This window comes from Terrimonas alba, from assembly GCF_042434975.1.
Lineage (GTDB): Bacteria > Bacteroidota > Bacteroidia > Chitinophagales > Chitinophagaceae > Terrimonas_B > Terrimonas_B alba.
The window spans coordinates 173,014-230,684 of record NZ_JBHMQM010000003.1 but is presented as its reverse complement, the minus strand read 5'-3'; the positions used below and the strand labels follow the sequence as shown (position 1 = coordinate 230,684).

Genomic DNA, 57,671 nt, shown 5'->3' with positions numbered 1-57,671 from the left:
AGATAGCGATTTACCAATGATCTGCACACAGTCCAATATTTGTTCTTTTGTTATGATCAACGGAGGTGCAAACCTGATCTTATCACCATGGGTTGGTTTGGCCAGTAAACCATTTTCTTTCAATTGCAGGCAAAGTTCCCAGGCAGCCTCTTTATTGGCATGTTCAATGACGATTGCATTTAATAGTCCTTTTCCCCGAACGATATGGATATGATTTGATTGAAGCGATGCTAATTCAATTCTCAATAGTTCTCCCATGGCTTCGGCATTTTCAGCCATGCATTCCTCTTTTAAAACTTGCAAGGAAGTGATGGCTGTTTTACAAGCAAGCGGGCTGCCACCATAGGTCGATCCATGCTCGCCGGGTTTAATTGTCAGCATGATCTCATCGTCGGCTAATACAGCACTCACCGGCATCATACCGCCGCTTAATGCTTTACCCAATAGCAAAATATCCGGTCTCACGTTTTCATGATCGCAGGCCAGCATCTTTCCGGTTCTAGCAAGGCCTGTTTGAATTTCATCTGCAATGAATAAAACATTGGCTTGTTCGCAGAGTCGTTTGGCTTTTGACAAATAGCCATCATCAGGAACTTTTACGCCCGCTTCACCCTGAATGGGCTCTACTAAAAAGCCTGCAACATTTTTATTTTCCAACGCCCTTGCCAATGCTTCAATGTCATTGTACGGGATGACTTCAAAGCCTGGTAGGTAAGGACCGAAGTTGGTGGTAGACTGCGGGTCGGTGCTAAAAGAAATAACCCCCGTTGTTCTTCCATGAAAATTTCCCTCACATACAACAATGATTGCTTTGTTTGCCGGAATATTTTTTACTTCGTAGGCCCATTTACGGCAAAGCTTGATCCCCGTTTCTACCGCTTCCACACCCGTATTCATCGGCAACACTTTGTCATAACCAAAATAATTAGTGATGAATTTTGCATATTCACCCAACTGATCGCTGTGAAATGCACGGCTTGTTAGAGTCAGTTTTTGTGATTGTTCAATAAATGATTGTACGATTTTTGGATGGCAGTGCCCCTGGTTTACGGCCGAATAACCACTGAGGAAATCATAATATTTTTTCCCGTCTACATCCCACACAAAAACACCTTGTCCTTTTGATAAGACAACTGGTATCGGATGATAGTTATGTGATCCATATTTTTCTTCCAGCTCCAGGTAATATTGTGATTGCTCAGATAGTTGTAATAGCGATTGCATACTAAAGAATTGAAGGTTTGTAAAAAAGAAATGAGAACACGATGAAATGCCCGATGACATGCCGGGTTGAAGGAAGAAGAACCTTAGTGGTTGAGCAAATCAAGATTGTTTGCCAAAAACAATGCTATGGTCGTATTATAAAGGATAGAAAAATTTTGCCGCAAGTTAGTAAATTTATTTTTAAAACCATCGCCATGTTATACACTGCACCACCTCAAACCCGCATTGGGCATGTTCATTTAAAAGTTTCCAATTTGGATAAGGCACTTGGTTTTTATCGTGACCTGCTGGGTTTCCAGGAAACACAGCGATATGGTGAAAGCGCTGTGTTTATTTCAGCAGGTGGCTATCATCATCATATTGGTTTAAATACCTGGTACAGCAAAGATGCCGGTCCTGCTCCTGTGAGATCGGTTGGGCTTTTTCATACCGCCATTTTATACCCGACACGAAAAGATCTTGCTCTTATTTTAAAACGCTTGCTGGATGCCAATTATCCTTTGACCGGCGCATCCGATCATGGTGTTTCAGAAGCTTTGTATTTAAATGATCCGGATGGCAATGGTGTTGAACTTTATTGGGACAAACCCATGGAGGCGTGGCCTTATGTTGAGGACAGGCTTCAAATGGTGACGGAACAACTGGACCTGAATGACCTGTTGAGATTAGCTTTGTAACTCTTTTACAAAATAGGTAGACGGAAATTCTGCATCCACTTTCTTATCCTTTTCAACAATTCCATACACCGTGCTGCCACTGCCAGTCATTGATGCGTACGAGGCGCCACTGTCATACAATTTATTTTTTATCTGCTCAATCTCAGGGTGAAGTTTGAAGATCGGTTTTTCAAAATCATTAGTCATATCATTTTTCCATGTTTCAATTGGCTGCTGGATTATATCCTTTAAATTTTTTCCAGGCAGGGCAGGGGTTATATTGGAAAAAGCCTGGCCTGTAGGAATGTGTATACCCGGATTTATTATTATGAATTTATAAGCATTAAGGTCTATGGTCACGGGTTCCATTACTTCGCCCCGACCGGTGGCATAGCACGGGGTATTGATAATAAAAAAAGGGCAATCACTGCCTAATTGCAATGCGTAATGAATGAGTTGGTCCGGCGACAAACCCAAATTAAACTGCTTGTTCAACAATGATAAAGTAAACGCAGCATCCGAACTGCCACCGCCTAATCCTGCACCTATGGGAATGGCTTTGTGCAAATGCATTTGAATAGCAGGTAACTGCGGAAAATCTTTTTGTAGCAGGTTGAATGCTTTGATACAAATATTATCGTGCACTTTACCGTCAACCGAAGTACCGGAGGTTGAAAACTGTACCGTTGATGTATTAATTTGTTGATGTTGGGGATCACGAATTATTTCCAACACATCACGAAGCGCAATAGGATAGAATAGCGTTTCCAGGTCATGATAACCATCATTTCTTTTGCGAACAATGCGAAGGCCGAGATTGATCTTACAATTGGGAAATACGATCACGCATCAATGAATTAAGATGATTCCGTGGAAGAATATGTTACCGAAAATATATAATAGGAAAATAGAAACCTGGATGATCAATAACTTATAAGTTAACAGGTCAGCGATTTTTCTTCCGGCTATTTATTTCATCACGAATAGCGATAGCCCTGATATAATCTTCACTTTCGAGCACATCGTTCAACAGGGTGTCTAATTCTTCCAGTGTCATAGTCTTAAGATCTTCATTACCGGTCGATCCCTGTTCTTCTACCACTACTTCCTGTTTTGCTTTTTTCTTTTTGCCCGAGCCAGAGCCTGTGTCTTCCATCAATATGCCGGCGCTTTCCAGGATATTTTCGTACGTATAAATAGGACATCCGAACCGAACGGCCAAAGCCAGTGCATCGGATGTGCGGGAATCAATTTCGATGGTGTCATGTTCGGATGAACAAACCAATTTGGAGTAGAAAATGCCTTCCTGCAGATCGCAGATAATGATCTCATGCAGGTCAATGGCAAAGGCATTCATGAAATTTTTTACTAAGTCATGTGTCAGGGGGCGGCTGGGTTGCATTTTCTCAAGAGCAACGGCTATCGCCTGGGCTTCAAACCCACCGATCACTATCGGTAAGCGGCGTAATCCATTTACTTCTCCCAGTACTACGGCATAGGAGTGGGTCTGGGTAATACTATGGGATAAAGCGACTATTTCCAGTTCGATCTTCTTCATAAAATATCACACGAAACTAAGGATTTTGAACAAAAAAGATAGCGGGAAAAAATCAGGGCGGACTTTTATTCTTTTTATGCCGTATTTAATGGTTTTTTTGCTTTTTTTGGGGCTATTTAACTGTAACTATGAGAATTAGAAATTGCGGCCATTTATTTTTTGCCTCGCTTGTAATAGTCGAGTACAGAATAAATTATTACAAATAAAGTTTTAAGCTAAACAAATAAGCCAGGCGAAAATTTATCACCTGGCTTTCTTTTTATCTCTCAAAAATGAACGGAAATTTCTTATCTCTTATTTCGTATTTCGAACTTACGCTACTCCTCTCAACTTCTTAATCGCTTCCGTGATCTTGGGCACCACTTCAAACGCATCACCAACAATACCATAGTCCGCTGCTTTAAAGAAAGGGGCTTCCGGATCTTTGTTGATCACTACAATCACTTTACTCCGGTTTACTCCGGCGAGGTGCTGGATAGCGCCGGAAATACCGATGGCGATATATAAATTTGGTGCAATAGCAAAACCTGTTTGACCCACATGCTCATTGTGTGGTCTCCAATGTGCATCAGCAACAGGACGGCTGCAGGCGGTAGCTGCATGCAATACTTTCGCCAGGTCTTCCACCATCCCCCAGTTTTCAGGACCTTTTAGACCGCGGCCTGCACTAACAACAATTTCTGCTTCTGTCAATGGAACTTCACCGCTTGCTTTGCTGGTGTTGGTTACTTTTACCTTCGGTGCATCTATGGTAGCGTTAAAGGCAACTACTTCCGCGGTGCCACTGCCTTCAACAATTTTATAAGCGTTTGCATTTAGTGAAATGATCTTAACCGGCGTGCTTACCGAAATATTGGCAAAGGCTTTTCCTGAAAAAACATTTTTCTTCACGACAAATCCATCGCTGGTGTCAGGCAGTGCCACGGCGCCGGAAACAAGGCCCGCTTTCAAGCGGGCAGAAAGACGGGGCGCAAGAGCTTTACCATCCATATTGTTTGGGAACACTACTACTGTTGCACCGGTTGATTCCACTACCTGTGCAATCACTTTTGTGTACACTTGTGCATCCAGTTGGTTCAGCGTCTCATTATTGACATGATGGATTTTTGAAACTCCATATTTCCCCAAATCCGCAACTTCTTCTGAAGTGCTGCCAAGAATAACGCCTTCTGATGCAGTGCCTAACTGTTCAGCTATTTTAGTGCCATAGGAGATCGCTTCCAGTGAAGATTTTTTTACATGGCCTTCGGCCTGATCGATGAATATTAATACTGACATAGAATTTGAAAATTAGTTGATTTGAAAATTTGAAAATGTGAGGAGAGTCTGAGTGTGTAGGCAATTTTCAAATTGCCACATTTTCAAATTCTCAAATTGCTTTCGCCTCTTCATGTAACAATCTTACCAGTTCTTCCACATTATCGGCCGCCACCAGCTTAACGCCAGCTTTTGCAGGTGGTAAACCAAAACTGGTGACGCTTGTCAACGCATCCACGGCAACGGGCTCCACTACTTTCAACGGTTTGGTACGTGCAGCCATGATGCCACGCATATTGGGAATACGTTGCTCGGCCATTCCTTTTTGCGCACTCACTACCACCGGCAATTCCACTTCGTTTATTTCTTCACCGCCCTCAATTTCCCGGGTGATGATGGCCTTGTTGCCATTCAGTTCAAATTTCGCTGCCAGCGATACAAAAGGCAGGTCGAGTAGTTCAGCAACCATGCCGCCAATAGATGAGCCGTTGTAATCGATAGTTTCTTTCCCGGTAAAAATAAGATCATAGCCGCCATCTTTTGCTACTGAAGCAATTTGCGAGGCGATGGTAAAACTATCATGACTATCCATATTTACGCGTATGGCTTCATCACCGCCCAGTGCAAGGGCTTTTCGGATGATGGGTTCTGAATCGGCAGCACCAACAGTTACCAGGTGAATAATAGTAGAAGGATCTTTTTCTTTCAGCTCGATGGCACGAACCAGTGCATACCACTCGTCATAAGGATTAATGATCCATTGAACGCCATTGGTATCGAATTTCGTGTTGTTGTCGGTGAAGGCTATTTTTGCCGTTGTGTCCGGCGATTTGGTGATACAAACTAAAATCTTCATTGACGGTTTTTTTGATGATCGTTAGAGTTAGTTGTTTATGCAACTAAAACAAAGATAAGTGAAGCAAAGATAACTAACGGTAATTCAGGTAAAATTTTTTCAACATGGATCGTATTGAGAAGCTGCTTGAGTTTTTGCGGGCTAACCCCAATGATAGCTTTGTGCAACATGCATTGGCGTTGGAATATGTCAAAACCGGGAATGATGAGAAGGGGCGGGAAGTATTTGAAACGTTGCTGGCGAGAGATCCGGACTATGTTGGCAGTTATTACCACCTGGCGAAATTGCTGGAAAGAAATGGCGCTGTCGAAGACGCTATTAAATGGTACGAGAAAGGAATGGAAGTGGCGAAGAAAGCAGGAGAGAATCATGCTTATGGGGAATTGAGAGGGGCATGGGAAGAGTTGACTTTTTAGAGTTGCTCCACGCCTTTGGCGGGACAAGTTGTGCAAATTTGAAAATTTGAAAATGGGACTGCTTACACAATTCAAAAACTATATTTCATCGAACGATCTTTTTTCTTCAAAAGATAAATTATTGCTTGCCGTAAGTGGCGGTATAGATTCTGTTGTGTTGTGCGAACTATGTAAACAGACAGGTTCCGATTTTGGCATCGCCCATTGTAATTTTCAATTAAGGGATGAGGACAGTGAACGGGATGAAAAGTTTGTAGGCAGCCTCGCGGCGAAATACGGAGTCGATTTTCATGTAATAAAGTTTGACACAAAGGACATTGCTAAGGAACGGCGGGTGTCCACACAGGAAGCGGCCCGGGAGCTTCGCTACGGGTGGTTTGAAAAAATAAGGGCAGAAAACGGCTATCAATTTATCCTGACGGCGCATCATGCTGATGACAATATAGAAACAGTGCTCATGAATTTTTTTCGGGGAACGGGTATCAAAGGTTTAAAAGGCATTGAACCCAAACATGGACACATCGTGCGACCCTTACTCTTTGCACGACGAAAGGATCTCGAAAGCTTTTTAAAAGAAAACAATCTGGCGTTTGTACAGGATTATACCAATCAGCAGGATGACTATACCAGGAATTATTTTCGTAACCAGTTAATACCCCTGATCGAAAAGTCTTTTCCCGGAGTTAATGAAAATATGATTGCCAATATCAGTCGTTTTCGGGAGGTAGAACAACTTTATCAGCAGGCAATAGCCGTTCATAAAAAGAAATTGGTGGAGCAAAAAGGCAATGAGATTCACCTGCCTGTTTTGAAATTAAAAAAGACAGCTTCGTTTCATTCCGTGCTGTATGAAATTAGCAGGGAGTATGGCTTTACTGCTCACCAGCTGCCGGATATCGTGAATTTGTTGGATAGTGACTCGGGGAAGTATGTGCAATCTCCATCCCACCGTATTATTAAGAACCGGCAATGGCTGATTATTGCGCCATCTAAATCAGAACAAGCGGAAACTATTTTGATCGAGGCTGAGGATAAGAATGTTCAATGTTCAATGTTCAATGTTCAATTCTCAATTTCCCCAACCAGCAACCGGAAACCGGAAACCGGCAACTCAACTGCCTGTCTCGATGCAGAAAAAATAAAATTCCCTTTGCTCCTCAGAAAATGGAAGCAGGGCGATTATTTCTATCCGCTGGGAATGATGAAAAAAAAGAAACTGTCCCGCTTTTTTATTGATCAAAAACTTTCAAAGACAGATAAGGAGAATGCCTGGGTGATTGAAATGGATAAAAAAATCATCTGGGTAGTAGGCTACCGAATTGATGAGAGATTTAAGATTACTGACAATACAAAAACAGTGTTGAAATTAACAGCTAATATCTTCCAAACTGGATAAAGTCCTTTGGATTTGTATTCCTGATCTGGTCTATAAAAGCAGTTACGACCGGATATTCAGAGAACAATTTCGCTGCCACAATTGTGAAAGCTAATCCATACAAGGCACCGTAGAGGTGCGCCGAATGGTTGATGTGTCCTTCACCACGCCTGTCCAGGTAGTGCGAAATAAGCAGGTATATAAAACCAAAAAGAAAGCCTGCTATATAAATGGGAATAAAGAAAAGCCCAATCCCGGTTATCGGATCGAAAAGTATTCCGCAAAAAACAACGGCCGATACAGCGCCTGATGCTCCCAAACTTTTGTAATGATAATCGTCTTTATGCCTGTAATAAGTTGGTAAAACAGAAACAGCTAAGGCCGAAACGTACATTATGAGGTATAAAATCTTCCCAAGACTGCCCATAGTCAGGGTGAAATATGTTTCTACATTTTTTCCAAACAGGTACAATGCAAGCATGTTAAAAATAAGATGTCCCCAGTCCGCATGTATGAGGCCGCAACTAAAAAAGCGATACCATTGATTGCGCCGGCTTACCGCCGGTGGATAAAATATCAGATCATCCATGGTCTTTTGATTGTTAAAAGCACCGATAGAAACAACGACCGTAATAATAACTATGATAAGTGTGATTGACAATTCCATTGGATAAATGTAAACAAACAACCGGAAAAAAATGAAAAGTGAAAAATGAACCTTGGAAAAGATAACAATCTATAGTGGCCTCTTTTCACTTTTCATTCTGCTGCTACCTGTGATGATACTTTTCATTCCTTAAAATAGTGCAGGCCCGGTAAATCTGCTCGGCGAGTATAAGCCGAACCAATTGATGGGGGAAAACCAGCTTGGACAAACTCCATATATAGTCGGCCCGTTTAAAAACTGTATCTGCTACACCAAAAACTCCGCCAATCAGGAATACAATTTTTTTGGTGCTGTCATTGGCTCTTGCCTGCAAAAATTCCGCTAAGCCTTCGGAGGTAAGCTGCTTTCCTCTTTCATCCAGCAGCACTAAATAATCATCTTTATCGAGCCATTCAAGAATCAGTTCCCCCTCTTTCTTCTTCAGGTCCATTTCGCTTAGCATACCGGCGTTCTTCGGAACAGGGATGATATTCCATTCCACTTTAAAATAATTAGAAATCCTTTTGGTAAAATCGTCCACGCCCTGCTTTATATAAGCCTCGTTTGTTTTACCGATGCTCCAAAACTGAATTTTCATGTTTTTGATGTTTAATTCCGACAACAAAAGTTGGCACAAAAAATGAAAGTATAAAAAAAACAAAGCGATAAATGAAAACTATCTTCCTTGCCCTTATCACCTTACTATTTCTTTTTGTTGGTTGTGATGAGCTTAAAAAACTACCCACCAATACCAGTGGCGGCATCTTTTCTTTGAACGGCAGCTGGCAATTGACCAGTACCAATGATAATAACAGTTTGTCCGGATCGGTGGTGACCGTTTTTCCGGGCATAGCAGATGGTTCTGTTAAATCACTAAGTAATAATAACCTTTGTCTTCGCCAAAATGATATACTTTGGAAAGGAGTGAAGAGTACAGGCAGCGGTGCCTTTTCTTTCAGCAACCTGGTAGATGCGTGTAATAGTCAAACTGTATATAAAGCGGCGACGATTTCCGTGTTGACCAATGAAGAAATCAGAATTGCCGGTCAAAATAACCAGGGGAAAGAATTGATACAGAGCTGGAAGAGAATAGCTGCTAAATGATTGGGAGAATTCGAATTAAGGAGATCAAAAAATAGCCTTTATAGTGGAATTTGTTTTTGCCTGAAACCATTTTTCCTTTATTTTTGCCGCCCATTGGCCCCATAGCTCAATTGATAGAGCATCCCGACGATACTGTCGGGAAGGTTTCAGGTTGAGTCCGGGGGTCGAGATAAAAAGAAACAGGCCCCGTAGCTCAATTGAATAGAGCATTTGACTACGGATCAAAAGGTTTCAGGTTTGAATCCTGACGGGGTCACAAATAGTTTTAAAGCCTTCTTCAAAAAAGAAGGCTTTTTTATATCAACTGCTTATTGCGATCACAAGTAAGATCTGCCTGACTCCAAAATTTGTTTAGCTAAAATTTGCCGCTTGCATACATCAATAAGAGGGTTTTTTTAAGTTTTTCGGTATGGTTGAAGCATGGTAATATTTTATTGCCCAATTTTACGATAAGCAAAGAAACCACTATGAGTTATAAGGAGCTCCAGGAACAGGTAAGACAAAATGTGATTCATTTTTATAAAAATAAGTGTAATGAAAAGTTTGTTTACCACAATCTTTCTCATACAGAGGCCGTGGTTTCAAATGCAGTGCATGTAGCTGAACACTACAAACTGGATGAAAAGGATCTTTTTATCGTTACAACAGCAGCCTGGTTTCATGACACGGGCTATTGCAATGGCGAGCCTGCCGGTCATGAAATGAGGGGTGGTGATCTTGCCGCAGGCTTTTTAAGTGACAGAGGCGTAGAACAGGAAATTGTCAATGCTGTAAAAGATTGCATCCTGGCTACCCGCATGCCGCAAAATCCGAAGAACCTAATGGAGCAAATTGTTTGCGACGCTGACCTTTATCATTTCGGTACGGATGATTTTGCCCGGCGCAATAAGCTGATGCGAACAGAAGCAGAGTGGAGGATGGGAAAAAAGATTTCAAAAGATGACTGGAGACTAAACACTATCGCCTTTATGCAGGCGCATCACTTTCAAACTGACTACTGCCTAAATTTGTTGCAAGCCAAAAAGGACGAGAACCTGCAGAAGCTGCGGGATAAATTGAAACAGGACGGAATTGCTCCGCCTGCACTGGTAAAAGAACAATCAGTTGAAAAAATGGCAAACGGAAAGCCCGCTGGCAACGCAAAAAAACGGAAAGTAGAAAGGCCGGAACGGGGCATCGAAACCATGTTCAGGATAAGTTCTACCAATCACCAGCGGTTAAGTGATATGGCGGACAATAAGGCACATATCATGATCACCACTACTTCTATTATCATCTCTGTATTGCTAAGCGTGTTACTAAGGAAGTTGGAAGATAATCCTCAACTCATTTTCCCGACATTATTATTATTAACGGTATGCGTGATAACAATGGTTTTTTCCATATTAGCTACAAGGCCCACTTTGCCGCCGGGACGTTTTACCCAGGAAGAAATTGACACCCGAAAAGTGAACCTCCTCTTTTTTGGGAATTACTACAAAATGAGTTTTGATGAATATGACGTTGGCATGCGGGAGATGATGAACGATCGGGATTTTTTATATGGTAGTCTTACCCGGGACCTTTATTCGCAGGGTATCGTGTTGGGAAAAAAATATAGTCTCCTGCGAAAAGGATATAATGTATTTATGTATGGCATTGTAGCTTCTGTATTTGCCTTTATTGTGGCGGCGATTTTCTTTTAAACAAATTGAGAGTTCGTATGTTTTATTTCAGTAATGAATCCATTATTGCTTGTTTGCTGGCAGGCATCCTGGTAACAGGTTGTTCTTTAAAGGAAAAAGATGAAAAGTCGATAAAGCACTATGCGATCAATGACCCGGAAAAATTCTTAATGCCTGAGAGCTTGCTGGAGATATCCGGAATTACCTTCAGACCGGGTAAAAGTGATAGTATTTATGCAATACAGGATGAGCAGGGGCGGGTCTTCAGGCTGGCGTGGGGAGTAAAAAAGCAGTACAATGCAAAGTTTGGCAAACAAAGCGATTATGAAGATGTGGCTATCCTTAAAGACGAAGTGGTGATATTGAAAAGTAACGGCACCTTGTTCTACTTTCCCCTGGCAGATGCGATTTATGACGAAGTGGATAGTGTAAAGGAAGTAAAAGGCCTGTTGCCGGAGGGTGAGTATGAAGGAATGTATGGCGATGACGCCACCGGTAAGTTGTATATAATTTGTAAAAACTGTAAAGATGATGATTCAAAGACACAGGTAACAGGCTATATTTTTCAACTTGGTGACTCTATATTGCCGCAGGGAAGTTTTCATGTCAATGTAGAAGAAATTAAAAATATAACCGGTAAGGTCAAGCGGGGATTCCGGCCTTCCGGCTTAGCCAAAAATCCTGTGACCGGCGAGTGGTTTATGATTTCCGCTGTCAACAAACTATTGGTGGTCGCCGATGAAAACTGGAAGATCAAAGAAACCTGTTTTTTAAACAGCAATATTTTCAATCAACCCGAGGGAATTGCTTTTGACGAAAAAGGTAACCTGTATATTTCCAACGAAGGAGATGATTTTTCGCAGGGAAATATTCTGAAGTTTGTTCGTTCTAAATAAAACTATCGGTATAAAAGATGACCGTTACAACTGATGAGATTTTGACTATATGCGTACGAATGTATTATATATGGCTCCGCTTACCGGGGCTGAAGAAGGACCGGAGATCACTCTTAGCTTCAGGCCATTTATTGATTATTTAAAAAAAAGAGGGACGACAAACTGCAAGAAAGACCATTTCTTCCAATACGTAATTGAACAATTTGACAAGCAGCCCGAACTTTATGGTGCGATTGATCTTGATAAGGTGAAGGATTACGGCGATCTGCTGATCCTGATCTACAGCATTGTTTCGCCCATCATCGAAGACGAACTGACACACCGGTGGGCCCTATGTCTGCCCCTGAAGCCGGTGATATTTTATTATACGAATGCCTATTATGAATTGGTGGCTAATCCTGCTACCGGCGAATTGCGTAAAAGCATTGCCAGCAAAAGCCCGGAAGAGATCAGGCGGAATCAACTGGAATTCACCTACTCCCTGATTCTCGAAAAATGTTATGGCATCTCCACCTTTTTAAGCCGGGAGATCATCCATTCTTTACGGGATGAGGAAACAGGTCTTGAAAAATATTATTGCCTGGACTTAGACACCCGGTTTGTTGAGATACATACAACACAGCCGTTGCCCGAACTAAAAATAGCCGATTTTCACTCGGGAACTTATGATAAGGACGAAATGTTGGCTTTCCTGCAAACGAAGCTGCCTTTGAACATGTTTCGTTTCGAAGGATTTGCCATCAACAACGTTTATGACGTTACTACCGAACATTCAATCGAGAACATAAAAAAAGCGTTGCTGAACCGGTCGTTATATAATTCAGGAGAATATTCGGATGTAGTGCATTCATTGAAGACTTTGGTCGGAAACAACAATGTTGAATTTGGTCTGCTGCCGGTATTGAAGGTGAACAACAAACTGGTTTTTAGTGATAGCGCCTGCATGAACAGCAAATTAATGAGTGTTGCCAAAGAAAAGGGTGGAGCTGAAGATGCATACATGGGATTGGTAGAAAGTTATTTTAAAAACCCCAAGTTGATTTTTTTCAGAGATATTGAAGCTGAACATGAAGAACGGCACTCTTACCTGAAAATGTTAAGGGCAAAAGGCATTCAGTCTTATGCTTTATCGCCGGTATTCTTCAATAATTCACTGGCGGGGGTGCTTGAAATATATTCTAAGCGAAAAGACTTGTTGAATGAGAGCTTGCTTTCAAAACTGGAGCCCGCCATGCCATTGATTGCACAGTTGTTGAAAAACAGTATTGATGAGTTTAATGGAAGCATCGACCAGGTAGTGAAGGAACGGTTTACTTCGTTGCAATCATCCGTACAGTGGAAGTTTAATGAAGTAGCCTGGCATTATTTATTGAACAAAAAAACGCAAAAAGACGGAAGAGAAACGGAAGATATCGTTTTTGAAAAGGTTTTTCCATTGTACGGCGCTGTGGACATAAGAAATTCTACGGTTCAGCGTAACGAAGCTTTGCAAAAAGACCTGGGCGTGCAGTTTTCCATACTGATTGATGCGCTTGACAAACTAAAAGAAGAAACAGGGTTTGGCTTGATAGACGAAAAATTATTTTCCTCTGCCAGGTGGCTTGATCTTATAAATAATCCCGAAGGTTTCAGCCAGGAAGTGAAACTGAATGATTTCCTGGAAAATGATATCATTCCTTTCCTGTCGGATTTTAAACTGGGAAATCCTGCATTTGCTTCCATCATTGATAACTATTTTGAGGCTATCGATCCTCTCGGGGGAATTGCTTATGAAAATCGGCGGCAACTGGAAAAGTCAATGTCAACGGTCATTGCAGCCGTCAATGATTACATGGAAATGATGAAGGATGAAATTCAAAAGGCTTATCCGTCTTATTTTGAAAAAGTGAGAACCGATGGCGTGGAGTATGATATTTATATTGGGCAGTCCATCGCTCCCGATAAACCATTTAGTGATATTTATTTAAAGAACCTGCGATTGTTGCAGCTTACTTCAATGGCTACGATTGCAAAATATGCACAAGCACTGAAATCGCAATTGACCCGGCCTATCGAAACAACACAGCTGATATTTATTCATTCGCAGGCTATTGATATAAAATTCAGAAGAGATGAAAAGCGGTTCGACGTTGAAGGAGCTTATAATATCCGGTATCATATCGTGAAAAAAAGAATTGACAAAGTAAATATCAGCGGTACCAATGAGCGGTTGACGCAACCGGGAAAAATTGCGCTGGTATATTTTAGCCAGAAAGAGGCGGATGAATACATTGGCTATATCAAATACCTTCAACAGCAAGATATTTTAACCGATGATCTTGAAAAACTCGAACTCGAGGAATTGCAGGGTGTAGCCGGTTTAAAGGCCATCAGGGTGGGAGTGGTGCTGTAATGAATTTATTTTTTTATACCTGCCGATTCTTTTACACCTTTAAAGATCGCTTTCCACACCAGGTAAAATATTGACCGGTTAGAATCCCTGTCTAAACGGACTTTGGCGGTTCGGGGCTCTTCGTTCTTACCGGAAGGGTTATCGTTTTTGATGGCAATATTGGCGATGAAACTTGTCAGGCTTTTTTTGTCAAGCTCTTTGCTTTCTTTATCTCTTTCCAATAATGCCACTTTAAGGTCGTTGTATAACATCACTACGTCGCCATCGATGGCATGGTTGTTTCCGGTTAAATCAAATTTTACCTTTTCAATCTGTCCTTTTTCAATTTTAGCAGGGCCCAATGGTTCGATTAAGGGATTTATTTTTTCACCTTCTATTGCCGCCAGTGATCCCTCCAGGTCGAAACGACCCCGCGGATGTTGTAAATGGAATTGCCAGTTTGTATTAAGCCGGGCGGTATTTAAAAACTGCGAGTTGACCACTGCGTTCATGATATTGTTCTTGCGAATGGACTTTTCGTCATTGGTAAGATTAGTCAATATTGCCTGTACATTATGGAATTGCACTTTGCCCGCCTGGCCGGTAATTTTGCTTTTTTCTTTATACTCGATAAAACTATTGGAAAGGACAAGTTTTTTGACATCGACCGTCAGCGGAATTTTTTTCAGCAACTGGTGCGGATACCGGCCCACACGATTTTTCTTATCTCTTGGAATGGAAAGGTCACGGTATATTTTAAATGAAGAAGAATTAACCAGGATGTTTTCAGCCAGCAATACTTCATCCAGCAATTGTTGAAAATTCACGTTTTGAATGGCGATGTCGTTAAAGACAAAATCGAAACGGTCATCTTGTGCCGGAAGGCTTTTTACAAAAGCCTGCTCAGCCAGCACCGGGTCTACACTGAACCGTTTTATCGAAACGGAATTCGATGCTGAGTTTAAGGATATATTATGTGCTGAATAATTATACAACTTGTTACCGGAGGTCCAGGAAAACTGTTGACAATTCACTTCCAGGTGTTTTGCAAACAGCAGTTGTGTCCGGTCATTAGCCGGTGTTTCATCAATAGCTACATTCAGCAGGCGAATATTTGTACTGTCAAAGTGTATATTTTTTTTCCCGTTTTTAATGTTTCGTGTGGTGACGTCTGCGCCGAAAATTTCCAGCGTATCAATTTTTATCAGGTTCAGATCCCCAAGTAACTGGCGGTAGACTTCTTTGGTTGGAATATTCCGGGCTGAATCTTTTCCTGCATTGGTATAGATAATATCAATAGTGGGGTTTTTGATGACAAGTTTGGATCCAATGATCTCTTTATCTAGCAGGGCCTGTGGTGTTTTTACCCCGTTGACACTTATCAGGGGAATGGAAATTTTGAGCAGCGCAGGAGGTGCATCATCTTTTTCTAACAGCCTTAAATAGCGATTACTATCATATACAAGCCTGACATTAGATATAGAGAGATTTCCTGCTACTTCATCCAATTTCAGGCTATCATACGACAGTGCATACAGCCCCTCGCTTTTTTTACTAACCACTTTTTCAAGCTTAGCCCTGATGAAATGCTTCCTGTATGTTTGCCAATAAGAAAAGCCACCTGCAATAGCACCCAGTATCGCTAACCCGATTCCAAGCAGGATCACTCTGCCCTTGCTGATAGCAGTTGTCTTTTTTAATTTCTGTTGCAGTGTTCGCATGTCCTATAATTGCAATTACTATTCCATAACCCGATGAGAAAAAATTGCCACTTCGTTTGAGGGTTAGCATTCTTTTTGCAACGTTAAATCTTTATCTTAGTATCCCTTATGCCAAGCTTTAACAACCGGATCAAACAAGTACTACTCTTATCCCTCATTCTTTTATTTGTATGGCTTGTAGTAAAGGAGCTGTCGCTTTTTTTGCCAGGTTTGCTGGGAGCGTTGACGTTATACATTCTAAGCCGGGCCAATTATTTTCAGCTGGTGTATAATCGAAAATGGAAGACCGGAAGGGCGGCCGGCTTGTTTATTATTTATTATCTTTTTTTAATTGGGCTCCCGATATTCCTTGCCGTTTCGTTGATTAGCCCAAAGATTAATGCATTCCTGGAAAACCCTAATGCGATGATCGAATCAGCTCAAAACTCCATCACGACGATTCAACAAAAAATCGGATTCAAAATATTTTCAGAAGCTAATCTTAGCAATTTCCTGGGTAAGTTAACTGCATTTATACCTACTCTTTTGAACAGTACAGCCAATCTTATTTCGAATCTCGCCATCATGCTGTTTGTGCTGTATTATATGTTATGCAATGGGCGGGAAATAGAACGAATGTTAAGCAGGCTCATCCCACTAAAGCCGGAAAATATCAATATGCTTGCTTCGGAAACTAAAAGGATCGTAAGAGCTAATGCGCTGGGGATACCGCTTATTTCAATTATCCAGGGTCTTACTGCTACGCTGGGTTATTTCATTTTTGGTGTAAACGAATGGGGCTTGTGGGGTTTTCTTACCGGTGTCTTTGCATTTTTCCCTGTCGTGGGAACAATGATAGTATGGGTGCCATTGGTGATTTATACTTATGCAATCGGCGACACATGGCAGGCAACCGGTCTACTACTATACAGTGTGCTTGTAACGGGCAATGTCGATTATTTGGCCAGGATCACCTTGTTGAAAAGAATGGGAGATGTGCATCCGGTACTCACGATATTGGGTGTGCTGGTTGGGCTGGGCTTGTTTGGGTTTATCGGTTTGATATTTGGTCCGCTGCTCGTCAGCTATATAATTGTGCTGTTTAAAATATATATGAATGAGTTTATAGAAAATGCTGAACCGCTGCCCGAGACTCCAACGATTGAAGAAAATAAATTGGCCGAGGAACATAATTCAAAATAAAAGCCGTTCGGTGAAGAACGGCTCTGAATGTTATTTACCTTATTTATCTTACCTGTCTTTTAATTTAGAGAGTAATCTTAATATCTCCAGATAAAGCCAAACCAATGTTACCAACAAGCCAAAAGCGCCGTACCATTCCATGTATTTTGGAGCTTTCGCTTCTACTCCTTTTTCGATCATGTCGAAGTCTAACAACAGGTTTAACGCTGCCAAACATACAACCACGATAGAAAAGCCGATACCAAGCGGAGTGCTGGCATTAGTGAAAGCCCCTATGGTTGCCCCAAATGCAAGTGATGCAATCCATTTAATAAGATAAAATACGCCGATGCTGATGGTAGCGATAGTGATAATCGATCTGAATTTATCAGTTACTCTAATAACACGGGTTTGATATAGCACATACATTACGAGTGCCACTATCAGGGTTAAACCTACTGCCTGCATTACGATGCCGGGATAACTTGTTGCGAACGCATAGTCATAATAAGCGGAAACCGATCCTACAAAAAGACCCTCCAACAACGCAAAGGCGGGGGCAATATAGGGTGACCATTGCTTTTTAAAGGCCATTAAAAGTGCCAGTGCTAATCCACCAAACACACCTATGAGCATTAGTGGCAATGGATTACTTCCTTTGTAAAATTGTGTCCAGGCCAGTAAGGTAGTACCCATCATCATCAGAAAGAGGAAACCAAATTTGTTCATGGTACCTCTCACCGACATTTCTTCACCAGTGGAGATACCCTGTAAAATGGTGCCTTCAAAAGCCGATTCTTTCAACGTGGGATTACCCGATTTAAATAATGACATAAACAATTTTTTTTGTGAAGATATACTGGAATTTATAAATCCCAAATGTTAAAATCCCAACTTCCAAACACGGTGTTTTACGGTTGAAGTTGGGATTTGCTTGTTTATGATCACAAAATATTAATAGTGCCAGCGGACAAAGGCCTCCATAGCAGCATAATGTGTCAGCCCAAGATCTGCATATAAATTCGCTGTTGCAGCATTTCTTTCTTCGGCCCTTTGCCAAAACTCTCTTGAGTCACTGCCCTGGAAGGGTACTGAATCTTTTTGCGACTGATGAATGAAAATACCAAAACGTTTTTTCATCACCTGGTCAGGACTCATTGGTACGGCCATTTCAATTTCTTCGATATTCCATTCCTGCCACGCACCCTTATACAACCACAGCCAGCAATCATTAATCCAATCATCACCGGCAGAGTCCTGAGCTTGTCGAAGGATTCTTTTTAATGATTCCAGCACAACATTGAAACAAACAAGGTGAGTACCGTGCGGATCAGCAAAGTCGCCGGCGCAGTAAACCTGTTGCGGTTTTACTTTCCGCAATAACTCCATGGTGATTTTTACATCTTTTTCACCCATCGGTTTTTTCTCGATGGTTCCGGTCTCATAAAAAGGAAGATTTTGAAAATGGATGTTTTCATCAGGAATGCCTACATAACGACAAGTGGCTTTGGCTTCACAACGGCGAATCAATCCTTTTATAGATCGGATGGTAGGTGTATCTACCTGGTTTGATTTTTTGGTAGCGATGAATTTTCTTGCGGCATTAAGAATTTTCCCGGATTTATCGGTGTCAATCCCGGCTATTTCTTCAAATCCTACTGCAAAGTCAAGAAACCTTGTAACAAATTCATCAGTCACCGCAATATTGCCCGAGGTTTGATAGCCTACATGCACATCATGACCCTGGTCATGCAATCGCTGGAATGTACCCCCCATACTGATAATATCATCGTCCGGATGCGGAGAGAAGATAATCACTCTTTTTGGGTAAGGGGATGAACGTTCGGGGTGGGCCGGTATCACCGCATTGGGTTTGCCACCGGGCCAGCCGGTAATAGTGTCACGCAGCATATAATAGACCTGCAGGTTTATTTCATAGGCATCTCCTTTTTCAACCAATAAATCACTCAGGCCATATTCATTATAGTCGCTGTTTGTAAGACTGAGCAAAGGCTTCTTTAATTTCAAAGCCATATTTACCACCGCTTTCTTTACCATTACAGGTGTCCAGTCGCAGTCGCCGGTAAGCCATGGCGATTTATTCCTGGTCAATTCAGCAGCAGCTGTTTCGTCAATATGGAAGGTCACATCCTCATGATTCTGCAAAAGCGAAGCAGGTACTTGTTCGGTGTCTTCTTCTTCGACCGCCTTTTTAATAACAGGAGCCTTCGAAGGTCCCCAGGCCATCAGGATGATCTTTTTTGATTTCAGGATGGTGCTTATACCCATTGTGATTGCCAGTCGGGGAACCTGTGAAATGTTGGCAAATTCATACGAGTTTGCAATGCGGGTAGAATTATCAAGGGTAATCAGCCTTGTTTTGGAATAGATGCTGGAGCCGGGTTCGTTAAATCCAATATGACCATTATTACCAATGCCCAGTATCTGCAAATCGATGCCTCCAGCTTCTTCAATCATTTTCTCGTATTGGCTGCAATGGAATTTGATATCTTCTTTTTTTATCTCACCATTCGGAATATGAATATTTTTCGGTTTTATATCAACATGATCAAAGAAGTTCGATTTCATGAAGCGGTTATAACTTTGCAATGCATCATTATCGATCGGATAATATTCATCGAGATTGAAGGTGACTACATTCTTAAAACTCAGCTTTTCTTCCTTGTGCATCCGTACCAGTTCGGCATACAATGTTTTGGGAGTAGAGCCGGTTGCGAGACCTAACACACAGTTCTCATTTTTCTTTTGTTTTTCACGAATCAGGTTGGCTATTTCTATTGCAACGGCTAAAGAACCTTGTTTGAGATCGGGATGAATTTTTACTGCAATTTTTTCAAAACTGTCAATGAGATTAATCGGGGAAGCTTTTTTTGCCATTTCTTTTTATTTTCAGTTTATTCAGGATTCGAAGATATTAAAATGAGCGAAGGACGGAAGGCCATTGATAATTTTTATTTGCGGAATCGGTTGTCCTGAATAGTATAGGCAAGTGATATTTTGTAACTAGTTAAATTCATTTATTTTACTCAGGAGATAATAATTTTCGAAGCGCTTTTAATGATTGATGAAAAAGATTGCGTGCTACCTGGTAGTTGATCCCCATTATCTCACTTACTTCTTCATAATTGAGCTCCTGGTAGAATTTAAGATAAATAATTTCTTTTTGCCGGTTGGAGAGTTGCTGCATGGCAGCGATTACCCTTGCAGTTTTTTCTTCACTATCCCGCTTGCTGATGAGCAACGTTTCATGACTGAATTCAAATCCGGTTTCCTCATGAATGGTTGTAAGCGCCAGGCCGGATTTTTTTTGGAGTGCCCGAAACAATTTATACTTAAGCGCTTTGAACAAATACGCTTTTACCGACTGCACTTTTGTCTGGCTTTTGTTTTGCCACAATTCTACAAACAATTCCTGGATACAATCTTCGAGCAGGTCCTGTTCAGATGAAAATTTGCTACCAAATTGAAAAAGTGGCTGATAATACCTTCGGAATAGCTTTCCAAAAGACTCCGTGTCACCCTGTTTATAGGATTCCCATAATGCAGTATCAGGGATATTACTAATCAAAATATTCTCATCTGGTTTTGGCCTTAAAACCCCAAATCTAACTTATCTCGCAGGTTTCGTGCAGCAAAATAAAAAAACCATGTAAAAAATTAGTTACAAAATTCCCCGTTCAGGTACTACTTTTAGCAGCGAAATACGTATTATGGCGATGAATATCAAAAATATTGATGAATTATTGTGCGATGATGGCTTCCTGGCCTGGTATTTTAAAACGGATCAGACTAAAATAGTTTTCTGGGATAATCTTATAAAGAATGACCCTGAACAAAAAAAACTGGTGGATGAGGCTATAGAAATATTAGAAGCGATAAAAATCAAAGAAGGTGGAACCGAATTAGATCCTGGTAAAGCCGAAAGCAGGCTTTTTGAAAGGATTAATCAAATTACTCCCCGTTCAATGGCACAACTGGTACCCTTAAAAGGAAGGCCACAATTGTTGCGGTGGGTTGCTGCCGCGATTATTCTGGTGACAGTTGGCCTTGGTTTATATAAATATTTTCAGCCGGGAAAACCTGTTATTGAAACAAGTTATGCTGAGATCAGGAAAGAATCTTTACCCGATGGGTCACAGGTTACCTTAAATGCTAATAGCGAAATAACCTATGGCAGAAGTTGGGGAAAAGGAAATGACAGGGAAGTATGGGTAAAAGGTGAGGCATTCTTCCAGGTGGAAAAGACACCGCAGAAAAGCAGGTTTGTTGTTCATACCGGTCATTTTGATATTATCGTCACCGGTACGGAGTTTAATGTTGTAAACAGGAATGAAAAAACAAATGTATTACTCAGGGAAGGCAGCGTTCTTATCCGTACTTCCAATGGAACAGAGACAGTGATGAAGCCCGGTGATTATGTTGAATTCGCTAACGACCGGTTGCAACAAAAACCGGCAAAAGATATTCAGGTTTTGGCATGGAAAGACCGTAAATTTATTTTTGAGAAGACGCCAATAAAGGAAGTAGGAGCAAGTATCAGGGATTTATATGGGATGAACGTGAGGTTTGAAAATGATGCAATTGCTACAGACTCTATCTCTGGCATTTTGCCCAATGATAACCTGGATATTTTTCTGCAGTCACTTGAAACTGCGCAAAACTATGAGATTATAAAAACTGACCAGGATATTTTGATCAAAAAAAGGCGCCGATGAACAATTGACTGCTCAAAATTGCTTTATGAGGGAAAAAAAACTGGCATTTTTCTTCTTGCTGTATTTGCCGGTAAGTGGTTTAATTTTTTTCAACGAAGTTGAAGCACAAGCTGTATTGGCGCTTAATAAAAAAAAATCGCGGCAAGCAGGGGCCAAATTATCTGCAGAAAAAACCATTCCCCTCATCATTCAGACAGAAAGGCAGACACTTTTTAATGCGTTGCGGCAGCTTAATCAAACAAGAGGAATTTATTTTCTTTTTTCCGACAAGTCTTTTGGAGATATCTTGGTAGATCCGGTTGTGGATTATAAACAACCGGTCGAACAAATACTGCATGCCTTATTGAAAAACACAGATCTCAGCTTCAAAAAAATAGGCACAAAAACTTTTATCATACGGCCTCTTAAGGACAAATCAACGGGAGCTTCTTCTATAGAAATCGCTAATAATGATCCGGAGATAGTCGAGGAAATGCAGAAGACCAACAGTCAACAATCAGGCACAACAACACGTTTTATCCGGGGTAAAGTAACAACTACCGATGGCGTGCCGTTAGCCAATGTCAGTGTACTTATAAAAGGTACCGCCAAAGGGATAGTTACAAATGGCAATGGAGAATTTGATATCACCGGCAGCCCGGGTGATGTATTGATCTTTTCTTTTGTGGGATATGAAAAAAAGGAGATAATAATTGAAAATGATATTCCCGGGTTTTTAACGACAAAACTATCAGTAGTGGATAAGCAGATGGATGAGGTCATCATAACCTCATTAGGAGTAAGAAAATCACAAAGATCGGTAGGCTATTCTGCTAGCACTATCACTGCTGAAGATCTTACAGCTTCGGGCAATACCAATTTTGCTTCGGCCCTGTATGGGAAAGCGGCCGGAGTTAAAATCAGCACAGCGCCGGGCGGTGCTACCAGTGCTGTACAGGTACAGGTAAGAGGGCTGAACTCACTTAATTATAACAGCCAGCCGTTGTATGTAGTAGATGGGATAGTGATCAGGAATACCAACGAAAAAGGGATAAAAGGAATTAATAATGATAGCTACTGGAATGATCCGCGTATCCGGGGAAATGGGATTCTTGACATTAATCCGGCTGATATTGAAACACTCACCATTTTAAAAGGGGCCAGTGCAACAGCTTTATATGGATCTGAAGCCGCAAGCGGTGTTGTAGTGATCACTACCAAAAAAGGCAATAATAAAAAGGGTCTGGGAGTAGAGATCAACTACACCAATAATATTGAGCAGGTTGCTTTTTTACCAAAATACCAGAATGTTTATGGCCCCGGAGCTGACAGAACCACTAATTTATCAGAAGGAACCACGGAAGAAGGTTGGATAGAAGTCGATTTTAATAATGATGGTATCAACGAAAGCGTTCGGCCCAACTTTCGTGCCTATGCACAATTTGGACCCAAAATGGAGGGGCAGATTGTGCCCTGGTGGGATGGTGAAATGCGTTCGTACTCACCTCAACCCAATAATTATAAAAACCTGTATCGTACAGGTTTCAATTCGATTTTAAATGCGGCCGTATCTCATCAGTCTGAGAAAGCCTCTTATCGCTTTTCTTACACGAGAAATGATTATAAAGGAATACAGGTTGGGGGGGGATTGCAACGCAATACGTTTAATATTAATAGCAGTTTTAAAATAAATAATCAGTTAAGCACCGATGTTGTGGTAAGCTACATAAACAGCAAGGTGCATAATCGTCCTTACCAGCTTACCAGGGTCATTGCTTCTTATTCCGGTTTTTTCAGCCGGGCAGAAGATATGGATCTTATGTTTAATAAGTATAAAACATCCCAGGGGTATAAATGGGTACCCTGGAATCAGCAGCAACGCAATCCGGCTGAGGCATTGAGATATGAAATGAAAAATGAAACCCTTGATCTGCTATGGACCCAGTTGCGTAATAGCGAAGATGAAAGCCAAAACAGGTTGTTAAGCAGCATCACTTTAAATTATGATGTTAACAAAGACATACACATCAGGGGAAGAATTGGCACCGACTATACTAATCTGAATATAGAAGGGAAAAATTACAATGAATACCCGCTTGCATTTAACAGTGTTAATAGTACAGGGTCATATACTGTATCGGATGGAAGGTATTCTATTTTTTATGGAGACGTCTTGTTTACTTATGCCAGGAAGGTTAACAAGAACCTGGATATTTCTTTTAATGGTGGTTACCAGGCAAGAAACGAAAAATATTATGACCAGGTTTCCAATACAAGCGGTGGATTGATAAAAGAAAATTGGTTCAGCCTTAATAACTCATTTAGCTCAGTCATAGCTAATGCAAACCGGAGTTCTATTCTCAAATATGCTTTTCTTGGATTTTTTAATGCCGGATATAAAAATTATTTATTCCTGGAAGGAACAGCCAGGCAAGAATATTCTTCAACACTGCCACCCGGTAATAACAGTTATTTCTACCCTTCGGTAAATACAAGCTTTGTTTTTAGCGATGCCTTTAAAATGCCTTCGTTTATTAATTTCGGAAAACTGAGAGCTTCATATGGCATAGTAGGTAATGCTCCACCGGTCTACGCTTCGGGGATAGCTTATACACAAACAACCCTGTCAACTGTTAATGGGCCTGTCGCATCGCTTAGCACACAGATCAATGCAGGCAATAGTGATATAAGACCAGAGAATAAATACGAAGCGGAATTGGGGCTTGAAGCGAAATTGTTTAAAAGCAGGCTTGGTATTGATCTCACCTATTATAATAGCCGGACTATTGATCAAATAATACAATTAACCGTTCCTGCGAGTACAGGTGCTCTTTCAAAACTGGTCAATGCAGGCAAGCTGCAAAGCGACGGGGTTGAGCTGGGATTGGATCTGATGGCGATGAAAAAAAAGAATTTTAAATGGAATGCCCGGATGAATATGGCTATAGGCCGCACGGTGGTTCGCCAACTGGATGGTGCTGTTAAACAGATAGTATATTATGAAGGGGAACAAAATGCGATTCGCATTGTGGCTGAAGAAGGAAAAACTGTAGGTAATATTTATGTGCACCCGCGAATGACAGACCTGGCTGGAAATTATGTAATAGGATCTAATGGCCTATATGTAATTGATAATACAAAATATGTAAAAGTTGGTAACGTGATGCCGAAGCTGACAGGAGGGATGGCCAATACGTTTATTTATAAAAACATTGCATTCAATTTTATGATTGACTATCGCCTGGGTGGTCAGTTGGTGTCACCTGCTTTAAAATATAACCTGGGTGCAGGGATCTATGAAAGCACTTTACAATACCGTGATGAAGTGCATGGGGGCTTGCCTTATTACTTTAATAGTGCCGGCGAAAAAATTTTATTAAACAGTCATCAATCACCGGCGCCAAATGGCAGTAAAGTGTATCATGATGGTATTATTTTAAAGGGAACAACTATTGGTGGAAAAGATAATACCATGATCGTAGATGCAGCTTATTATTATATGAACATGTTTGGATGGGGCCCTGCCGCCCTGAATGAAGAAGGTGCTGTTTACAACAATAGTTATATTAAAATGAGAGAAGCGGTAATCAGCTATACATTGCCTGCAAAGCTTGCCAACAAAATGCATTTTAATTCGATAAGGTTTTCAATGATTGGAAGAAACCTGTTTTATTTCTGGCGTACATTGAAAAATCTTGATCCTGAAGCAACAATTGGAACTAACTGGACAAGGCAAAGTATTGATGACGGTACCAGTGCGGCAACAAGGAGCTATGGCTTTTCGGTTAATCTTGGGTTTTAAAAAAAAACAGTACTATTCAGATGCGGCGAATGTTGATTCATATAAGTTTAGCGGCATGGCTGATATGCTGCCTGGCAAGTTGTAAAAAAAGGCTCGAGGAGCTTTATTACAATCCGGATCAGACAACCCAGGCTTCTATTGAAAAATTTTTTACAGAGATGCTCGACAATGACCGGGTCCGTCCTTCCTATTGGGAAATAAGAACATTCACCGTGCTGCAAACCGGAGTTTATAGTCAATCGGTCGCTTACTTAAATACAAACACGGTTTATCAGCAAAACCCCAGCTATACACAAGATCGTTGGAATGATTTTTACAGGCCGGGAGGTAACGGCGGCGGCGTCATGGCGCATTATCGTTCTATTGAGACAGCTTATAATACTTTAGCATCTCAACAGCAAACAGAAGCAAAGGTTTTTCTGGCCGCGGCTAAGGTTGTATTAATGGACCAGGCTTCGCAGATGGTTGATTGCTGGGGCGATATTCCTTTTAGTGAAGCCGGAAGCCTTAATAGCTCAGGCGAAATAGAAATGGCGAAGTTTGATAATGCTGCTGCTATTTACAACAATATCCTGGATGGTTTAAATGAAGCCGCTTATTATTTTTCTCATCCGGAGCATTCCGCTACCACACAACTTATATTCAACAAGCAGGATATATTACTAAGCGGTGATCTTGAAAAATGGCAACGCTATGCCAATTCAATAAGGTTTCGGTTGTTAATGCGTATCTCTTTTTCAGACCAGGAATTTGCCAAAGCAGAAGTAATGAAGATGTTGAATAACCCTTCTTTGTATCCATTGATTGACGGGGCTTCGGAATATACACCAGGGCAGACTGATATTTTGCTGGTACCGCTTACCAATTATACAGGTACCCTGCGCAATGCTTTGACAGAACTGACCAATTATTCAGCCCCTGAGTTTTTACTGGACAAGGTGATGAAGCCGGCGAATGATCCGCGAATACCCGTAATGTTTGATAAATACGGGCGTACTGTAAACGATGTTTTTTTCCCGAATACAGAATATAACGGGCTTACCGTTAATATGCCCCTGGAACAGCAGCAAATCAATATTGGCAACTTCGCCATACTGGATTCAGCTACTTTTTTATTTAACAATAAATTGCCGGGAGTTGTAATTACCGCACCGGAAGTAAATTTTTTAAAAGCGGAAGCTTTTGAACGCTGGGGTGGTGACGATGCGAAATCCTTTTATGACAAAGCGATAAAACAATCGGTTGCTTTTTATTATTATTTAAACAGCCTGAATACCACAACAAGGGCTCCTCTGACGGCTCCTTCAGATACGACGGTTGATTTGTTTCTGCAGAATTCCCTTATTAACTATAGTGGAACGGCAGAAGAGAAACTGGAGAAAATATGGGTACAGAAATGGGTGCATTATGGTTTCCTGCAATCGGTGCAAAGCTGGTCAGAATGCCGGAGAACAAAATATCCGGATCTAGGTTTTTATCCTTCAACCTTGCCTGGTTATGAAATGCCGCCATCAAGGCTGGTATATCCTGCCAGTGAAACATCGTATAATCCCAATTATCTGTCAGTAAAAGACCAGGATACAAGAAACAGAAAGATATTTTGGGATGTAAAATGAACATTGACCGATCTTTTATTTGCAAAAAAGTAACGGCCTCAGCTTTGCAATAGCTGTATATGCTGCCGGTATTCTTTAGGAGAGAATCCGGTTATTTTTTTAAAGCTTTTGTTGAAATTGGAAATAGTTTTGAATCCACAACGTGGATATATGGCTGAAATATTCAGATCGGTATCCTGCAGGTTTTTACAGGCAGCGGATATTCTTATTTCATTGACATATTCCACAAAACTTTTGCCGGTTCTTTTTTTGAATAACCTGCAATAGGCAGGTTCTGTCAGGCTTGCAATGGAAGCTATTTCCTGAAGGCTGATATCTTTTTGAAAATTTTCAGCTATATAATGATATACTTCCGCCAGCCGGTCTGTCCTGGTGTCACTTGACCGGAAACTGTTGTCATCACGAGTGATGTAATCAACTTCTTTTGAAGTGGAAATGATGTGTAGTATTTCCATCAATCCTATTATTTTTTTAAACCCGTTTTTCTTAGCAAGCCTTTCCATTTTAGCGCCAACAATTTGCCGGGCAGAGCCTGTAATGCTTAAACCCCGCCCGGCTTTTGCAAACAGATTAACTAGTTGCTGGCTTTCTTTCAATGCATAAAAACCTTCAGAAAATGCATCTTTGTTAAAATAGGCAACAATGGAAGAGGGTGATAGGTCATTATTGTCACTGATCCATCTATGTGGTAATGCTGAACCAACCAGAACTATGTCGCCGGTGTTAAACCGGTTTACCGTATCACCGATAACCTTTTTACCGGAACCTGATTTAATATAGATGAGTTCTAATTCGGGATGACAGTGAAGGGGTGAACTGAATCTTTTCTCATTTTTTTTCATTACAGCTATACAGCTATGTAATGCATGTGTTATATGCGTATGCAATACTTTCATAAGCAGTTTTTGGGTTCTTAATTTACTGAGTGTCTCCGCCGAAAAATATGTAACCATGTTTTGGTTAAAATTTTACCTGTTTTAAATAAAAAAATGGAAGTCTTGTTGAAGCATCCTTTTAATTTCTGGCGATGAAACAAACGGGATGCAGAACAGTAGACTATTTCAGCGAGGTGGGAGATAATGAACCCGTCAAAAACCCTTATCAAGTTATAATGGTTTACGCTGGTTATTTATGAATTATTCATAAATGGAAAATTAACTTATTGTTACAAAACCAAAGCAATCTGCACTTATCAGTTCGGGAGAAGTAATCAACCGGAAAAATTGCAGCAGGTAAGTGCAGTATTTTTTCCGGTTATTGAATTCAGGCTATTCGTAGTTCTGCTTATTTACTTTCCCGCTTTGAGATTTTTTCACCAAAAAACCAATTGCATAATGAGACAACTTCGCTTGCTGACTGCTTTGCTGTTATTCAGTTCAATGGTATTAGCACAAACCCGGCAATTATCCGGTACTGTCAAAGATTCAAAATCTGCTACGGGTCTTCCTTCTGTGACCATTAAAGTAAAGGGAAAGAACATTCAAACGGTTACTGATGCCAATGGATTATTTTCCCTAAGTGTTCCAACAGGAGAAATCCAGTTGGAAATTTCTTCCGTTGGATATGGACTCAAAACAGTTACAGTTGAAGGAGATGAAAGCACTCTCCAATTTTCATTAGACCAGGGTGAACAACAATTGAATGAAGTAGTAGTTACAGCCCTGGGCATCAAGCGGGATAAAAAAGCCCTAAGCTATGCTTCGCAAACTGTGAGTGGCGATGAAATCAGGAAAGCAGCGAATATCAACTTCGTGGATGCTTTGAGTGGAAAGGCTGCCGGACTGGATATTGCAGTGAGTTCCTCGGGAGCAGGTGGTTCTACCAGGGCGGTTTTGAGAGGTAACAGATCATTGGTTGGTCTCAGTGATCCTCTTTACGTTATTGATGGTATTCCAATGGTAAATAATAAGGGCGCACAGCCCGGTTCCTATGGCGGTAATGACCAGGGTGATGGTCTTTCTAATATTAACCCGGAAGATATTGAAAGCGTAAACATCCTCAGAGGTGCTAACGCATCTATATTATATGGTAGCCAGGGAGCTAATGGTGTGGTTCTCATTACAACCAAAAAAGGTAAAACAGGCAGAGTAGATGTTAATTTCAGTTCCAGCACTATACTTGAACAAGTATCTGGCCTTCCTGATTTTCAATATGTATACGGTGCCGATGGATCAGACTACAACTGGTCTTCTACTAAAGGCAATTATCAAAGTAACTATATCGAAGATTTCTTCAGAACCGGCGTTACCGCCACAAATTCCCTCTCGATAGGCGGCGGAAATGATAAAACCACAGCATATTTTTCTTATGCCAATACTTACGCGACAGGGGTTGTGCCAAAGAATACTTATAACAGGCACAATATCTCGTTCAACCAATCTACGAAATTAATTAAAGATAAGTTGACACTAAGCTCAAATGTAATGTTGACAAGTGAAATATCACGAAACAGGCCCGGTGCAGGTTATTACAATAATCCGCTTACCGGTTTATATTTATTTGCACGTGATAGAAATTTTGATGACTATAAGAATAATTACCAGGTATTCGATAGCACCAGGAACATGTATAAGATGAATTGGTATTCTACTGAGGAAAAACAAAATAACCCTTATTGGGAGATCAATAACAACTCCAAGCTGGCCACAACAAAACGTATAATAGCTAATGTGAAAGCATCGGTTGATGTCCTGCCACATCTTAAATTTGAAGCAAGGGCTAATATTGACTATGCCAATAAACTGTTTGATAACCGATGGGCAGCAGGCGGAAACTCTGTGAGTGTTAGTCCAAATGGAACGTGGGCTTATTCAAAGTATACAGATCAATCTCTTTATACCGATGCGATCTTCAACTACAATAATGTATTCGGCAAGATAAGCGTCGCAGCGATTTTAGGTGCCAGCCACCAGAAAAATACCTTTAATGATGGTATGAATGTTGGCAATGGAACAAACGCATTACAGTATCCCAACTTTTTCTCTTTCTCTAACATCCCTTTCAATGTCATGTTCAACCAGACTTACAGCGAAGTGATTAAACAGGGATTGTTTGCCAACGCAACTGTCGGTTTCAAAGACATGATCTACCTGGACCTTGCTGGTCGTAATGACTGGGCTTCTACGCTGGCGTTAACAGGCAACCAATCTTATTTTTATCCTTCGGTAGGTATTAGTGCCATTATCAGCGAAATGGTGACTATGCCTTCCGCAATTTCTTTCTTGAAAGTAAGGGCTTCCCGCACGACTACTGCGAATGATGTGCCTTTTAATGTGGTGTCACCCAATAACCGTATAGGTGGTGCTGGTACGCCTGCGGGAATCGGCGGTATTAGCCGGAATACCCAGGTGCCCTTTACTACGTTGAAGCCTGAAAAAATAGAGGCCGATGAATATGGTATAGATATGAGATTTCTAAATGGAAGATTAGGTTTTGAATTTACGTACTACAATAATGTAAGCACTAATCAGTTCCTCAGCCTGGCTGCTCCTTCCGGTTCTGGTTATACGAGATATTATGTAAATGCGGGCAAAATCACCAATAAAGGATTTGAAGCTACAGTAACTGCAGAACCATTGAAAAGAAGCGATCTGCAGTGGAGAACTTCAGTGAATGTATCCCGGAATAAAAATAAAATTGTTGAACTCATTGCTTCAAATCCTGATTACCAGGTGGGCGGTGATGATGAGGGTTTTGCTTCAATTATTAAAGCAGGTGGGTCATTTAATGATGTGTGGATTTATAAATTTAACAGGAATGACCAGGGAGAAATCATTCTTGACTCCCAAGGAAAACCTACAAAAGCAGGCGCGATGGTAAAGGTGGGCAATGTTAACCCCGACTATCTTTTAGGATGGAATAATTCACTCAATTACAAGCAATTCTTCCTCAACCTGCTCATTAACGGTAAGTTTGGTGGCGTTGCGTTTTCAAAAACAGAAGCATTCCTTGATTCATACGGCGCAAGCCAGAGAACTGCGGAGGCCAGGGATGCAGGCACAATACCTATTAATGCCGTACAAGGGTCAACCAAAGTAAGTTCAATTGACCCTAAGGTTTATTACGACGCTGTTGGCGACAGAAACAGGATCATGGAACCGTATGTCTTCTCCAGGACAAATGTGAGACTGGCTCAGTTCGTTTTGGGTTACAACTTCAATATAAGAAATCAAAGCTCTCCGGTTAAGGGTGCTTCAGTTTCATTAATCGGAAGAAACTTATTCTTCTTCTACAAAAAAGCTCCCTACGATCCGGAACAAGCGATGAGCACCAACAATTCCATGCAGTCGAATGACGTTTTTGCTGTTCCTTCAACGAGATCATATGGAATTAACTTTAAAGTCACTTTCTAATATCTCAAAATAATTTATATGAAAAAGATAATTATCGCAATATTGATTCTGAGCATTGCCGGATCCTGTACCAAGAATTTTGAGAGTACGAATCAGGATCCTAACCAGATTTCCGATGAATTGCTCAAACAGGATTTTAACCTGGTAGGTTCACCTTTTTCAGGTTTGCTATTCAATCTTTTCGGCCACCAAATTGAAGAAGATTTATGCCACGATTCCTGGATGGGGCATTTACAAACGCCTACACCTTTTGTCGGCAATGTAAATAATACCACTTATTATGTTCGCTGGAACGTTTACTGGGATCGGGTTTATAATTCTGTTATGTCGCCGGCCAAACAAGTGATTCAATTAGCAGACGACAATAATCTGCCTCTTTTCGCCACCTGGGCAAACCTGATAAAAATTCTTTCAGTATCCAAGCTCACAGCGTACCATGGACCAGTGATCTATTCCAATTACGGAATACAGGACGCCGTTATCAAATATGATAGCGAATCCGACTTATACAATAAGTTTTTTACAGAGCTGGATGCAATACAGGCTGACTTCGGTGCTAACCAGAATTACAAGGGATTTGTAAAATTCGATCCTTCTTATAAAGGAGATATTGCTTCCTGGATGAAATTGGTGAACTCCCTGAGATTGAGATTAGCGATGCGTATCGTAAAAGTCGCCCCAGCGCTTGCTAAAACCCAGGGCGAAAAAGCAATGGCTGATCCGGCAGGATTGATTGAAGCCAATGCAGACAATTTTACGGTAGGATTACTGGGAGAAAAAATACCTTTTTCGGTTATCTGTTTTGAGTGGGACGATACGAGGATGAGCTCCGTAATGGAATCCTTCCTCGGTGGTTTAAAAGATGGACGTGTATCGAAATTCTTCCAGCCGGCATCTAACCCTGCCCACTATGCCGATCACCCGGCTTTTCCTTATAAAGGTATTCGTAACGGCGCTTACCTGAATGCTAAAATAGACAGGGTTCCTTTTTCGAAAATATCCGATGACTTCAGAAGTGTTACTTCAAGAAGGGCATTCACTGCTGCCGAAGTAAGTTTTCTTAAAGCTGAAGCGGCTCTCAGAGGCTGGGCAGGTGCCGGCGATGCAAAAACCAATTATGAAAATGGTGTCAGGCTTTCTTTTGCCGACTGGGGCGCTGGTGGAGTAGATGCTTATCTTGCAGATAACACCAGCACACCGTGGAACTATGTTGATCCTTTAGATTCCAGAAATAATTTCACATCGCTTTCTTCAATAACAGTTGCCTGGAACGAAGCTGATAACAATGAATTGAAACTTGAAAAGATTATTACCCAAAAATGGATTAACAACTTCACTAATTCAAACGAAGCGTGGGTAGATTTCAGAAGAACCGGTTATCCTAAAATTCCCCATGTTGCCAAAAACGACAGCAGTCCTGACTGGGGTGTTATTCCTGCAGATCAATGGATTAAGAGGATGCCTTTTGTAAATGCTGAAAGAACAGGAAATGCTGCCGGCGTTGCTGATGCTGTATCTAAAATGGGAACGGGTGCTAAGGATGATATCGCTACCCGCCTGTGGTGGGATACCAGTGTTGTTTCAAACTTTTAATCTGTTTTTACAACAATTTTTTGAAAACACCTTTCTGCAATTATTTGCAGAAAGGTGTTTTCAATTTTACACAATTCATAGTAATGAGAATTCAACCCACATTGCAGCTTGAGATACTGACCTAAATCTGTTTGTAAAAATCTTTCGTGCACTAAATTTTGATTGAAAAAAACAAATTTGTCATCAGAACCAGATATTAACATTGCCTCTCTTTGAACACTTTTTGTGCCATTGTGAAGTTTTTTTAATAACTAGTTTCCAAATCATGGAATAATATTATCAGGCGATGGGAAAGGCAGTTTCACCTATATGCCACAAACTAAAAGGGGATTAAAAATCAGGGATGATGTAAGGTCGGTTACTTTCATCAATAACTCTCTTATTATTGGTGTGAATAATGGAAATATTAAAATGTATCAATTAAAATAAAACACAATCCTAGTACTCCATTCTTTAGCTCTACAGGATTAAATTAGTTTTGGGAAAAATAATTGCTACTAAAAATGCTCCGGTGATGGAGCATTTTTAGTAGAAGAAAAATTACAATAGATCGGTGATCCTGTGATTGCTTACTGTCAATTCACCTCAATCTCATCTACAAATAACCAGGGCTTATTGCCGGCTCCGGGTTTATCGTCGGGAATTTTTCCGAGGTTTTTCACAACTACTTTGATATAGCGGGTTGAAATGGGAGAGAAAGCAACTTTGATGACACCATTTGAACCGGTTGTTTTCTCGAAGTTTTCGCTTTTGCCAACCGAACTAAAGTTTTGTCCATCTGTCGACACGAATATTTCAGCAGATTGTGGTGGATAGATCCACGAGCCACCGGAAACCAAACTATGAATAACGGCATTGCTAATATTTTGCGTGGCACCTAAATCGATGACAGCTTCTAAATCATCTCCGCTCCATCCGAGAAATTCACGGCTACGGCCCAGGCCTTTTTCATTTTGTACGCCATTTACTAATGTAAAGGCGCCATCGCCGGGATAGTTGTTAGATGGCTCAGTTGTAAGCGTTATTTTTTTGCCGGTTGCTTTATTGAAATAAAACTTTTGTGTTATCGGATTGCCAATCATTTTTCCATTAACAGCATTCCAACCTGTTATAGCACCAGTTGCGGTTATCGTGATAGGGGCGTTATATTTTTCGCCAGCAGAAACCTGGCCCGCGAATGGTTCATCAACCGCATGCTGCTTGAAAGTTGTCTGAGCTGTCGGGTGTTTTGATTCCAGTTTCCACTGTACTCCAACATTATTTTCGCTCGGTTGCACTGTCGTTTTCAAATCGAAATAAGCCTTGCTATAATTAGCATTCCACAGATCGAATCTTTTAAAATGAGCAGGTAATCTCGTTTCAAAATCATCCCAGTTTTTTGACTCCAGCGGGCTCCACAACACTTCGCTCAATGCCGTCAAACGGGGAAGAAGCATGTATTCTACTTTCCTCGGATTTTTCATGTATTCTGTCCACAGGTTAGCCTGTGCTCCCAATACATATTTGCTTTCATCAGCATTCAATTCTTTTGGTACCGGGTTATAAGCATATACTTTTTCCAGCGGGTTGTAACCACCAATGGTTACTGAATCTTCATTCAGGCTTTGTGTATGATCAAAGTAAACGGGATTGCCCGGCGTCATGATCACATCATGTTTTTGTTTGGCTGCGGCAATTCCACCTTCTTCACCCCGCCAGCTCATCACTACAGCTTTTGGGGCTAAGCCGCCTTCTAATATTTCATCCCAGCCTATCAATGTTTTTCCTTTACTGTTCAGGTATTTTTCAATGCGCTGAATAAAATAACTCTGTAATTCATGTTCGTCTTTCAGATTATGCTCTTTCATTCGTTGCTGGCAACGGGGACATTTTTTCCAATGTGTTTTCGGGCACTCATCACCACCGACATGGAAATACTTCGATGGGAAAAGTGGTAGTACTTCATCTATTACATTTTGCAGGAAAAGAAAAGTTGAATCGTTGCCCGCACAAAAAACGTCATCAAAAACACCCCAGGTTTCCTGCACTAATTTTATTCTTCCTTTGGCTTGTTGGTCTACGCTTGTTGACGAAATCATATTAGCCGGGATAGCAGTAGGCTGGTTAGGGAAACAACTGAGCCAGGGATATGCAGCAATGGCGGCGCTGCCGTGTCCGGGCATTTCAATTTCAGGTATCACTTCTACAAATCTTGCTTTCGCATAATTCACTATTTCTTTAATCTCCTGTTGCGTATAAAAACCATCATACCGGGTATTATCATTTCCGGTGCCGGGATAACGTCCGATGATGGTTCCATTTCTCCAGCCGCCCACAGAAGTAAGTTTTGGATATTTTTTTATTTCAATCCGCCATCCCTGGTCTTCTGTCAAATGCCAATGAAAAGTATTGAGCTTATAATAAGCGATATAATCAATGTATTTTTTAATGAATTTGACGGGGAAAAAGTGACGCCCAACATCAAGATGTAAACCGCGATAAGCAAAGCGGGGCGAGTCTTCTATCGACACATGTGGAATATACAATTTAGCAGGGCGCATCTTCATCTTTGCATCTGGTACGGGCAACAATTGAATCAATGTTTGTATACCGTAAAAAACACCGTTTGCATTATCACCTGCAATATAAACGCCTTTATTGTCAACCGTCATGCGATAAGCACCGGCCACCGGGTTATCCATTCGTTCATAGTTCAGGCGGATTGCATTATTACCAGCGGCTTTTTTAACCACTTTTAATTTGAACAAGTAAAACTGCTGGAGGTATTCATTCAATAATGCCGCCGTTTGCTCAAGGTTGCTCCCTTCCAATACAATTTGCGTGGCCGGGGTAATACTGAATTTAGCGGCGATCCTGGGTTGTTTTATAGAAACGGGTTTGGGAACAACGGTGATATCCTGTGCCTGCAGACAGCAGGAAAACAAAACAAGTCCCGTCAAAACAAATGTTAGCCTCATAGTATCGTTTAATTTAAAAGTGCCAATTTAGGCCATTGTGTAATGCTTTGATAAATAAATTCTATGGCAAACGTTTGCTCAAAATAGTAATTGATCCGGGTTTAAGATGGCGAAACAAATTCAATCGTTGCTTTAAATATGGAGGATGTTTCCTATTTTGGTGATCCAGTTTCTTAAGTTTTTATGAATAACAATAAAGAGGTAATCGAAAAATTTTACTCAGCGTTCCAACATCTGGATTATAAAATCATGCAGAGTTGTTACAGCGATGACATTATTTTTAGTGACCCCGTTTTCCTGGTGCTCAAAGGCGATGAAGTGAGATCGATGTGGGAAATGCTTTGTAAAAATGCAAGGGATTTTTCACTTACTTTTTCGGATATAGAATTGATCGATGAGGAGTATGCCACTTGTAGCTGGACCGCCAATTATATTTTTTCAAAAACAGGAAACCGTGTCATCAATCATATCAAAGCGTTCATGCGGTTGAAAGATGGAAAGATTATTGAGCATAGCGATGGCTTTCGTCTTAGTACTTGGGCAGCGCAAGCCCTTGGCTGGAAAGGAGTATTGTTTGGATGGACAGGCTTTATGAAAAGAGGCATTCAAAAGAATGCGAGGAGAAACCTGGCTTATTTTATGCAAAGCAAGAACGCCAGCCAAAACTGACCGGCGTTATTTCATAACCGTAAAAGTTTATACCGTCACCTTATCTTTTGAAAGATTTTCTACCAACCATAGATACTCTGCAATAAAATTGTTGACATTATGCTGGAAGCTTTGATCCAGCAGGTTTCCCGATTTGTCAAACTTTTTGTCAACACCTGGCACGATCAACAAGTAAGGTGAAGCAATACCAAATAAAGCTGCCACCAGCAGAAGCATCTGTTGAGTCGCTCTCATACCGCCCATAGCACCCGGGGAGGCCGTTGCAATACCAAAAATCTTATGATGCTGTTTTGGAAAATGGTCTAACAGGTTTTTGAGAGAAGGGGAGTAGCTTCCATTATATTCAGGAGAAACCAGGATAAAGCCATCTGCCGCAAATACCCTTTCGCTTAAGCTCCTCCATTGTTCAGGGGTATTTTCCACTGAAGTAAAAACTGATTGCATGGGCGGAAGATCCCATTCTTCCATATCAATTAATCCAACCTCATGATCTGTAGTTTCTGTAAGTGTCTTATGCAGGTGAAGAGCCACCCTGCGGGTCACACTATTGACACGGGGGCTGCCCGATATTATTTCAATTCTCATTTTTTCAAAATTAAGTGCAAAATTATACAGTTTAATGTTTGAACATCAAATAATATTCTTCATTTATGTACCCTCAGTAATGGCAGCAAGAAGCCCGGTCTTGTCATGTTTTCACCTTTTATCATAAAGGATTAACTTTTTGCAACCCGATAAATAGATTCTGAAGCTGAATCAGTTAATTTCGATGATTCAAAAATAAACAATGATTAACCGAAGAAAGTTTATATCCTCATCCGTATTAAGTTCAGCTGGCATATTTGCAAGCAAATTTGTTTCTGGCCAGCAAAGCTATCGGGCTGTGAAAGGCAAGGCCATTGTTATTTCCACCTGGGATGCCGGACTGGAAGCCAACAAAGGCGCCTGGAAAGTGCTGGAAGCAGGGGGCCGGGCCTTGGACGCAGTTGAACAGGGCGTGATGGTGACAGAAGCTTCGCAAAACTGTTGTGTTGGATTGGGAGCTAACCCTGACCGGGATGGTTTTGTGACGTTGGACGCCAGTATCATGGACGAGTTTTATAATTGTGGTAGTGTGGCATTTCTTGAAAGAATCAAACATCCTATTTCTGTAGCAAGGCGGGTGATGGAAAAAACGCCGCATGTGATGCTGGTCGGAAGTGGTGCCCAGCAATTTGCAATCGCTGAGGGTTTCCCTTTGGAAGAACAGAAGCTATCTCCCGATGCACAAAAGACATATGAAAACTGGCTTCAGAAATCAGAGTATAAGCCAATTATTAATATTGAGAACCTGCCTGTCCGGCAGGCAGGCAAAGGCAATCGCGGTCCCTTTGCCCCGTCACGATTGGAATCGGGTGATTGGAACCATGATACGATTGGGATGGTAGCGATGGATGCGAAAGGCAATTTGAGTGGTAGTTGTACTACCAGTGGTATGGGTTTTAAAATGCGTGGCAGACTTGGCGATTCACCCATAATCGGCGCTGGTTTATTTGTAGACAACGAAGTGGGTGCTTGTACAGCAACCGGGCAAGGTGAGGACGTGATTCGTGTGGCCGGTTCTCACACCGTAGTAGAGTTAATGCGGCAGGGATTATCCCCTGAAATGGCTTGTCGAAAAACGATTGAGCGAATTGTGAAGATCAAACGTGATAAAGCGAAAGATATACAGGTAGCCTTTCTCGCTTTAAATAAAAAAGGACAGGTGGGGTCCTTTGCAATCCATAAAGGATTTAGCTATGCAGTTAAATCGAATGAAATAGAAAAACTGGTAAATGCTAAAAGCTACTTCACAAAATAAATTTATGAATCAGGATTTTGCGACAGACAGGATCAACGATCTCAAAAAATAATTTTTCAAGTTGAAATACATCATTGAAATCGCCACCTCTGATTTTTTGACAACAAAATCTGCAGTAGAAGGTGGAGCCGACAGAATTGAACTATGCGCCAATCTTGGAGAAGGTGGTACTACTCCATCTTATGGGCATATAAAAAAATGCAGAGAGAGTTTTAATGTATTGATCTATCCCATCATTCGACCCAGGGGAGGGGATTTTTTATTTACTGATGAAGAATTTGACATCATGCTGCAGGACGTGAAGTTGTGCAAGCAACTGGGTTGCGATGGAGTAGTTATTGGTTTGCTAAACCGTGATGGCAGTATCGATAAAAAAAGATCATCACGGTTGGTAGAGGCTGCATACCCGTTGGGTGTTACTTTTCACCGGGCCTTCGATCGTTGCCTTGATCCTTTTGTAGCACTGGAAGAAATCATAGAGATCGGGTGTGAAAGGGTACTGACATCGGGGCAAAAACCTGCTGCACCTGATGCCGCAGAGTTAATAGCTCAACTAAATAAAGCGGCGGCTGATCGCATCATCATCATGCCGGGTAGCGGAGTGCGAAAAGAAAATATCAGGCAATTAGCTGAGGCGACAGGCTGTGTTGAATTTCATTCTTCGTTGCGCAGTAAAGAAGCAAGCAAAATGGATTTTATTCATCCGTCGTTTGCTGGTTCCGATGACGACTATATGAACAACGCCATTAATCCACAGGATGTGATCCATTTTCGAAATGCACTTCTTTCTTAATTAACCTGTTTTCCTGTTTAATAAAAATATATGCGTACAATTCCATTGCTGGTGGTGTCTAATGTCTTTATGACTTTTGCGTGGTATTATCATTTAAAGCATCAAGGTTGGCCATTGTGGAAGGCGATTGTTATCAGTTGGTTCATCGCTTTTATTGAATATTGTTTAGCTGTACCAGCCAATCGGTTAGGGCACAGCGGTGGATTTAATCTCTTCCAGCTAAAAATTATACAGGAAATAATTACGCTTGCTGTATTCGGTTTCTTTGCGGTGCTCGTAATGAAAGAAGCATTTCACTGGCGATACCTGGTGAGCTTTGCTTTTTTACTGGGAGCTGTTTATTTTATGTTTACCAAAAGATTTGGCTAATACGGTTCAATTATCACCGGGAGAAAGATGATCTGCTTTTGATCGTTGCCGCTGCCTGCGTACCAGGTCAGCTTTTACTTTATGTACAATAGAGCTACCAAGAAATAAAAGACCTGCATTTAATGTAACTACTGAGATAACGGCCCAAATGACCCAATCCTTTTCATTCTGGATGGTGAGGCCCGCATATAAAATTGAACAAATGCCGGTGGTAGTGAATACGAGACCAACAAGCATGTTGATAATGAATTTTCGTTCCCGGTTAGTGGACATGGCAATGGATTTTGGTTTAAGCAAGCAATTTACCGACGGCATAGCATTTTGTTAATACTATACAGGTCTATTCCAATTTAAGGTAGATGTTTTTAGATTTGTTTCCTAATATTACACATGAAAAAAATATCCCTTTTATTCGCTACTCTTTTCTTGGGTTATGTAGTGTTTGGACAAGAAGCCCCTGAAGGATTATTTCTTAACTCCCGTGCTCCCGATTTTAAAGCAAAGGACCAGAATGGAAACGATGTCCGGTTAAAAGATCTGTTGAAGAAAGGAAAAGTGGTGCTGGTTTTTTACCGGGGTGAATGGTGTCCTTATTGCAACAAAAATTTAAAGCGATTGGAAGATTCATTGCAGTTGATCACTGCCAGGGGTGCAACGTTGGTGGCTGTTTCACCGGAGAAACCTGAAAGCATTACCAAAACCATCGAAAAAACAAAAGCTGAATACTCCATCCTTCATGACGAAGAATTAAAGATTATGAAAGCTTACGACGTAGAGTTTGAAGTCCCAGAAAATACGTTAAAACGCTACCGGAATGCCGGTATAAAAATCGACGAAGTGAATGGGAAGAATGGCAATTACCTGCCTGTGCCGGCAACATACATTATCGATAAAGAAGCAAATATTACTTATCGCTTTTTCAACCAGGATTATAAGAAGAGACCTTCAGTAAAGGAAATACTGGATCACCTGTAAAAGGTCACTGCTTATTTCCACAGCACTTTTCCAATTTTTCCATTATTACCGGCCAGGAAAATAGCGGTACCTATTCTCGCAATGCGGCATACGTGAAAACTTTCTTTGCTGATCCATTTCCAGTTTTTGCCGGCATCTTTGGAATAATCCACGCCGTTCAACCCGCAGGCCAGCACATCTTTTTTCGACAAAAATTCAACGCTGCTTCGATAGCCATGCGGTGGCCTAACCGGTGTCAGCCATTTTTTGCCGCCATTCAAAGAGTAAACACAATTTTTATCGGTTATAGAGTCGGCGCTGAAATCGCCACCCACTATCACCATTCGCTGGCCGGGCTTATCGGGAATTCCTTCGTCGTAAATGTCTATTGAATTGGCGCCAGTACTTTCTTTGCCTTGTATTACCGGGAGATCAGTAGCCTTTGAGTTTGTGATCAACCTTGATCGCAGCCCACCGCTGACAATAAAATAATCATCGTTTGAAAATAGTTTGATATTGCTACCGCTGGAAGCAAAAAAAGCTTCACCACTGTCGGCCACGGGCCTGTTATTATTTTCTTCAATTTCAGTCCAGGTATTGCCCGTGTCATCCGTTTTTGCAATGAATATTTTTCCGTTGATCGGGTCACCCACTACAATGCCTTCACGGCTATTAGCAAAGTCCATTGCATCCAGGAACATTCCTTTTGTTTTATTCTCATAAACCACCCGCCAGCTTTCGCCACCATTATTGGTTTTTAAAATATACGCCGGATCGGCAATGCCCATGATTATAGCTATATTGGCATCAAATGCTTCGATATCGCGGAAATCAGTCTTTTCAAATCCATTTACCGTCATCCATTTCCAATTTTTGCCGCCATTTACACTCTTGCCAACGGTTCCATTGCTGCCACTCACCCAAATGATATTGTCATTTACCACACTCAGGCCTCTTAAGCTTGTTTTGGTGCCTGATGTGAGTACCTCAATGGAAGGCGATTGCGCAAATGCGTTACTGACTATAAAAAGGAATAAAAAAAGGATGTTCAGTTTTTTCATATTTACCAGATGAGCTAACAAGATAAAAGGTTTCGCGGACTAATCATAGCCGTTTAATTCAAAACAGCTGATGAAAATTTATTATTTTTAATCATCAATCAAACCCTGTTTTATGAAGAAATTTTTTCTGCTGCCCTTGATGCTGGTAAGCCTGATGTTTTTTTATTCCTGCCAAAAAGAAAAGAGCTATGAATCCAGCAGCCAGCAATCCGCCGGGTCACTCCTGGACGACGCAGGTGGTGAATGTTTACCTAAAACGGTGAATGGCGTTTATGAAGCAGGTACTGCACTCAATTCAGCCGACAATTATATCGATGTACAGATCAATGTAAGCCAGGCTGGTTCTTATACGGTGTTTACCGACACAGTGAATGGGAATTTTTTTCGGGCTACCGGGAATTTTGGAAGTACAGGTCTCAACACTATCAGGTTATTGGGAAGTGGCACACCGGTGAATGCAGGCAACTTTTTCTATGAAGTCCAGTTCGATACTTCGGTATGTGTGGTGGCCATTACAATTCTACCGCAGGGCGGCGGAGTGCCTGCTGTTTTTACATTGGCTGGAAGTCCCGATGTTTGTTTGGATTATCTGTTGGCCGGGAATTACGCTGTGGGTACTGCAATGACCGCTGCAAATACGGTTGCCATTAAGGTGAATGTCACAACAGCGGGTACCTATGATTTAACTACGCAGACCAGCAACGGGATAACTTTCTCCGGATCGGGAGTTTTGGCGACAGGGCAACAAACCATTACCTTAACTGCAAGCGGCACTCCTGCACAGGCAGGTAGTACCAATATTCCTGTTGATGCAGGTACTTCAGCCTGCAGTTTCACCATCGATGTGACATCACAATTTGATTACTTCCCCCGTAGTGCCAACAGCAACTGGAGTTATCAGTTTGATGATGATGCCAATGATTCGTTGTGGATTCGGGCTAAAGCAGGGGCCGTCGTATTGGATGGTAACACCTATACAATTTTTGAAGCTACTGACAGCGGCGCTATTTTCAGTGATTATGCAGCTTACCGTAAATCGGGTGGGGATTATCATTCTTATCTGGTTTTCGAAGATGGCTCGGGTCTTGATTATATCATGTTAAAAGACAATGTGCCGGTAAACACAACCTGGGAATCAGACTCAGTAGGTGTAGTGATAAGCGGAATTCCGGTTTATATCCGGATTGCCCTTAAAATTGATCAGAAAGATGTCAATATTACCGTAGGAGGCACTGCTTATCCCAATACTATTGTTGTAACGGAAAAGTATGAATATTTCACAGGCACAGGCTGGGCAGATTTAACGGACCAGGTCGGGTATTATAAATCTTACTATGCGAGAAATGTTGGCCTGATTAAATTTGAATCTTATTATGAGGCGGGCAATACTAATCCTCCGTTAGAGTACAAGCAAGAGTTGCGACGATACCAGGTATTCTGATAATAAAAAAGAGGATGTTGAATAAGCATCCTCTTTTGGTAATAATATGGTGTTGTAATTAAAAACCTTTTTTCTCCGCTGATTTCAACGGCGGTAATTTGAAATTATCCAATACACTTTTTTGAGCGATCATCTTTTCAATATCCTCAATAGAGCGGGGTGCAAAACGGGAGAGAAGTTCATAACCGTTTTCGGTGATTAACGCATCGTCTTCAATACGCACTGCAATACTCCACCATTTTTTATCACAATTGCTTCCTTCGGGAATATAAATGCCGGGCTCAATGGTCATCACCATGTTCTTTTTCATCGTGCTGTAATTACCCCTGTCGTGTACGTCAAGGCCGATATGGTGGCCCAGGCCATGCGGATAGTATTTAGAGGTCTCTGATTTATCTTTTATGATACCCAGTTTTATCAATCCTTCTGTAATCGTATTCCGGGCGGCTGTCTCAGCATCCTTCCATTTCGATCCGTTTTTCAGTGTTTTAAAAGCTGCTTCCTGCGCATCGTAGACAATCTGGTAGATCAGTTTTTCTTCGGGGGAAAACTTACCATTAGCAGGAATCGTCCTGGTGACATCTGCTGTATAGCCATGATATTCGGCGCCCACATCCATTAGCAATAGTGAATTGCCAACCCTGGTTTTCGTATTTTCCATATAGTGAAGGATACAGCCATTTTCACCAGCACCGATTATAGAACCGTATCCAACACCTTCTGCACCGTACTTTTTGTGCACATATTCATGCAGGCCTTGTATCTCCAGTTCACTCATGTCCGGTCGAACCGCTTTCATGACTTCATTTTGTCCCTGGCAGGATATTTCAACGGCTTTACGCAGCAATACCATTTCTTCGGGGGTTTTTATTTCACGCAAGCCTGCTGTCAGCTGGTAATAGGCTTTGGTATCAAAACGTTTGTCTTTTGCGTAGTCGTCAGGTATTGCCGCTTTTTGTTTGAACTGTTGTAAAAGATCATGCAATTCTGCTTTATCCCAGCGGCTGTCCGATACATCATCCGGCAGCGGTGCAAAAAGTATTTTGTCGAATTTGGAGAAATCAATGGCGAACTTTGAAAAAGCATCACCATTATAAGCCATCGCAAGCCCTAATTTTTCTTTGGCGCCTTCAGTACCGAGCCTTCTGCCTGTCCATTGCTCAGCTTGTGCGTTTCTTTTTTGCACAAAAAGTACTTCATTGTATTTATTACCAGTTGAGTCAGTTTGTTCATCTTTAAACACCAACAGCATTGAATTCGGTTCCTTGTACCCGCTGAAATAATACATGTCAGGGTTTTGATGATAGAAATAATCTACATCGTTCGAAAAGTTGCGGGTGGGGTAAGCAAAGATGACGGCTACCGAATTGTCCGGCATGTTTTCCCGGAGAGCAGCCCTTCGGCCAGCATGAAACTCCCTGCTCAGGTAATCTTTTGGCAAATCTTCATCGGCCTGTTGCACGGAGGGTTGCGCCAGGCAAAATGCACTGATGAGTAAAGCAGGAAAAAAAGCAGTGAGCTTTTTATAAAAAAACTGTGGCATAAAAAAGGTGATTAGTTGGACTAAAAATAATCCATACCAATCACCTGGAGAATAAAAATACATGAATGGTTTTACCTATTCGTCATCTTCCTCTTCATAATATGCATCTTCGCTGGTATAATGTTCTTCCCAGGCTTTCACCGCTTCATCACTCAGGCATTCGATGATATCGAACAGCCCTTCTTTTTTTAGTTTCCACTCTGTCAGCGTGGGATCTTCAAACCGTTGAACAAAAATGCAATGATCTGTTTCTACCGCAACCTTGATGAGAGTAATAGGCGAATCTTCTTGTTCCCTGACCAGGTAATAACATCCGTTTTCCAATAAATCATACGTGTACATACAGCCTCCCTTTATTTTATTTTCTTTTAAATCGTTCTTTAGCTCCAGTCGTTACCATCCAAGTTGGATCAGCAATTAGCTCGACTCTTGCAGTTGATAATGGGAGAATTTTAAGAGGGGTTAGCGGGTGACCCAAAATTAGCGATTTGGAAGATTGGCAGTTGGAAATTCTAAAGTGGCAATTAAAATATTTTTATAAAATTTTCAAGCGGTTGATTTTCAGGGCTTTAAAATATTTATCTCAAATTATTAAATAATAAAATCAATTCTCTCATTTACAGGATATTGTGGCTGGATAAGTCAGCACTGCCTCACTTTGCTCTTTTGTCAGGACTATTTGAGAGCTGCTTTGCTGGAGGGTATTTTCAAAAACCAAACGGTTTTTATCGTTGGAAAAATTGGTAAACAATGAGTGAATAGCTCCTTTTTCAGGGCGATTCATATCAAGCATTTTCGGGTTGGTATTGCAGGAGAAATCAAAGTCTGCAAAGCTGAATGACCGTAGTTGTTGAAATTGTTGTGTTTTAAAGAAGACGGATTTATTGCTGATATCGTACACGATGCTCCATTTGGTATAATCACCCTGGGCTACTTTATTCAGTATTGTAAATGAATAGTCAATAATGGATGTATTGCCGGGTTTGACTTTATAATCCTGTATCATAGTACAAACCGTGGAAAATCGTTCCAGTGAATTATTTCCCTTTGCTGCGCCACTGGAATAACTGGAAAGTGATGTTGAATAAGTATCATTGGTTAGGGCCGGCTGTGGCATGGACTGACCTGTATGCACTTCCATTTTCCCGTTGAGAAATTCTATTGAAGCCGTGTGTCCGTTTGCATCAGCAATAAGATAGTGGAGGGGCACATCCCCGGCTGCAATACGAACCTGTTTATCGCTCGCTATCACTTCTTCGATAGTGGAATGATTATCGAGCTGGTACTGGATCCACTGCAATACGCCGATAGCGGGACGTTCATCGGGCTTGGGGTAAACAGTTCCATCCAGCCACATCAATTCGACTACAAGTCCCGTTTCGTTCATGCCGCCCGTTGGAAACTCTTTGCCATATTGGTTGAAGGTTATGCTGCCATATTTAGAAATCCAACTGATGGTTTTTCCATTGTTTGTCGGGACCGAAGTTTTTGAAAGGCCGCGGAGATTCGTACAAACCATACCGGAATCGGACATCCAGTCATAGTTGCGGCCAAATACCATTTTACCATTGTAGTTGATAAAAAAAGTAGAGCAGGGTAGAACAGTGTTGCTATAAATAAGCAACAGCAGGGAAGCAATTATTTTTTGAGCAGACATGACGAACTCATATTTTTAGTTAAATACCGTTTCGAGGACTGAATCATCCAGGCTGCGAAACGGTATTTAAAAGGGCGTTGGCATTAGCTAAACAAGCATCTCTTTTTGCATTCTTTTTTTACGTCTTGTTTCTGATGTTTTTCGATTGCTTGTTTTTCGCTTTTGCTGTTGTGCAGGCTTGCATAAGCGAATGCTGCTGCGCCACCTGCCAGTGCCAGGGCTACAATGTATTTTTTCATAGCCTATGTTTTTGTACTTAAAAGTTACGATGATTTTTGGAACGAGCCCCGGCTTTTAGACAAATGGTAAAAATGTTTCGATGCCAGGTCGCCGCTTCGTGGGCGAAGGGTCGTATAAAAGAGCTAGCCTGTGATCCATAAATGAGTCCCGAAGTGAGTTCTTTCCTGATGGACCATCAATCTTGCATGCGATGATCCTCAGAAAAACAAAAACCAATTTCCCCAAAATCCTTTTTCATCTCTATAATCGTGGTTCTTTTTCTTTATATATTTGCAACCCCGACTCCCTAGCTCAGTTGGTTAGAGCTACTGACTCTTAATCAGTAGGTCCTGGGTTCGAGTCCCAGGGGGGTCACAAAGCTTCATCTTCCGGTGAAGCTTTTATTTTACCATAAAAGAAATGTTCATGATCACTTCCGAAACAATGACACTGGCGCAACAACTGTGGGACTATCATCATGTCAATCACCAATTATCTAAAGCTGATTGTATCCTGGCGCTGGGCAGTCATGACTTGCGGGTGGCTGATCGGGCTGCAGAGTTATATTTGGCGGGCTGGTCACCACTGGTAATAATGTCTGGTGGGCTCGGCAATTTTACCCAAAACATGTGGACCGAAAAAGAAGCGGATCGTTTTGCAACAGTCGCTATCCAAAAAGGTGTGCCGGCTGAAGCGATATTAATAGAAAATCAATCCAGCAATACGGGTGAAAATATTTTATTTACTCAACAATTGCTGTTACAAAGGGGACTTGACCCACATTCCTTTATCGTGGTGCAAAAGCCATATATGGAGCGCAGAAGTTTTGCAACGTTTAAAATGCATTGGCCGGAAAAACATCTCATTGTCACCTCACCGCAAATGACCTTCGCCGAATATCCCAATGAAGAAATCCCAATGGAACGGGTGATCAATATCATGGTCGGAGATCTGCAGCGTATTAAACTATATCCTGCCAAAGGATTTCAAATCCACCAGGATATACCCGATGATGTATGGGAAGCTTATGAGCAGCTTGTGGCATTGGGGTATGATACGCATTTGGTGAAGGATTAGGTTGATCAAATGTCAAACAGGATTTAATGATCAATAAATAATTCTTATATTTAGTAGCAAACCAAAACTCATGAAGATCGCATTAACCAATGTGTATGTTCCTGATCCGATTGCTGCTCACCAATTCTATACGGAAGTATTGGGTTTTGCCAGTAAAATGTATATTCCGGATGCTTACCTTGCTATTGTGGCTTCACCTGAAGACATGGATGGTACAAGATTGTTGCTGGAACCAAACTCCAATCCCATTGCAAACGCTTACCAGGAAGGACTCTATGCCGCGGGGCTTCCTGTTATTGTATTTTCAACTGATGATATTCAGCAAGAATACGAAAGATTGAAAGCCCTGGGTGTGGTATTTCGAAAAGAGCCGACAAAAACAGATTGGGGCACCGATACCATTTTCGAAGACGGTTTTGGAAACCTGGTACAGATTATCCAATTGCAATAAATCAGAAAACAACTGCTGCTTTCTTACCGGGTGAAGGTTCATTGGTGTGGTATATCAACCTTCTTGGGTTTGTCCATTATCCTTTGTTACCCGATAAATGTTTGGCTAAGGAAATTTTTAGCAGCTTTATTAACTACGACAAATCTTGACCGGCAAACCGTTTTATTTAAGTTTGGTCACGCATGGTTGTGATGTTATTTCCTATATCAGTGCAGGGATTCATTATTTCTTTCTCGCTGCCAAAATTGTAAAATCACCGGATTATATTTCAGCTGCTCCAAACGAAACGTTTAAAAATATCCGCAATATCTGGTGCACCCGGATCACCAGGCGGGTGGTGTCCGCTTTAGTAAGAAGTCCTTTACGGAAAACTGTGTTAAGTCTCGTTCAGTTTACCAATATGCTGCCTGCTGACAGGGGTTGTGTTATCGTCACTTGTCATACACCCTGGAAGAGATTGATCGTCCAATGGTGCCTGGATAACAAAATAGCCCTCATCATATCAAATGGAACCTGGACACACCAGAAGCGAAGCATACAAAGACAGGGTGCAGGATTTTCGGACTTGAGAGATATTGTGAAACACCTGCGGCAAAATGGCCGGGTGATCATAGCCGGCGATATTTTCAACAAGCTGGACAATTGTCCAGTAAAATTTTTTGAAAATAATTGCAATGCTTCTTTGTTCCCGGTACGGCTGGCAAGGATAGCTAATGTGCCGCTGGTGACTGCCGTGCCTGCACTTCGCAACGGGGCTGTACACATCGACTATGGTCCACAGTTTGACAATAGCCTGCAACAAATGGACGACCATCACATCATGCAGCATCTTATCTCATTTTTTGAAGAGGAGATAAAAAAAGAACCAGGGATTTGTCCTGTGTTGACTATGTAGTTGTTGGATAAGCAAAACAACAAGTCCAAGCAAACATTATTTGTAACTTTTCTCCTAGGAAGCTGTTTAAAAATGCAAAAGTAGAACGCTGATAACGCTGATTATTATAATTTATTAAGATGAAATCCACGAAGTCATCACTATCATAACATATCTGCGTTCTGAATTTAAATAGCTTCCAAGAAAAAATCGCAATTATGAATAATCACACAGAAAATTTTGCCAAAGCCGAAATGCTTATCCGCAAACCTGTAGCAGAAGTTTTTGAAGCCTTTATCAACCCGGCGATTACTACAAGATTTTGGTTTACCAAAAGCAGTGGCAGGGTAGAACCCGGTAAAGACCTTGAATGGATATGGGAAATGTATAATTATACGGCCCCGGTGAAAGTTTTATCAGTTGAACCCAATAAACAAATCGTCATTGAGTGGGGTAACCGGGATGAAGTTACCAAAGTAGAATGGTCATTTAAAAGCCTGGAAGCCGGAACTTTTGTAAGCATTATCAATAGCGGATTTAAAGGAAGCACCGACCAAATCATAGCACAGGTTCGTGATTCAACAGAAGGGTTCACTCTCGTTTTAGCCGGATTAAAAGCCTTGTTGGAACATACTATACAACTTAATCTTGTGAGTGACCGGTTTCCGCAAGGATTGACATAAAGTATCGCCGGTTAATTTAATTCTTGCATTCAATGGCTGCTTTGCATGACAAGTATTCGTGACTAAATAATTCAAATAATATGATGATGAACTAAATTGTAAATCATTTAAAGTTATTAGCATGTCCGTCAACAGAAGATTTTTTTTAAAATCATCCGCAGTAGCAGCGATACCCGCCTTTCTCCCGGTTGCGTCTTCATTCGCCAATGAATCAAATAGCAATAACCGGGTCGCTGGCAACTCCATCATCAAATTTTTTGGTGATGGCGAAATGTTTGAGCCTGCGGAGTACATCAGCGAATTACAAAAAGCACATACTTCCAATGCGATTGTCAGAGACCGGTACGGCCTGGGTGGAGTAGTAGAGGCAATGGAGAAAAAGTTTGTCGAAATAACGGGCAAAGAACAAGCCATCTACATGCCCAGCGGTACCATGGCCAACCAGTTTGCTATTGCAACTCTTTGTGGAGAGAATACAAAAGTGTTTGTTCAGGATACCAGTCATGTATACAGGGATGAAGCCGATGCAGCACAATCGGTTTTTGGAAAAAGATTAATGCCTTTGGCAAAGGATGAAACCTTTTTTACTGCGCAACAGCTCCAGGAGGCAATAGCATCGCTGTCGGAACAAGAGGTTTTTAAAAGCGGGGTCGGAGCCGTTTCAATAGAAAATCCCGTGAGGCGTACCAGCGAACGTATGGTTCCTATAGGGGAGATAAAAAAGATAAGCAGTTTTTGTCGCAGTAATAATATCGGGCTTCATCTGGATGGCGCCCGTGTTTACATGGCTTCGGCGTGGTCGGGTATATCCGTTAAGGAATACTGCTCTTATTTTGATACGGTGTATATTTCATTGTATAAATACTTCGGTGCTGCAGGTGGCGCTATTCTCTGCGGTGAAAAATCGGTGATTGACAAAATGCCACACCTCATCAAGATACATGGTGGAAATATGTATAGCAATTGGACCAACGCGGCAATGGCTCTTTACCGGCTCGAAGGTTTTGAGCAGCGTCTGCAGGATTCCATCAAACAAGCTAATGAATTGTTTTCAGCATTAAACAAAACGAAATCCTTTAAGATATCACCACTGGATGGCGGTACCAATATCTATAAAATGGAGTTAGCTAAGGAGATCGACGGTAAGAAAATGCAGGAAAAGCTGAGAACAGCCTATGATATAAGAATAGGCCTGCCCAACGATAAAAATGTCGGACAGCTCACGGTAAATGAAACTATCCTTTACCAGCCTGTTGATTATATTATTAAAGCGTTTAAGAAAAGTGCAGACTAAACGCCTTAATGATCCAAAAAATTATTTATTGACTCCAGGTCAGTTAAAAGACAAACAGATGAAACAATTTTTTAAAGAACTTTTTGCATACAGCCATCATTTTAATCAGCAACTGGCAACCGTTTTTACAGAACAGGCCGATAAGACTTCTGAAAAATCAGTGAAATGGTTCAATCATATTCTGAATGCCCACCTGGTTTGGAACAACAGGATACTAAAGCAACCGGGCCCATTGAATAGCTGGGATATGCATGATGTGACGGGGCTAAAAGCAATGGATCAGTTGAATTATGATACTTCTTTGCAGATACTGGGCCGCTTTGAACTGGATACCGTTATAGACTACTCCACTTTTAAAGGCGAGCCATTTACCAATACGGTAAGGGATATTTTATTTCATGTGATAAATCATTCTACCTATCACCGCGGCCAGATTGCGGCGGATTTCAGGCAAACCGGGTTGGAGCCGCTTACAACTGATTATATATTTTTCAAGCGATAAATTTGCGGCAACAATATTTTATCCGTTAGTTTTAAACCCTGGCGCTCCTAAAGTGTTTTAGGTAGTCAACACCTGCTATGCAACAAAAACTTTTCGCTTCGACAACAAAGGACAACAAGGTAGAATATGCTATTGGCTTTTTATGCCTGTTGGTTTATGGCGGTTCACTTTTCTTTCCCTTGCTCGATAAAGATGCGGCGCATCATGCCAATATAGCCTTGCACATGTATGAGACGGGCGATTATTTCAGCCTGGTTGACAGGGGCAGGGATTACCTGGATAAACCTCATCTTCTTTTTTGGACCACATTGGCTTTTTTTAGACTATTTGGTGTAACCACGATTGCTCACCGGTTGCCTGCGGTACTATTCGCCCTGGCTTCCGTTTACTGTACCTACCAGCTTACCAAACATCTTACCAATAAGGCAGTGGCACGGATTGCCGCCATTATACTGGCTACGGCCCAGGCGTTCGTGTTGTCGGTGAACGATGCCCGCATGGAAACGCCACTGACAACAGGGATGATCTTTGGCTTATGGCAATTGATACTTTATATTGATAAAGATAAATTCACTAACCTGGTACTCGGAGCGGTTGGTATCGCTATCGCCTTTTCAACCAAGGGTTGGTTAGGCCCGGCGGTAGTGTTTATTGCTCTTTTTTTCTATATACTACTTAATAAAAAGTGGGCGGTGTTGGCAAAGGCCAAAACGTGGCTGTTTATCCCTTTCTTCTTTTTATTCATCACTCCCGTGCTTTATGGTTATTACCTGCAATATGATCTGCATCCGGACAAAGTCATACGGGGACGGGATCATATTTCGGGCGTCAAATTCATTTTGTGGGAGCAGCTTTTTGAACGATACAAGGGATTTGATAAAAAGCGTTATAGCGATCCTTTCTTTTTATATCACACATTCATGTGGGCTTTTCTGCCCTGGTGTATTGCCGGGTACATGGCGTTGTTTTATTGGCTGCGCCGTATGTTTTGGTTGAAAAAATGGAAGCACCCGGTCAGTTTTGCAGCTCTGGCATTTGGTTTTATTTTGGTGACATTATCGTTTTCAAAATTTAAAATGCCGCATTACCTCATCATGCTGTTTCCAATGGCCGCAGTTTTTACAGCACCTTATCTCTGGCACGTATTACAATTTCGGAAGGGGATAAAACTGTTTTCCATATTGCAATATTTTTTGGTGGTTGTTATAATCCTGCTGGCATTTGTCCTCAATTATTATTTTTTTAAACCGGTAAATTGGTTGTTGTGGTTGTTGGGCCCGTTGTTGCTGGCTCTTATTATTTTTATTTGGACTAATAAAAACTTTTCAAAAGCTGCAAAAATTATTAGTGTAAGCGCCGCTGCTTCTTTCCTGTTTAATTTCCTGCTCAATTATAATTTCTTTCCGCAATTATTGAAATACCAGGCGGGCAATGAAATGGTGAAAATGATCAAGGAGAAGAATATCGACATTGCCGACAAGGATATTGTAGTGATCGAACCGAATGCCCACAGTTTTGATTTTTACAGGGGACACAATCACTTGCAACTGCCGGCAGAAGAGTTTGAACAAAGCTACCCGTCATTAAAAGACAAATATTTTCTTATCACAAGAGCTCACAGGGATACATTGTTTCAGCGGGGCTACCAGGTGGAGCCGGTTGTGAGTCACGCCGATTACAATGTGGCCAAGGTCAGCCTGAAGTTTTTAAGACCTGAAACCCGTGCTGCAAGATTGGATACCCTGATGCTTGTGAAGATTCACCGGGATAACTAGACATTACCGGACAAAAATTTCTTTGTTTTTGGGGTATAAGATGATAAGGAAAACCAATAGAGCACCGCAGCATTCCAGCAGCTCAGCGTTTTTTCCATTCCGGATTAGTGATGTCAATAGGAATATCAAAGCAAAACCGGTGACCTGGTATAAACGGGGGATTGGAACACCGGAGGCGTCAAGAAATTTTCTGGCTGCATGACTTTTTTGATAGAGAATGGGCACGATGACGAGGTAAATTCCCAACGCAACCACTAATAATATCGAAAACACCAGCTTGTTAAGCTTTACACCACTTACCACTAGATTATGGAGATTGGTTTCTTGCTGTGCATTGTGGGTTTCAAAATATTCAGGTGTTTTAAGACCCAGTATGCGCTGTCCCCAACTGATCTCTTCGCCAGCAGAAAAGAACAGGAAAAGTCCCAGGCAAAAAGTTACAAACAAAAACCATTTTGATTTTTTATTCCACAGTGTTACAAGCCGCGAAAAACAAATATATGATCCGGCAATCAATCCGGCTACGGTTAACCATTCAACAATGCCATCCTCCTGCACGTACCGTTCAAAGCCGACCAGGTTGGTATAAAAAAGAAAAAAACCTGTTGCAATAATGAGTATGCAACCTGTTACAACGATTTTTTCAATGACAGTCAGTTTCAATTTTGCCATTCGGCGTTATTTAGTGTATAAAATAATAGATGGGCGGGCAATTTATGAAAGAAAATCCTGTTGCGTAAAAGCTTGCCATCCCCGGATAACAAAGTATTTGTAATTTAGTTTTTGCACTTCAATAAAATTTTCAGGGAACACCCATGCGAAAGCTCATTTTGTTTATGCATGTTTCATTGGATGGCTTTGTTGCCGGGCCCGCCGGTGAAATGGATTGGATAAAAGTGGACGAAGAGATTTTTGATTTTGGCGGCAAGTTTACCGGCGATGCCGATGCCGCCCTGTATGGCAAAAATACCTGGCAGATGATGGACAGTTATTGGCCTGTTGCAGCGAAAAACCCGGCAGCGACCCGGCACGATATACAACATTCAAATTGGTATAATGCGGTTACCAAAATGGTTCTCTCTACTACCACGAATGCGATAGACCGGCCGAAGACAATCGTTATTAACAACAACCTTTCGCAGCAAATAAAGGAGATCAAAGGACAGCCCGGTAAAAATATTCATATATATGGAAGCCCGACAGCGGTTCATTCTTTAGAGCAGGAAAATTTGATTGACGAGTATTGGCTGTTCGTCAATCCAGTTATCCTGGGAGCTGGTATTCCCTTGTTTAGGGGACCCGATCGCAGGAAAGAGTTTGAGTTATTAACCACAAAGGAATTTTCTTCCGGTGTGATAGCTCTCCAATACCGGGCTAAATCTGAAAAGTAAAACGGGTAACTGTAAAAACTTAGATCCGGTACTGACAATAGGCATCTTCTGAGCCTGTATTCAAATGATCTTTCTATTAAGGATGTGGAATAATTTTTGAACAAGAAATACAAGACTATCTTTGGTTCAGCAAATTAAAAAGGAAAAATTATGAAAACGCAAAACATGATTTTTTCCACAAAACAGGGTCATGAAGAAATAATTTCTTTAAGCCATCGGGATAACTTAAAGCATCCTGCAAAAGCACATCATCTTTCTTCTTTTGGCTTATTGAACAGGAATGGATTAGAAATAGCAACGGGTATTAGTCTACCGGAGCTTGTTGAAGAAAAAACGATACCTTATACTGAGTTTTCTGACTGGCTGCCATTGCAGGAGCAATGGGGATATATTCCGATGCGAAAATTTGATTTTTGGTGATCCTGTAAATGGTAACTGGAGTACGGCTGTTAATTTATCTTAGCCCCACAGGGTTATTTATAACCCTTCAAACCGGCATATGCCGGTTTTGATTTTCCGGTTTCTTCATACCTTCCTGTTGATGAAATATATTTCCCGTACTGTTTGGATTTTATCACTGGTGAGCTTATTTACCGATACAGCCAGTGAAATGCTCTACCCGGTAATGCCCATTTATTTAAGAACGATTGGTTTTTCGATTGTGCTGATCGGGATACTGGAAGGAGTAGCTGAGGCGACAGCGGGCTTAAGTAAAGGATATTTTGGGCAACTATCCGATAATACAGGAAAACGGGTTCCCTTTGTGCAACTTGGCTATGCTTTCAGTGCAATATCAAAGCCGATGATGGCTGTTTTCATTTATCCGCTCTGGATTTTCTTTGCAAGAACAATTGACCGGTTTGGAAAGGGAATTCGAACGGGGGCAAGGGATGCGATATTGTCCGATGAGGCAACACCGCAAACAAAAGGAAAGATCTTTGGGTTTCATCGCTCAATGGATACATTGGGCGCAGTGTTGGGACCAGCCCTTGCGTTGCTTTATCTTTATTTTTATCCCGGCAACTATAAAACACTTTTCTATATAGCCTTTATCCCGGGACTGCTGGCACTTGGCACTTCATTTCTTTTAAAAGAAAAAAGAAAAGCGCTTCTGCCATCCAAACAAAAAACTTCATTTTTCTCGTTTCTTTCTTATTGGAAAACGGGCCCTGCTATTTACCGGAAAGTAGTGACAGGCCTGTTGGTATTTACCTTATTTAATAGTTCAGATGCTTTTTTGTTGTTGAAAGCGAAGCAGGCGGGATTGAGTGATGGCTGGGTGATCGGGGTGTACATATTGTATAATTTGGTATATGCATTGTCCGCTTTTCCTGCCGGCATTATTGCAGATAAAATAGGCTTACGAAAAACTTTTATAGCAGGACTTATTTTATTTTCGGCGGTTTACCTTGGTATGAGTGTAAGCCAGCACAGGTATTTAATTATCGGCTTGTTTGTGCTGTATGGATTATATGCTGCTGCTACCGAAGGTGTTTTTAAAGCCTGGATCAGCAATATCACTGATAAGAAGGATACAGCCACTGCCATTGGAACATTTTCTGCTTTTCAAAGTATCTGTACTATGCTCGCCAGTTCAATTGCCGGCCTGATCTGGTTTCAATTTGGAGCCGCAGTCACCTTTTTTGCGACAGCCATGGTGACACTGGCCGTTGTTTTCTATTTTTTATTTTTTGTCAAACCGGTTGAACGGGCTGTTGCAACCGTGTAAGTTTTGACAGGTAAGGGTCCGTGAATTCAAAATCTACATGGAAAAAAATTTCTCTTGTGTGCTTTTCTCGAAACGGCCTGTTTTTTCGTGCAGTTTTATTCTGAAAAATACCCCCTTAACAGATTCTGCATCGGCGGCAGGAAAGGGCCATTGTGGTGACAAGTGCATGGTTTCACTGCTAAAAAGAGGAAGTACCCTGTCTTCCAGTCTTTTTAGTGCATGGTAACGTTCGTTCTCCTCATTCAGCTCTTCGTATACACCCCAAGTGATCACGGATTGCCAGTTGGCTAAATTCTTCAGGTTATCCACCTCGAAGCAAACATGCGGATTATTTCGCATGGCAAATATTTTCATTCCCTCCAGGGCATGGCCATAAATATAAGTACCATCATAGGCATAGCTGATCGGTACCACATATATTTTATCATCAGCCTGGCAACCAATGCGACCGACTAACTGTTGATGAAGCAGGGCTTCAATATCTTCGGTGCTTAATTTTCCAAACATAAAAAGCTATTTATTCAAAGAAAGTATAAACAGGTCAACGGCAAAATGATTCCCATCAATGCTATTATTGACACGTATCAGGTTACTGGTTTGGAATAAATGTTTACCTCTTTTTGTATTGAGCAGAAAGGTCCATGATCCGGATATTTCTGAAATCGATCTCCTGGCCTTCACTTTGCAAAGCAATAAAACCGCTGGTCAATAATTTGCCATCCACTTTTATTTTAGGATCATAGCTATTAGCAACGCCGCCGCCAATTTGTGGCTTGGAATATTGCAGCACCGTGTCGCCGTTGATGATATGTGTAACCAATGAATCGCCCAATACAATCAGTTCGGTACTTACCCATTGTTCGCCTTCATAGGTTTTGGAGCTGGAGTTGATACAATGGGATGGAACTATCTGTCCTTTTTGCATTACTTCTGTTCCGGGCGAGCACATATTGCCCGTTGGTCTTGGTTTGCCATCACCCAGGCCGCCGAGAAACTGCATTTCCACTGAAATGGGCCAGTCCTGTTCTTTCGGCATGGTGCGGGGATCCTGTGAATGAAACATGACGCCGCTGTTGAGTATGGTATAAGAGGGAGCAGTTTTCACCCATTGACCAACAAAACGGTAGTCAAGCTTTAAATGATAGTAGGAGTAGGGTGTATTATAATAAAGATGACCAAACTGGTCATTGAAATTACCATATTGATCATAGCGTACTTTGATGATACTGTCTTCCACCCGGAAAGTGTTACCAAAATTTTCACCGACTTCATGATGATGGATCTTCACTGTCCAGTCGTTGATGTCTTTGCCGTTAAATAGGGAAACCCATGGGCCGGTTGTTTTATTAGCGATTTTGCGATTGCAACTGAAGATAAGTATAGCTGAAATAAAAAAGATAAGGATCAAT

Annotated in this window: 52 protein-coding genes and 2 tRNA genes (2 of these 54 only partly in view); 31 read left to right on the top strand and 23 right to left on the bottom strand. The window is 41.3% G+C overall.

All coding sequences use genetic code 11. The annotated features are described in order from the left end of the window. Positions 1-1,224, bottom strand: the 5' portion of a protein-coding gene (rocD, locus tag ACFEL9_RS09945; RefSeq protein WP_385889077.1) for an ornithine--oxo-acid transaminase. Its footprint begins 12 nt before the window's first position; only the first 1,224 of its 1,236 coding nucleotides appear in the window; the start codon lies at positions 1,222-1,224; the stop codon falls past the left edge of the window. A gap of 194 nt (positions 1,225-1,418) precedes the next feature. On the opposite strand from rocD, the gene ACFEL9_RS09940 reads away from it, so the two are divergent. Continuing rightward, positions 1,419-1,901 (top strand): VOC family protein, encoded by a 483-nt coding sequence (locus tag ACFEL9_RS09940; protein WP_385889075.1) that lies wholly within the window; start codon positions 1,419-1,421, stop codon positions 1,899-1,901. Here ACFEL9_RS09940 and ispE read toward each other — a convergent pair. The 4 genes from ispE to ACFEL9_RS09920 form a co-directional block, all read right to left on the bottom strand. Beyond that, entirely contained in the window at positions 1,890-2,726 is an 837-nt protein-coding gene (gene ispE, locus ACFEL9_RS09935; protein WP_385889072.1) for a 4-(cytidine 5'-diphospho)-2-C-methyl-D-erythritol kinase, read from the bottom strand. The genes ACFEL9_RS09940 and ispE overlap by 12 nt on opposite strands. A gap of 100 nt (positions 2,727-2,826) precedes the next feature. Next, on the bottom strand, positions 2,827-3,438 hold the full coding sequence (locus tag ACFEL9_RS09930; protein WP_276503710.1) for a bifunctional nuclease family protein: 612 nt from the start codon (positions 3,436-3,438) through the stop codon (positions 2,827-2,829). Positions 3,439-3,750: 312 nt separating this feature from the next. After that, positions 3,751-4,716: an electron transfer flavoprotein subunit alpha/FixB family protein gene (locus ACFEL9_RS09925; RefSeq protein WP_385889070.1), complete on the bottom strand. Its 966-nt coding sequence runs from the start codon at positions 4,714-4,716 to the stop codon at positions 3,751-3,753. A 91-nt stretch (positions 4,717-4,807) separates the two neighbouring features. Next, positions 4,808-5,551 (bottom strand): electron transfer flavoprotein subunit beta/FixA family protein, encoded by a 744-nt coding sequence (locus tag ACFEL9_RS09920; RefSeq protein ID WP_385889068.1) that lies wholly within the window; start codon positions 5,549-5,551, stop codon positions 4,808-4,810. A gap of 104 nt (positions 5,552-5,655) precedes the next feature. On the opposite strand from ACFEL9_RS09920, the gene ACFEL9_RS09915 reads away from it, so the two are divergent. Further along, on the top strand, positions 5,656-5,967 hold the full coding sequence (locus tag ACFEL9_RS09915; RefSeq protein ID WP_385889066.1) for a tetratricopeptide repeat protein: 312 nt from the start codon (positions 5,656-5,658) through the stop codon (positions 5,965-5,967). A 52-nt stretch (positions 5,968-6,019) separates the two neighbouring features. Next, positions 6,020-7,363 (top strand): tRNA lysidine(34) synthetase TilS, encoded by a 1,344-nt coding sequence (tilS, locus tag ACFEL9_RS09910; RefSeq protein WP_385889065.1) that lies wholly within the window; start codon positions 6,020-6,022, stop codon positions 7,361-7,363. Here the strand turns inward: tilS and ACFEL9_RS09905 are convergent. Both ACFEL9_RS09905 and ACFEL9_RS09900 read right to left on the bottom strand, forming a co-directional pair. After that, entirely contained in the window at positions 7,341-8,009 is a 669-nt protein-coding gene (locus ACFEL9_RS09905; protein WP_385889062.1) for a rhomboid family intramembrane serine protease, read from the bottom strand. The two genes, tilS and ACFEL9_RS09905, sit on opposite strands and share 23 nt — an antisense overlap. 103 nt (positions 8,010-8,112) lie before the next feature. Next, positions 8,113-8,586 carry a 23S rRNA (pseudouridine(1915)-N(3))-methyltransferase RlmH gene (locus tag ACFEL9_RS09900; RefSeq protein ID WP_385889059.1) on the bottom strand — a complete coding sequence of 158 codons (474 nt, stop codon included), beginning with the start codon at positions 8,584-8,586 and terminating at the stop codon, positions 8,113-8,115. A gap of 71 nt (positions 8,587-8,657) precedes the next feature. Here ACFEL9_RS09900 and ACFEL9_RS09895 point away from each other — a divergent pair, with 71 nt between their 5' ends. The 5 genes from ACFEL9_RS09895 to ACFEL9_RS09875 all read left to right on the top strand — a co-directional run bounded on the left by ACFEL9_RS09895 (position 8,658) and on the right by ACFEL9_RS09875 (position 14,044). Beyond that, the gene (locus ACFEL9_RS09895; protein WP_385889056.1) at positions 8,658-9,092 is read left to right on the top strand and encodes a hypothetical protein; all 435 of its coding nucleotides are present in this window, start codon (positions 8,658-8,660) and stop codon (positions 9,090-9,092) included. Positions 9,093-9,274: 182 nt separating this feature from the next. After that, positions 9,275-9,348: transfer RNA gene (locus ACFEL9_RS09890), tRNA-Arg, on the top strand. 211 nt (positions 9,349-9,559) lie between these two features. Continuing rightward, positions 9,560-10,777, top strand: coding sequence for a Pycsar system effector family protein (locus ACFEL9_RS09885; protein WP_385889053.1), 1,218 nt, complete (start codon positions 9,560-9,562; stop codon positions 10,775-10,777). A 17-nt stretch (positions 10,778-10,794) separates the two neighbouring features. Next, positions 10,795-11,652, top strand: a complete 858-nt coding sequence (locus ACFEL9_RS09880) for an SdiA-regulated domain-containing protein (protein WP_385889050.1) — start codon at positions 10,795-10,797, stop codon at positions 11,650-11,652. 49 nt (positions 11,653-11,701) lie between these two features. After that, positions 11,702-14,044: a GAF domain-containing protein gene (locus ACFEL9_RS09875; protein WP_385889047.1), complete on the top strand. Its 2,343-nt coding sequence runs from the start codon at positions 11,702-11,704 to the stop codon at positions 14,042-14,044. Positions 14,045-14,049: 5 nt separating this feature from the next. On the opposite strand, the gene ACFEL9_RS09870 is transcribed toward ACFEL9_RS09875, so the two are convergent. After that, positions 14,050-15,744 (bottom strand): hypothetical protein, encoded by a 1,695-nt coding sequence (locus ACFEL9_RS09870; protein WP_385889044.1) that lies wholly within the window; start codon positions 15,742-15,744, stop codon positions 14,050-14,052. A gap of 108 nt (positions 15,745-15,852) precedes the next feature. Here ACFEL9_RS09870 and ACFEL9_RS09865 point away from each other — a divergent pair, with 108 nt between their 5' ends. Beyond that, a complete protein-coding gene (locus tag ACFEL9_RS09865) occupies positions 15,853-16,926 on the top strand; it encodes an AI-2E family transporter (RefSeq protein ID WP_385889042.1) in 1,074 nt (357 codons plus the stop codon). A gap of 48 nt (positions 16,927-16,974) precedes the next feature. On the opposite strand, the gene ACFEL9_RS09860 is transcribed toward ACFEL9_RS09865, so the two are convergent. The 3 genes from ACFEL9_RS09860 to ACFEL9_RS09850 all read right to left on the bottom strand — a co-directional run bounded on the left by ACFEL9_RS09860 (position 16,975) and on the right by ACFEL9_RS09850 (position 20,494). Continuing rightward, positions 16,975-17,739, bottom strand: coding sequence for a Bax inhibitor-1/YccA family protein (locus tag ACFEL9_RS09860; protein WP_276503723.1), 765 nt, complete (start codon positions 17,737-17,739; stop codon positions 16,975-16,977). Positions 17,740-17,859: 120 nt separating this feature from the next. After that, entirely contained in the window at positions 17,860-19,803 is a 1,944-nt protein-coding gene (gene nagB, locus ACFEL9_RS09855; protein ID WP_385889041.1) for a glucosamine-6-phosphate deaminase, read from the bottom strand. Between the two features lie 145 nt (positions 19,804-19,948). After that, positions 19,949-20,494, bottom strand: coding sequence for an RNA polymerase sigma factor (locus ACFEL9_RS09850; protein WP_385889038.1), 546 nt, complete (start codon positions 20,492-20,494; stop codon positions 19,949-19,951). A gap of 142 nt (positions 20,495-20,636) precedes the next feature. Between ACFEL9_RS09850 and ACFEL9_RS09845 the strand changes: the two genes are divergently transcribed. Genes ACFEL9_RS09845 through ACFEL9_RS09835 form a run of 3 tightly spaced genes read left to right on the top strand, consistent with a single transcriptional unit; the run spans position 20,637 to position 27,038 of the window. Further along, positions 20,637-21,641, top strand: coding sequence for a FecR family protein (locus ACFEL9_RS09845; protein WP_385889035.1), 1,005 nt, complete (start codon positions 20,637-20,639; stop codon positions 21,639-21,641). Positions 21,642-21,666: 25 nt separating this feature from the next. Continuing rightward, positions 21,667-25,422: a SusC/RagA family TonB-linked outer membrane protein gene (locus ACFEL9_RS09840; RefSeq protein ID WP_385889032.1), complete on the top strand. Its 3,756-nt coding sequence runs from the start codon at positions 21,667-21,669 to the stop codon at positions 25,420-25,422. Between the two features lie 29 nt (positions 25,423-25,451). Then, a complete protein-coding gene (locus tag ACFEL9_RS09835) occupies positions 25,452-27,038 on the top strand; it encodes a SusD/RagB family nutrient-binding outer membrane lipoprotein (protein ID WP_385889030.1) in 1,587 nt (528 codons plus the stop codon). Between the two features lie 38 nt (positions 27,039-27,076). Here the strand turns inward: ACFEL9_RS09835 and ACFEL9_RS09830 are convergent, their stop codons facing one another. Beyond that, on the bottom strand, positions 27,077-27,934 hold the full coding sequence (locus ACFEL9_RS09830; protein ID WP_385889028.1) for an AraC family transcriptional regulator: 858 nt from the start codon (positions 27,932-27,934) through the stop codon (positions 27,077-27,079). Positions 27,935-28,372: 438 nt separating this feature from the next. On the opposite strand from ACFEL9_RS09830, the gene ACFEL9_RS09825 reads away from it, so the two are divergent. Further along, on the top strand, positions 28,373-31,390 hold the full coding sequence (locus tag ACFEL9_RS09825; protein WP_385889026.1) for a SusC/RagA family TonB-linked outer membrane protein: 3,018 nt from the start codon (positions 28,373-28,375) through the stop codon (positions 31,388-31,390). A gap of 18 nt (positions 31,391-31,408) precedes the next feature. Continuing rightward, positions 31,409-32,983: a SusD/RagB family nutrient-binding outer membrane lipoprotein gene (locus ACFEL9_RS09820; RefSeq protein WP_385889024.1), complete on the top strand. Its 1,575-nt coding sequence runs from the start codon at positions 31,409-31,411 to the stop codon at positions 32,981-32,983. Between the two features lie 575 nt (positions 32,984-33,558). Here ACFEL9_RS09820 and ACFEL9_RS09815 read toward each other — a convergent pair. After that, positions 33,559-35,940, bottom strand: a complete 2,382-nt coding sequence (locus ACFEL9_RS09815; RefSeq protein ID WP_385889022.1) for a glycoside hydrolase family 20 protein — start codon at positions 35,938-35,940, stop codon at positions 33,559-33,561. A gap of 183 nt (positions 35,941-36,123) precedes the next feature. Between ACFEL9_RS09815 and ACFEL9_RS09810 the strand changes: the two genes are divergently transcribed. Continuing rightward, positions 36,124-36,609 (top strand): nuclear transport factor 2 family protein, encoded by a 486-nt coding sequence (locus ACFEL9_RS09810; protein ID WP_385889020.1) that lies wholly within the window; start codon positions 36,124-36,126, stop codon positions 36,607-36,609. A gap of 27 nt (positions 36,610-36,636) precedes the next feature. Here the strand turns inward: ACFEL9_RS09810 and ACFEL9_RS09805 are convergent, their stop codons facing one another. Beyond that, complete coding sequence (locus tag ACFEL9_RS09805; protein WP_385889017.1) at positions 36,637-37,194, bottom strand: NADPH-dependent FMN reductase; 558 nt, start codon at positions 37,192-37,194, stop codon at positions 36,637-36,639. Between the two features lie 202 nt (positions 37,195-37,396). Here ACFEL9_RS09805 and ACFEL9_RS09800 point away from each other — a divergent pair, with 202 nt between their 5' ends. The 3 genes from ACFEL9_RS09800 (at position 37,397) to ACFEL9_RS09790 (ending at position 39,611) form a co-directional block, all read left to right on the top strand. Continuing rightward, complete coding sequence (locus ACFEL9_RS09800; protein WP_385889014.1) at positions 37,397-38,449, top strand: isoaspartyl peptidase/L-asparaginase family protein; 1,053 nt, start codon at positions 37,397-37,399, stop codon at positions 38,447-38,449. Between the two features lie 61 nt (positions 38,450-38,510). Continuing rightward, positions 38,511-39,242: a copper homeostasis protein CutC gene (locus ACFEL9_RS09795; protein ID WP_385889012.1), complete on the top strand. Its 732-nt coding sequence runs from the start codon at positions 38,511-38,513 to the stop codon at positions 39,240-39,242. 30 nt (positions 39,243-39,272) lie between these two features. Beyond that, a complete protein-coding gene (locus ACFEL9_RS09790; RefSeq protein ID WP_385889010.1) occupies positions 39,273-39,611 on the top strand; it encodes a DMT family protein in 339 nt (112 codons plus the stop codon). Positions 39,612-39,617: 6 nt separating this feature from the next. Here the strand turns inward: ACFEL9_RS09790 and ACFEL9_RS09785 are convergent, their stop codons facing one another. Then, on the bottom strand, positions 39,618-39,884 hold the full coding sequence (locus tag ACFEL9_RS09785) for a hypothetical protein (protein ID WP_385889009.1): 267 nt from the start codon (positions 39,882-39,884) through the stop codon (positions 39,618-39,620). A 117-nt stretch (positions 39,885-40,001) separates the two neighbouring features. On the opposite strand from ACFEL9_RS09785, the gene ACFEL9_RS09780 reads away from it, so the two are divergent. Next, entirely contained in the window at positions 40,002-40,586 is a 585-nt protein-coding gene (locus ACFEL9_RS09780) for a peroxiredoxin-like family protein (protein ID WP_385889006.1), read from the top strand. Positions 40,587-40,597: 11 nt separating this feature from the next. Here the strand turns inward: ACFEL9_RS09780 and ACFEL9_RS09775 are convergent, their stop codons facing one another. Continuing rightward, positions 40,598-41,626: a WD40/YVTN/BNR-like repeat-containing protein gene (locus tag ACFEL9_RS09775; protein WP_385889003.1), complete on the bottom strand. Its 1,029-nt coding sequence runs from the start codon at positions 41,624-41,626 to the stop codon at positions 40,598-40,600. 112 nt (positions 41,627-41,738) lie between these two features. Here ACFEL9_RS09775 and ACFEL9_RS09770 point away from each other — a divergent pair, with 112 nt between their 5' ends. Continuing rightward, a complete protein-coding gene (locus tag ACFEL9_RS09770; RefSeq protein ID WP_385889001.1) occupies positions 41,739-43,067 on the top strand; it encodes a hypothetical protein in 1,329 nt (442 codons plus the stop codon). A gap of 58 nt (positions 43,068-43,125) precedes the next feature. Here the strand turns inward: ACFEL9_RS09770 and ACFEL9_RS09765 are convergent, their stop codons facing one another. From ACFEL9_RS09765 to ACFEL9_RS09750, 4 genes are all read right to left on the bottom strand, one after another. Continuing rightward, positions 43,126-44,610, bottom strand: coding sequence for an aminopeptidase P N-terminal domain-containing protein (locus ACFEL9_RS09765; protein WP_385888999.1), 1,485 nt, complete (start codon positions 44,608-44,610; stop codon positions 43,126-43,128). A gap of 75 nt (positions 44,611-44,685) precedes the next feature. Next, complete coding sequence (locus ACFEL9_RS09760) at positions 44,686-44,952, bottom strand: hypothetical protein (protein WP_385888997.1); 267 nt, start codon at positions 44,950-44,952, stop codon at positions 44,686-44,688. A gap of 271 nt (positions 44,953-45,223) precedes the next feature. Beyond that, complete coding sequence (locus ACFEL9_RS09755; RefSeq protein WP_385888994.1) at positions 45,224-46,267, bottom strand: linear amide C-N hydrolase; 1,044 nt, start codon at positions 46,265-46,267, stop codon at positions 45,224-45,226. A gap of 83 nt (positions 46,268-46,350) precedes the next feature. Continuing rightward, entirely contained in the window at positions 46,351-46,506 is a 156-nt protein-coding gene (locus ACFEL9_RS09750) for a hypothetical protein (RefSeq protein WP_385888991.1), read from the bottom strand. A gap of 281 nt (positions 46,507-46,787) precedes the next feature. On the opposite strand from ACFEL9_RS09750, the gene ACFEL9_RS09745 reads away from it, so the two are divergent. The 8 genes from ACFEL9_RS09745 to ACFEL9_RS09710 all read left to right on the top strand — a co-directional run bounded on the left by ACFEL9_RS09745 (position 46,788) and on the right by ACFEL9_RS09710 (position 53,142). Further along, positions 46,788-46,861: transfer RNA gene (locus tag ACFEL9_RS09745), tRNA-Lys, on the top strand. A gap of 51 nt (positions 46,862-46,912) precedes the next feature. Then, on the top strand, positions 46,913-47,563 hold the full coding sequence (locus ACFEL9_RS09740) for a YdcF family protein (protein ID WP_385888988.1): 651 nt from the start codon (positions 46,913-46,915) through the stop codon (positions 47,561-47,563). A 70-nt stretch (positions 47,564-47,633) separates the two neighbouring features. Further along, on the top strand, positions 47,634-48,014 hold the full coding sequence (locus ACFEL9_RS09735; RefSeq protein ID WP_385888986.1) for a VOC family protein: 381 nt from the start codon (positions 47,634-47,636) through the stop codon (positions 48,012-48,014). Between the two features lie 145 nt (positions 48,015-48,159). Continuing rightward, entirely contained in the window at positions 48,160-48,909 is a 750-nt protein-coding gene (locus ACFEL9_RS09730; protein WP_385888983.1) for an LpxL/LpxP family acyltransferase, read from the top strand. 197 nt (positions 48,910-49,106) lie between these two features. After that, on the top strand, positions 49,107-49,571 hold the full coding sequence (locus ACFEL9_RS09725; RefSeq protein WP_385888980.1) for an SRPBCC family protein: 465 nt from the start codon (positions 49,107-49,109) through the stop codon (positions 49,569-49,571). Positions 49,572-49,692: 121 nt separating this feature from the next. After that, entirely contained in the window at positions 49,693-50,865 is a 1,173-nt protein-coding gene (locus tag ACFEL9_RS09720) for a threonine aldolase family protein (protein ID WP_385888977.1), read from the top strand. Positions 50,866-50,923: 58 nt separating this feature from the next. Then, positions 50,924-51,367 carry a DinB family protein gene (locus ACFEL9_RS09715; protein ID WP_385888974.1) on the top strand — a complete coding sequence of 148 codons (444 nt, stop codon included), beginning with the start codon at positions 50,924-50,926 and terminating at the stop codon, positions 51,365-51,367. A gap of 77 nt (positions 51,368-51,444) precedes the next feature. Further along, on the top strand, positions 51,445-53,142 hold the full coding sequence (locus ACFEL9_RS09710) for an ArnT family glycosyltransferase (protein WP_385888971.1): 1,698 nt from the start codon (positions 51,445-51,447) through the stop codon (positions 53,140-53,142). Positions 53,143-53,145: 3 nt separating this feature from the next. Here the strand turns inward: ACFEL9_RS09710 and ACFEL9_RS09705 are convergent, their stop codons facing one another. Next, positions 53,146-53,814 carry a hypothetical protein gene (locus ACFEL9_RS09705; RefSeq protein WP_385888968.1) on the bottom strand — a complete coding sequence of 223 codons (669 nt, stop codon included), beginning with the start codon at positions 53,812-53,814 and terminating at the stop codon, positions 53,146-53,148. Positions 53,815-53,957: 143 nt separating this feature from the next. Between ACFEL9_RS09705 and ACFEL9_RS09700 the strand changes: the two genes are divergently transcribed. The 3 genes from ACFEL9_RS09700 (at position 53,958) to ACFEL9_RS09690 (ending at position 56,262) form a co-directional block, all read left to right on the top strand. Further along, positions 53,958-54,533: a dihydrofolate reductase family protein gene (locus ACFEL9_RS09700; RefSeq protein WP_385888965.1), complete on the top strand. Its 576-nt coding sequence runs from the start codon at positions 53,958-53,960 to the stop codon at positions 54,531-54,533. Positions 54,534-54,683: 150 nt separating this feature from the next. Continuing rightward, positions 54,684-54,953, top strand: coding sequence for a hypothetical protein (locus ACFEL9_RS09695; RefSeq protein WP_385888963.1), 270 nt, complete (start codon positions 54,684-54,686; stop codon positions 54,951-54,953). Between the two features lie 79 nt (positions 54,954-55,032). Next, the gene (locus tag ACFEL9_RS09690) at positions 55,033-56,262 is read left to right on the top strand and encodes an MFS transporter (RefSeq protein ID WP_385888960.1); all 1,230 of its coding nucleotides are present in this window, start codon (positions 55,033-55,035) and stop codon (positions 56,260-56,262) included. A 33-nt stretch (positions 56,263-56,295) separates the two neighbouring features. On the opposite strand, the gene ACFEL9_RS09685 is transcribed toward ACFEL9_RS09690, so the two are convergent. Beyond that, on the bottom strand, positions 56,296-56,769 hold the full coding sequence (locus ACFEL9_RS09685; protein WP_385888957.1) for a pyridoxamine 5'-phosphate oxidase family protein: 474 nt from the start codon (positions 56,767-56,769) through the stop codon (positions 56,296-56,298). Between the two features lie 103 nt (positions 56,770-56,872). Then, positions 56,873-57,671, bottom strand: partial view of a 3-keto-disaccharide hydrolase gene (locus ACFEL9_RS09680; protein ID WP_385888955.1) — the 3' portion only. It continues 11 nt past the right edge of the window; 799 of the gene's 810 nt are visible here — the last part of the coding sequence; its start codon lies beyond the right edge, outside the window — the gene reads right to left on this strand; the stop codon is at positions 56,873-56,875.

Bases quoted from the DNA above. Each gene is read 5' to 3' on its own strand.
- ACFEL9_RS09920 (WP_385889068.1), bottom strand. From the start codon at position 5,551: ATGAAGATTTTAGTTTGTATCACCAAATCGCCGGACACAACGGCAAAA.
- ACFEL9_RS09835 (WP_385889030.1), top strand. From the start codon at position 25,452: ATGTTGATTCATATAAGTTTAGCGGCATGGCTGATATGCTGCCTGGCA.
- ACFEL9_RS09735 (WP_385888986.1), top strand. From the start codon at position 47,634: ATGAAGATCGCATTAACCAATGTGTATGTTCCTGATCCGATTGCTGCT.
- ACFEL9_RS09880 (WP_385889050.1), top strand. From the start codon at position 10,795: ATGTTTTATTTCAGTAATGAATCCATTATTGCTTGTTTGCTGGCAGGC.
- ACFEL9_RS09845 (WP_385889035.1), top strand. From the start codon at position 20,637: ATGGCGATGAATATCAAAAATATTGATGAATTATTGTGCGATGATGGC.
- ACFEL9_RS09740 (WP_385888988.1), top strand. From the start codon at position 46,913: ATGATCACTTCCGAAACAATGACACTGGCGCAACAACTGTGGGACTAT.
- ACFEL9_RS09715 (WP_385888974.1), top strand. From the start codon at position 50,924: ATGAAACAATTTTTTAAAGAACTTTTTGCATACAGCCATCATTTTAAT.
- ACFEL9_RS09800 (WP_385889014.1), top strand. From the start codon at position 37,397: ATGATTAACCGAAGAAAGTTTATATCCTCATCCGTATTAAGTTCAGCT.
- ACFEL9_RS09900 (WP_385889059.1), bottom strand. From the start codon at position 8,586: ATGAAAATTCAGTTTTGGAGCATCGGTAAAACAAACGAGGCTTATATA.
- tilS (WP_385889065.1), top strand. From the start codon at position 6,020: ATGGGACTGCTTACACAATTCAAAAACTATATTTCATCGAACGATCTT.
- ACFEL9_RS09925 (WP_385889070.1), bottom strand. From the start codon at position 4,716: ATGTCAGTATTAATATTCATCGATCAGGCCGAAGGCCATGTAAAAAAA.
- ACFEL9_RS09685 (WP_385888957.1), bottom strand. From the start codon at position 56,769: ATGTTTGGAAAATTAAGCACCGAAGATATTGAAGCCCTGCTTCATCAA.
- ACFEL9_RS09690 (WP_385888960.1), top strand. From the start codon at position 55,033: ATGCCGGTTTTGATTTTCCGGTTTCTTCATACCTTCCTGTTGATGAAA.
- ACFEL9_RS09780 (WP_385889006.1), top strand. From the start codon at position 40,002: ATGAAAAAAATATCCCTTTTATTCGCTACTCTTTTCTTGGGTTATGTA.
- ACFEL9_RS09775 (WP_385889003.1), bottom strand. From the start codon at position 41,626: ATGAAAAAACTGAACATCCTTTTTTTATTCCTTTTTATAGTCAGTAAC.
- ACFEL9_RS09930 (WP_276503710.1), bottom strand. From the start codon at position 3,438: ATGAAGAAGATCGAACTGGAAATAGTCGCTTTATCCCATAGTATTACC.
- ACFEL9_RS09840 (WP_385889032.1), top strand. From the start codon at position 21,667: ATGAGGGAAAAAAAACTGGCATTTTTCTTCTTGCTGTATTTGCCGGTA.
- ACFEL9_RS09770 (WP_385889001.1), top strand. From the start codon at position 41,739: ATGAAGAAATTTTTTCTGCTGCCCTTGATGCTGGTAAGCCTGATGTTT.
- ACFEL9_RS09915 (WP_385889066.1), top strand. From the start codon at position 5,656: ATGGATCGTATTGAGAAGCTGCTTGAGTTTTTGCGGGCTAACCCCAAT.
- ACFEL9_RS09825 (WP_385889026.1), top strand. From the start codon at position 28,373: ATGAGACAACTTCGCTTGCTGACTGCTTTGCTGTTATTCAGTTCAATG.
- ACFEL9_RS09765 (WP_385888999.1), bottom strand. From the start codon at position 44,610: ATGCCACAGTTTTTTTATAAAAAGCTCACTGCTTTTTTTCCTGCTTTA.
- ACFEL9_RS09820 (WP_385889024.1), top strand. From the start codon at position 31,409: ATGAAAAAGATAATTATCGCAATATTGATTCTGAGCATTGCCGGATCC.
- ACFEL9_RS09720 (WP_385888977.1), top strand. From the start codon at position 49,693: ATGTCCGTCAACAGAAGATTTTTTTTAAAATCATCCGCAGTAGCAGCG.
- ACFEL9_RS09705 (WP_385888968.1), bottom strand. From the start codon at position 53,814: ATGGCAAAATTGAAACTGACTGTCATTGAAAAAATCGTTGTAACAGGT.
- ACFEL9_RS09830 (WP_385889028.1), bottom strand. From the start codon at position 27,934: ATGAAAGTATTGCATACGCATATAACACATGCATTACATAGCTGTATA.
- ACFEL9_RS09860 (WP_276503723.1), bottom strand. From the start codon at position 17,739: ATGTCATTATTTAAATCGGGTAATCCCACGTTGAAAGAATCGGCTTTT.
- ACFEL9_RS09790 (WP_385889010.1), top strand. From the start codon at position 39,273: ATGCGTACAATTCCATTGCTGGTGGTGTCTAATGTCTTTATGACTTTT.
- ACFEL9_RS09865 (WP_385889042.1), top strand. From the start codon at position 15,853: ATGCCAAGCTTTAACAACCGGATCAAACAAGTACTACTCTTATCCCTC.
- ACFEL9_RS09695 (WP_385888963.1), top strand. From the start codon at position 54,684: ATGAAAACGCAAAACATGATTTTTTCCACAAAACAGGGTCATGAAGAA.
- ACFEL9_RS09885 (WP_385889053.1), top strand. From the start codon at position 9,560: ATGAGTTATAAGGAGCTCCAGGAACAGGTAAGACAAAATGTGATTCAT.
- ACFEL9_RS09870 (WP_385889044.1), bottom strand. From the start codon at position 15,744: ATGCGAACACTGCAACAGAAATTAAAAAAGACAACTGCTATCAGCAAG.
- ACFEL9_RS09895 (WP_385889056.1), top strand. From the start codon at position 8,658: ATGAAAACTATCTTCCTTGCCCTTATCACCTTACTATTTCTTTTTGTT.
- ACFEL9_RS09700 (WP_385888965.1), top strand. From the start codon at position 53,958: ATGCGAAAGCTCATTTTGTTTATGCATGTTTCATTGGATGGCTTTGTT.
- ACFEL9_RS09750 (WP_385888991.1), bottom strand. From the start codon at position 46,506: ATGAAAAAATACATTGTAGCCCTGGCACTGGCAGGTGGCGCAGCAGCA.
- ACFEL9_RS09805 (WP_385889017.1), bottom strand. From the start codon at position 37,194: ATGAGAATTGAAATAATATCGGGCAGCCCCCGTGTCAATAGTGTGACC.
- ACFEL9_RS09810 (WP_385889020.1), top strand. From the start codon at position 36,124: ATGAATAACAATAAAGAGGTAATCGAAAAATTTTACTCAGCGTTCCAA.
- ACFEL9_RS09940 (WP_385889075.1), top strand. From the start codon at position 1,419: ATGTTATACACTGCACCACCTCAAACCCGCATTGGGCATGTTCATTTA.
- nagB (WP_385889041.1), bottom strand. From the start codon at position 19,803: ATGGCAAAAAAAGCTTCCCCGATTAATCTCATTGACAGTTTTGAAAAA.
- ACFEL9_RS09760 (WP_385888997.1), bottom strand. From the start codon at position 44,952: ATGTACACGTATGATTTATTGGAAAACGGATGTTATTACCTGGTCAGG.
- ACFEL9_RS09905 (WP_385889062.1), bottom strand. From the start codon at position 8,009: ATGGAATTGTCAATCACACTTATCATAGTTATTATTACGGTCGTTGTT.
- ACFEL9_RS09875 (WP_385889047.1), top strand. From the start codon at position 11,702: ATGCGTACGAATGTATTATATATGGCTCCGCTTACCGGGGCTGAAGAA.
- ACFEL9_RS09785 (WP_385889009.1), bottom strand. From the start codon at position 39,884: ATGTCCACTAACCGGGAACGAAAATTCATTATCAACATGCTTGTTGGT.
- ACFEL9_RS09725 (WP_385888980.1), top strand. From the start codon at position 49,107: ATGAATAATCACACAGAAAATTTTGCCAAAGCCGAAATGCTTATCCGC.
- ACFEL9_RS09710 (WP_385888971.1), top strand. From the start codon at position 51,445: ATGCAACAAAAACTTTTCGCTTCGACAACAAAGGACAACAAGGTAGAA.
- ACFEL9_RS09755 (WP_385888994.1), bottom strand. From the start codon at position 46,267: ATGTCTGCTCAAAAAATAATTGCTTCCCTGCTGTTGCTTATTTATAGC.
- ACFEL9_RS09815 (WP_385889022.1), bottom strand. From the start codon at position 35,940: ATGAGGCTAACATTTGTTTTGACGGGACTTGTTTTGTTTTCCTGCTGT.